Source organism: Pseudomonas bohemica (genome assembly GCF_002934685.1).
In the GTDB taxonomy this organism is placed as follows: Bacteria; Pseudomonadota; Gammaproteobacteria; order Pseudomonadales; family Pseudomonadaceae; genus Aquipseudomonas; species Aquipseudomonas bohemica.
Map to the genome: position 1 here is coordinate 1 of NZ_NKHL01000104.1, position 55,228 is coordinate 55,228.

General features: G+C 58.9%; 57 protein-coding genes, 1 other RNA gene and 3 pseudogenes (1 of these 61 cut by a window edge). 35 read left to right on the forward strand and 26 right to left on the reverse strand.

Annotated features, from left to right (window positions below; translation table 11 throughout):
• Nucleotides 1-229: 229 nt before the first annotated feature.
• A complete protein-coding gene (locus CE491_RS11455; protein WP_110948465.1) occupies nt 230-1,099 on the reverse strand; it encodes a MurR/RpiR family transcriptional regulator in 870 nt (289 codons plus the stop codon).
• Nucleotides 1,100-1,329: 230 nt separating this feature from the next.
• Here CE491_RS11455 and zwf point away from each other — a divergent pair, with 230 nt between their 5' ends.
• The 3 genes from zwf to CE491_RS11470 are packed head-to-tail and all read left to right on the forward strand — an operon-like array spanning nt 1,330 to nt 4,197.
• On the forward strand, nt 1,330-2,799 hold the full coding sequence (gene zwf, locus CE491_RS11460; RefSeq protein WP_110948466.1) for a glucose-6-phosphate dehydrogenase: 1,470 nt from the start codon (nt 1,330-1,332) through the stop codon (nt 2,797-2,799).
• Nucleotides 2,786-3,505 (forward strand): 6-phosphogluconolactonase, encoded by a 720-nt coding sequence (gene pgl / locus CE491_RS11465; RefSeq protein ID WP_110948467.1) that lies wholly within the window; start codon nt 2,786-2,788, stop codon nt 3,503-3,505. The genes zwf and pgl overlap by 14 nt, the downstream gene beginning before the upstream one ends.
• A gap of 17 nt (nt 3,506-3,522) precedes the next feature.
• Nucleotides 3,523-4,197 (forward strand): bifunctional 4-hydroxy-2-oxoglutarate aldolase/2-dehydro-3-deoxy-phosphogluconate aldolase, encoded by a 675-nt coding sequence (locus tag CE491_RS11470; protein WP_110948468.1) that lies wholly within the window; start codon nt 3,523-3,525, stop codon nt 4,195-4,197.
• A 448-nt stretch (nt 4,198-4,645) separates the two neighbouring features.
• Here CE491_RS11470 and CE491_RS11475 read toward each other — a convergent pair whose 3' ends face one another.
• Together CE491_RS11475 and CE491_RS11480 are read right to left on the reverse strand one after the other, a co-directional pair.
• Entirely contained in the window at nt 4,646-5,851 is a 1,206-nt protein-coding gene (locus CE491_RS11475; RefSeq protein WP_110948469.1) for an aminotransferase class V-fold PLP-dependent enzyme, read from the reverse strand.
• A gap of 35 nt (nt 5,852-5,886) precedes the next feature.
• Nucleotides 5,887-6,150: a DUF3820 family protein gene (locus tag CE491_RS11480; RefSeq protein WP_110948470.1), complete on the reverse strand. Its 264-nt coding sequence runs from the start codon at nt 6,148-6,150 to the stop codon at nt 5,887-5,889.
• Nucleotides 6,151-6,380: 230 nt separating this feature from the next.
• Between CE491_RS11480 and CE491_RS11485 the strand changes: the two genes are divergently transcribed.
• Nucleotides 6,381-6,851, forward strand: coding sequence for a PA2169 family four-helix-bundle protein (locus CE491_RS11485; RefSeq protein ID WP_110948471.1), 471 nt, complete (start codon nt 6,381-6,383; stop codon nt 6,849-6,851).
• A 152-nt stretch (nt 6,852-7,003) separates the two neighbouring features.
• Here CE491_RS11485 and CE491_RS11490 read toward each other — a convergent pair whose 3' ends face one another.
• From CE491_RS11490 to CE491_RS11535, 10 genes are all read right to left on the reverse strand, one after another.
• Nucleotides 7,004-7,276, reverse strand: coding sequence for an HPr family phosphocarrier protein (locus CE491_RS11490; RefSeq protein WP_110948472.1), 273 nt, complete (start codon nt 7,274-7,276; stop codon nt 7,004-7,006).
• Nucleotides 7,277-7,292: 16 nt separating this feature from the next.
• Nucleotides 7,293-8,150 (reverse strand): RNase adapter RapZ, encoded by an 858-nt coding sequence (rapZ, locus tag CE491_RS11495; protein WP_110948473.1) that lies wholly within the window; start codon nt 8,148-8,150, stop codon nt 7,293-7,295.
• 2 nt (nt 8,151-8,152) lie between these two features.
• Complete coding sequence (ptsN, locus tag CE491_RS11500) at nt 8,153-8,617, reverse strand: PTS IIA-like nitrogen regulatory protein PtsN (protein ID WP_110948474.1); 465 nt, start codon at nt 8,615-8,617, stop codon at nt 8,153-8,155.
• A 12-nt stretch (nt 8,618-8,629) separates the two neighbouring features.
• A complete protein-coding gene (hpf, locus tag CE491_RS11505) occupies nt 8,630-8,938 on the reverse strand; it encodes a ribosome hibernation-promoting factor, HPF/YfiA family (protein ID WP_062384329.1) in 309 nt (102 codons plus the stop codon).
• 77 nt (nt 8,939-9,015) lie between these two features.
• Complete coding sequence (locus CE491_RS11510) at nt 9,016-10,509, reverse strand: RNA polymerase factor sigma-54 (protein ID WP_110948475.1); 1,494 nt, start codon at nt 10,507-10,509, stop codon at nt 9,016-9,018.
• 189 nt (nt 10,510-10,698) lie between these two features.
• Nucleotides 10,699-11,424, reverse strand: coding sequence for an LPS export ABC transporter ATP-binding protein (lptB, locus tag CE491_RS11515; RefSeq protein ID WP_110948476.1), 726 nt, complete (start codon nt 11,422-11,424; stop codon nt 10,699-10,701).
• Nucleotides 11,424-11,972, reverse strand: a complete 549-nt coding sequence (gene lptA / locus CE491_RS11520; RefSeq protein WP_110948477.1) for a lipopolysaccharide transport periplasmic protein LptA — start codon at nt 11,970-11,972, stop codon at nt 11,424-11,426. Before lptA ends, lptB begins: the two co-directional genes overlap by 1 nt.
• Complete coding sequence (gene lptC, locus CE491_RS11525; RefSeq protein WP_110948478.1) at nt 11,959-12,531, reverse strand: LPS export ABC transporter periplasmic protein LptC; 573 nt, start codon at nt 12,529-12,531, stop codon at nt 11,959-11,961. Before lptC ends, lptA begins: the two co-directional genes overlap by 14 nt.
• 10 nt (nt 12,532-12,541) lie before the next feature.
• On the reverse strand, nt 12,542-13,075 hold the full coding sequence (locus CE491_RS11530; protein ID WP_110948479.1) for a KdsC family phosphatase: 534 nt from the start codon (nt 13,073-13,075) through the stop codon (nt 12,542-12,544).
• Complete coding sequence (locus CE491_RS11535) at nt 13,076-14,050, reverse strand: KpsF/GutQ family sugar-phosphate isomerase (protein ID WP_110948480.1); 975 nt, start codon at nt 14,048-14,050, stop codon at nt 13,076-13,078.
• A gap of 313 nt (nt 14,051-14,363) precedes the next feature.
• Between CE491_RS11535 and CE491_RS11540 the strand changes: the two genes are divergently transcribed.
• The 10 genes from CE491_RS11540 (at nt 14,364) to hisC (ending at nt 22,364) form a co-directional block, all read left to right on the forward strand.
• Nucleotides 14,364-15,173: an ATP-binding cassette domain-containing protein gene (locus CE491_RS11540; RefSeq protein WP_110948481.1), complete on the forward strand. Its 810-nt coding sequence runs from the start codon at nt 14,364-14,366 to the stop codon at nt 15,171-15,173.
• Nucleotides 15,173-15,970 (forward strand): lipid asymmetry maintenance ABC transporter permease subunit MlaE, encoded by a 798-nt coding sequence (gene mlaE / locus CE491_RS11545; RefSeq protein WP_110948482.1) that lies wholly within the window; start codon nt 15,173-15,175, stop codon nt 15,968-15,970. The genes CE491_RS11540 and mlaE overlap by 1 nt, the downstream gene beginning before the upstream one ends.
• Nucleotides 15,970-16,437, forward strand: a complete 468-nt coding sequence (gene mlaD / locus CE491_RS11550; protein WP_110948483.1) for an outer membrane lipid asymmetry maintenance protein MlaD — start codon at nt 15,970-15,972, stop codon at nt 16,435-16,437. The genes mlaE and mlaD overlap by 1 nt, the downstream gene beginning before the upstream one ends.
• Nucleotides 16,438-16,448: 11 nt before the next feature.
• Nucleotides 16,449-17,090, forward strand: coding sequence for an MlaC/ttg2D family ABC transporter substrate-binding protein (locus CE491_RS11555; RefSeq protein ID WP_110948564.1), 642 nt, complete (start codon nt 16,449-16,451; stop codon nt 17,088-17,090).
• On the forward strand, nt 17,087-17,392 hold the full coding sequence (locus CE491_RS11560; RefSeq protein ID WP_110948484.1) for an STAS domain-containing protein: 306 nt from the start codon (nt 17,087-17,089) through the stop codon (nt 17,390-17,392). The genes CE491_RS11555 and CE491_RS11560 overlap by 4 nt, the downstream gene beginning before the upstream one ends.
• 114 nt (nt 17,393-17,506) lie before the next feature.
• Entirely contained in the window at nt 17,507-17,746 is a 240-nt protein-coding gene (locus CE491_RS11565) for a BolA family protein (protein WP_062384295.1), read from the forward strand.
• Between the two features lie 23 nt (nt 17,747-17,769).
• A complete protein-coding gene (murA, locus tag CE491_RS11570; protein ID WP_110948565.1) occupies nt 17,770-19,035 on the forward strand; it encodes a UDP-N-acetylglucosamine 1-carboxyvinyltransferase in 1,266 nt (421 codons plus the stop codon).
• A gap of 165 nt (nt 19,036-19,200) precedes the next feature.
• Entirely contained in the window at nt 19,201-19,836 is a 636-nt protein-coding gene (hisG, locus tag CE491_RS11575; protein ID WP_110948485.1) for an ATP phosphoribosyltransferase, read from the forward strand.
• Between the two features lie 144 nt (nt 19,837-19,980).
• Entirely contained in the window at nt 19,981-21,309 is a 1,329-nt protein-coding gene (gene hisD / locus CE491_RS11580; RefSeq protein WP_110948486.1) for a histidinol dehydrogenase, read from the forward strand.
• Between the two features lie 2 nt (nt 21,310-21,311).
• Nucleotides 21,312-22,364 carry a histidinol-phosphate transaminase gene (gene hisC / locus CE491_RS11585; protein WP_110948487.1) on the forward strand — a complete coding sequence of 351 codons (1,053 nt, stop codon included), beginning with the start codon at nt 21,312-21,314 and terminating at the stop codon, nt 22,362-22,364.
• Nucleotides 22,365-22,480: 116 nt separating this feature from the next.
• On the opposite strand, the gene algW is transcribed toward hisC, so the two are convergent.
• Nucleotides 22,481-23,641 (reverse strand): Do family serine endopeptidase AlgW, encoded by a 1,161-nt coding sequence (gene algW / locus CE491_RS11590; protein WP_110948488.1) that lies wholly within the window; start codon nt 23,639-23,641, stop codon nt 22,481-22,483.
• A gap of 108 nt (nt 23,642-23,749) precedes the next feature.
• On the opposite strand from algW, the gene CE491_RS11595 reads away from it, so the two are divergent.
• The 3 genes from CE491_RS11595 (at nt 23,750) to cysN (ending at nt 27,667) form a co-directional block, all read left to right on the forward strand.
• Nucleotides 23,750-24,508 (forward strand): Nif3-like dinuclear metal center hexameric protein, encoded by a 759-nt coding sequence (locus CE491_RS11595; protein WP_110948489.1) that lies wholly within the window; start codon nt 23,750-23,752, stop codon nt 24,506-24,508.
• Nucleotides 24,509-24,662: 154 nt separating this feature from the next.
• Nucleotides 24,663-25,580 carry a sulfate adenylyltransferase subunit CysD gene (gene cysD / locus CE491_RS11600; RefSeq protein ID WP_110948490.1) on the forward strand — a complete coding sequence of 306 codons (918 nt, stop codon included), beginning with the start codon at nt 24,663-24,665 and terminating at the stop codon, nt 25,578-25,580.
• A 188-nt stretch (nt 25,581-25,768) separates the two neighbouring features.
• Nucleotides 25,769-27,667: a sulfate adenylyltransferase subunit CysN gene (gene cysN, locus CE491_RS11605; RefSeq protein WP_110948491.1), complete on the forward strand. Its 1,899-nt coding sequence runs from the start codon at nt 25,769-25,771 to the stop codon at nt 27,665-27,667.
• A gap of 216 nt (nt 27,668-27,883) precedes the next feature.
• On the opposite strand, the gene CE491_RS11610 is transcribed toward cysN, so the two are convergent.
• Nucleotides 27,884-28,066 carry a hypothetical protein gene (locus CE491_RS11610; RefSeq protein ID WP_110948492.1) on the reverse strand — a complete coding sequence of 61 codons (183 nt, stop codon included), beginning with the start codon at nt 28,064-28,066 and terminating at the stop codon, nt 27,884-27,886.
• 151 nt (nt 28,067-28,217) lie between these two features.
• Entirely contained in the window at nt 28,218-28,655 is a 438-nt protein-coding gene (locus CE491_RS11615; RefSeq protein ID WP_110948493.1) for a YhcB family protein, read from the reverse strand.
• Nucleotides 28,656-28,800: 145 nt separating this feature from the next.
• Between CE491_RS11615 and CE491_RS11620 the strand changes: the two genes are divergently transcribed.
• The 3 genes from CE491_RS11620 to zapE all read left to right on the forward strand — a co-directional run bounded on the left by CE491_RS11620 (nt 28,801) and on the right by zapE (nt 31,964).
• Nucleotides 28,801-29,430 (forward strand): alpha/beta hydrolase, encoded by a 630-nt coding sequence (locus CE491_RS11620; protein WP_110948494.1) that lies wholly within the window; start codon nt 28,801-28,803, stop codon nt 29,428-29,430.
• A gap of 28 nt (nt 29,431-29,458) precedes the next feature.
• Nucleotides 29,459-30,808 (forward strand): tryptophan--tRNA ligase, encoded by a 1,350-nt coding sequence (locus tag CE491_RS11625; protein WP_110948495.1) that lies wholly within the window; start codon nt 29,459-29,461, stop codon nt 30,806-30,808.
• Between the two features lie 61 nt (nt 30,809-30,869).
• Entirely contained in the window at nt 30,870-31,964 is a 1,095-nt protein-coding gene (zapE, locus tag CE491_RS11630; RefSeq protein ID WP_110948496.1) for a cell division protein ZapE, read from the forward strand.
• Nucleotides 31,965-32,058: 94 nt separating this feature from the next.
• Here the strand turns inward: zapE and CE491_RS11635 are convergent, their stop codons facing one another.
• The 5 genes and pseudogenes from CE491_RS11635 to CE491_RS11660 all read right to left on the reverse strand — a co-directional run bounded on the left by CE491_RS11635 (nt 32,059) and on the right by CE491_RS11660 (nt 37,154).
• The gene (locus CE491_RS11635; RefSeq protein ID WP_110948497.1) at nt 32,059-33,039 is read right to left on the reverse strand and encodes an asparaginase; all 981 of its coding nucleotides are present in this window, start codon (nt 33,037-33,039) and stop codon (nt 32,059-32,061) included.
• 27 nt (nt 33,040-33,066) lie between these two features.
• Complete coding sequence (locus CE491_RS11640; RefSeq protein WP_234407579.1) at nt 33,067-34,281, reverse strand: hypothetical protein; 1,215 nt, start codon at nt 34,279-34,281, stop codon at nt 33,067-33,069.
• A gap of 10 nt (nt 34,282-34,291) precedes the next feature.
• A pseudogene (locus CE491_RS11645) lies at nt 34,292-35,186 on the reverse strand (nitrilase family protein).
• 181 nt (nt 35,187-35,367) lie between these two features.
• Nucleotides 35,368-35,892 (reverse strand): annotated as a pseudogene (locus CE491_RS11650) (FAD-dependent oxidoreductase); the annotation flags it as partial.
• Between the two features lie 365 nt (nt 35,893-36,257).
• Entirely contained in the window at nt 36,258-37,154 is an 897-nt protein-coding gene (locus CE491_RS11660; protein WP_199885072.1) for a GlxA family transcriptional regulator, read from the reverse strand.
• Between the two features lie 248 nt (nt 37,155-37,402).
• Between CE491_RS11660 and CE491_RS11665 the strand changes: the two genes are divergently transcribed.
• On the forward strand, nt 37,403-38,539 hold the full coding sequence (locus tag CE491_RS11665) for an acyl-CoA dehydrogenase family protein (protein ID WP_110948502.1): 1,137 nt from the start codon (nt 37,403-37,405) through the stop codon (nt 38,537-38,539).
• 115 nt (nt 38,540-38,654) lie between these two features.
• On the opposite strand, the gene CE491_RS11670 is transcribed toward CE491_RS11665, so the two are convergent.
• A complete protein-coding gene (locus tag CE491_RS11670) occupies nt 38,655-39,692 on the reverse strand; it encodes an NADP(H)-dependent aldo-keto reductase (RefSeq protein WP_110948567.1) in 1,038 nt (345 codons plus the stop codon).
• A 240-nt stretch (nt 39,693-39,932) separates the two neighbouring features.
• On the opposite strand from CE491_RS11670, the gene rplM reads away from it, so the two are divergent.
• The 7 genes from rplM to CE491_RS11705 all read left to right on the forward strand — a co-directional run bounded on the left by rplM (nt 39,933) and on the right by CE491_RS11705 (nt 45,037).
• Nucleotides 39,933-40,361, forward strand: a complete 429-nt coding sequence (gene rplM / locus CE491_RS11675; RefSeq protein ID WP_108236898.1) for a 50S ribosomal protein L13 — start codon at nt 39,933-39,935, stop codon at nt 40,359-40,361.
• A 14-nt stretch (nt 40,362-40,375) separates the two neighbouring features.
• On the forward strand, nt 40,376-40,768 hold the full coding sequence (rpsI, locus tag CE491_RS11680) for a 30S ribosomal protein S9 (RefSeq protein WP_110948503.1): 393 nt from the start codon (nt 40,376-40,378) through the stop codon (nt 40,766-40,768).
• 251 nt (nt 40,769-41,019) lie between these two features.
• Nucleotides 41,020-41,613, forward strand: a complete 594-nt coding sequence (gene petA / locus CE491_RS11685; protein ID WP_110948504.1) for a ubiquinol-cytochrome c reductase iron-sulfur subunit — start codon at nt 41,020-41,022, stop codon at nt 41,611-41,613.
• On the forward strand, nt 41,613-42,824 hold the full coding sequence (locus CE491_RS11690) for a cytochrome b (protein WP_110948505.1): 1,212 nt from the start codon (nt 41,613-41,615) through the stop codon (nt 42,822-42,824). Before petA ends, CE491_RS11690 begins: the two co-directional genes overlap by 1 nt.
• Nucleotides 42,824-43,606: a cytochrome c1 gene (locus CE491_RS11695; protein ID WP_110948506.1), complete on the forward strand. Its 783-nt coding sequence runs from the start codon at nt 42,824-42,826 to the stop codon at nt 43,604-43,606. Before CE491_RS11690 ends, CE491_RS11695 begins: the two co-directional genes overlap by 1 nt.
• Before the next feature lie 384 nt (nt 43,607-43,990).
• Nucleotides 43,991-44,608, forward strand: a complete 618-nt coding sequence (locus tag CE491_RS11700) for a glutathione S-transferase N-terminal domain-containing protein (RefSeq protein WP_110948507.1) — start codon at nt 43,991-43,993, stop codon at nt 44,606-44,608.
• Between the two features lie 18 nt (nt 44,609-44,626).
• Complete coding sequence (locus tag CE491_RS11705) at nt 44,627-45,037, forward strand: ClpXP protease specificity-enhancing factor (protein ID WP_110948508.1); 411 nt, start codon at nt 44,627-44,629, stop codon at nt 45,035-45,037.
• Between the two features lie 212 nt (nt 45,038-45,249).
• Here the strand turns inward: CE491_RS11705 and CE491_RS11710 are convergent, their stop codons facing one another.
• From CE491_RS11710 to CE491_RS11725, 4 genes and pseudogenes are all read right to left on the reverse strand, one after another.
• Nucleotides 45,250-45,828 (reverse strand): BON domain-containing protein, encoded by a 579-nt coding sequence (locus CE491_RS11710; protein WP_110948509.1) that lies wholly within the window; start codon nt 45,826-45,828, stop codon nt 45,250-45,252.
• A complete protein-coding gene (locus CE491_RS11715) occupies nt 45,825-46,418 on the reverse strand; it encodes a phosphoheptose isomerase (protein ID WP_092408443.1) in 594 nt (197 codons plus the stop codon). Before CE491_RS11715 ends, CE491_RS11710 begins: the two co-directional genes overlap by 4 nt.
• Nucleotides 46,419-46,576: 158 nt before the next feature.
• Nucleotides 46,577-46,951: pseudogene (locus tag CE491_RS11720) on the reverse strand (YraN family protein).
• Nucleotides 46,948-48,762 (reverse strand): penicillin-binding protein activator, encoded by a 1,815-nt coding sequence (locus CE491_RS11725; protein ID WP_110948510.1) that lies wholly within the window; start codon nt 48,760-48,762, stop codon nt 46,948-46,950. Before CE491_RS11725 ends, CE491_RS11720 begins: the two are co-directional and overlap by 4 nt.
• Nucleotides 48,763-48,984: 222 nt before the next feature.
• Here CE491_RS11725 and rsmI point away from each other — a divergent pair, with 222 nt between their 5' ends.
• The 7 genes from rsmI to CE491_RS11760 form a co-directional block, all read left to right on the forward strand.
• Nucleotides 48,985-49,890: a 16S rRNA (cytidine(1402)-2'-O)-methyltransferase gene (gene rsmI, locus CE491_RS11730; protein ID WP_110948511.1), complete on the forward strand. Its 906-nt coding sequence runs from the start codon at nt 48,985-48,987 to the stop codon at nt 49,888-49,890.
• 86 nt (nt 49,891-49,976) lie between these two features.
• Nucleotides 49,977-50,334: RNase P RNA component class A (rnpB, locus tag CE491_RS11735), an RNA gene on the forward strand.
• Between the two features lie 307 nt (nt 50,335-50,641).
• Nucleotides 50,642-51,097, forward strand: coding sequence for a division/cell wall cluster transcriptional repressor MraZ (gene mraZ, locus CE491_RS11740; protein ID WP_110948512.1), 456 nt, complete (start codon nt 50,642-50,644; stop codon nt 51,095-51,097).
• Nucleotides 51,094-52,041 carry a 16S rRNA (cytosine(1402)-N(4))-methyltransferase RsmH gene (rsmH, locus tag CE491_RS11745; RefSeq protein WP_110948513.1) on the forward strand — a complete coding sequence of 316 codons (948 nt, stop codon included), beginning with the start codon at nt 51,094-51,096 and terminating at the stop codon, nt 52,039-52,041. The genes mraZ and rsmH overlap by 4 nt, the downstream gene beginning before the upstream one ends.
• Nucleotides 52,038-52,331, forward strand: coding sequence for a cell division protein FtsL (gene ftsL, locus CE491_RS11750; RefSeq protein WP_110948514.1), 294 nt, complete (start codon nt 52,038-52,040; stop codon nt 52,329-52,331). Before rsmH ends, ftsL begins: the two co-directional genes overlap by 4 nt.
• Nucleotides 52,331-54,076 carry a peptidoglycan D,D-transpeptidase FtsI family protein gene (locus CE491_RS11755; protein WP_199885073.1) on the forward strand — a complete coding sequence of 582 codons (1,746 nt, stop codon included), beginning with the start codon at nt 52,331-52,333 and terminating at the stop codon, nt 54,074-54,076. Before ftsL ends, CE491_RS11755 begins: the two co-directional genes overlap by 1 nt.
• Nucleotides 54,076-55,228: the 5' portion of a UDP-N-acetylmuramoyl-L-alanyl-D-glutamate--2,6-diaminopimelate ligase gene (locus tag CE491_RS11760; protein ID WP_110948516.1), read on the forward strand. Its footprint extends 311 nt past the window's final position; the window shows 1,153 of its 1,464 coding nt (coding positions 1-1,153); it begins with the start codon at nt 54,076-54,078; its stop codon lies beyond the right edge, outside the window. Before CE491_RS11755 ends, CE491_RS11760 begins: the two co-directional genes overlap by 1 nt.

Genomic DNA, 55,228 nt, shown 5'->3' on the forward strand with positions numbered 1-55,228 from the left:
GACTGCGCCTTTTTCCCGAATCCATTGGTTCCTCCTGAGGAAAGGTCAGAAGGTGTAAACCTTATTCAGGACGGGACAGTGAATCAAAATTCTGGTCTGTGAGAGTGAGCTCGCTAACGAATGCAGCGTGTCAGCCTCAGAGAATCTTGCGCCGGAGGAATGCCCTTTCGAAAGAAACCTCACCCCCACAGGGAACGCGTGAGCCTTTCTTGCGTTGGCAGCGCAAAACTCAATTCAACTCATCATCGACCGGATACCGGCTGGCATTGAGGCTTTCCTTGATCTTGCGCAGGTGCGGCTGGAAGTCCACGCCACGGCGCAGAGTCATGCCGGTCGCAAGCACATCGAGCACGGTCAGCTGAATGATCCGCGAGGTCATCGGCATATAAATGTCGGTGTCTTCCGGTAGCGGGATGTTCAGGCTCAGCGTGCTGGCCTTGGCCAGAGGCGAGTCGGCGGCTGTCAGACCCAGCACCGACGCGCCATTCTCGCGAGCCAGGCGTGCCACTTCCACCAACTCGCGGGTCCGGCCGGTGTAGGAAATGATCACGAACAGCTCCCCCGTATGCGCCACGGAGGCCAGCATGCGCTGCATTAGCACATCGGCATGGGCCGTCACCGCCAGATTGAAGCGAAAGAATTTGTGCTGTGCATCTAACGCTACCGGAGCCGACGCGCCGAGGCCGAAGAAGTGGATCTGCCGCGCCTGGATCAACAGATCGACGGCCTTGCTGATCAGATTTGGATCAAGCACCTGGCAGACGCTGTCCAGCGACGCGATGGCGCTGGCGAAAATCTTGCGGGTGTAGGCTTCCGGGTTGTCATCGGCTTCCACTGCGCGGCTGACGTAAGCAGCGCCGCTGGCCAGACTCTGCGCCAGTTGCAATTTGAGTTCCGGGTAACCGCTGACATCGAACGAGCGACAGAAGCGGTTGACCGTCGGCTCGCTGACCTTGGCGGCCTGCGCCAGCGCGGCGATGCTGAAGCGGGTGGCCTGCTGAGGATTGCTCAGAATCACCTCGGCGACCTTGCGCTCGGCCTTGTTCAGTTCGGCAAGACGACTCTGGATCTGCTCCAGAAGATTGCGTACGCGGTCCATTCAAAGTCCTTCTCGTGAAGCTGTAACAGGCTGATCTGCGAGCATTTATGCAAAAGGTGCTCAACCGGCCTTTAGCCTGTAGCAAAGGTGGCCTATCGTACTGAGGGCCTGTGGTGATCACCACTGTAATGTGCTTTTTGACGAAATGTTGTGGTTATTACTACATATGGCCTTGAGTAACGCCTTTAAAAAAGGTATTTGTAGCCTAACTTGATAAAAGAACCAACATTATGCTCTCGATTACGGTTGAACCGTGCACTTTTGCCTTGTTCGGCGCCTTGGGCGACCTGGCCGTGCGCAAACTGTTTCCTGCGTTGTACCAGCTGGACCGTGCTGGACTGCTGCATGCCGAGACCCGAATCCTTGCCCTGGCCCGCGAGCCGGGTACTCCTCAGGAGCACTTGGCTTACATCGACAAGAGCCTGCGTCGCTTTGTCCCTGATTCCCAACTTGAAACCGAACACGTGGAGCGTTTTCAGGCGCGCCTGAACTACCTGCACGTGGATTTCCTCAAGGGTGAAGATTACGTCGCCCTAGCTGAAGAAGTGGGCGACGCGCAAACCATGATCGCCTACTTCGCCACACCGGCGTCGGTGTACGGCGCGATCTGTGAAAACCTTGCACTGGTCGGCCTGACCGATCGCACCCGCGCGGTGCTCGAGAAGCCGATCGGCCACGACCTGGCGTCGTCGCAACGGGTCAACGACGCCGTGGCCAGGTTCCTGCCGGAAAACCGCGTCTACCGCATCGACCACTACCTGGGCAAAGACACCGTACAGAACCTCATCGCGCTGCGTTTCGCCAACAGCCTGTTCGAAACCCAATGGAACCAGAACTACATTTCCCACGTCGAGATTACTGTGGCGGAGAAAGTAGGGATCGAAGGCCGTTGGGGCTATTTCGATCAGGCCGGTCAGCTGCGCGACATGATCCAGAATCACCTGTTGCAGCTGCTGTGCCTGATTGCGATGGACCCGCCGAGCGATCTGTCCGCAGACAGCATCCGCGATGAAAAGGTAAAGGTGCTCAAGGCGCTGGCGCCGTTCACCCCGGAGCGCCTGGCGACCCAAGTGGTGCGCGGGCAATACATCGCCGGTTACAGCGAAGGTAAACCGGTTCCCGGTTATCTGGAAGAGGAAAACTCCAACACCCAGAGCGACACCGAAACGTTCGTTGCCATTCGTGCCGATATCCGTAATTGGCGTTGGGCAGGGGTTCCGTTCTATCTGCGTACCGGCAAGCGCATGCCGCAGAAACTGTCGCAGATCGTGATCCACTTCAAGGAACCGCCGCACTACATCTTCGCCCCCGAACAACGGATGCAGATCAGCAACCGCCTGATCATCCGTCTGCAGCCTGACGAAGGCATCTCGCTGCAAGTGATGACCAAGGATCAGGGGCTGGATAAAGGCATGCAATTGCGCAGCAACCCCTTGCAACTGAGCTTCTCCGACGCCTACCGCAGCGCCCGCATCCCGGACGCCTACGAGCGGTTGTTGTTGGAGGTCATGCGTGGCAATCAGAACTTGTTTGTCCGCAAAGATGAGATCGAGTATGCGTGGCAATGGTGCGACCAGCTGATTGCCGGCTGGAAGAAGGCGGGCGATGCGCCCAAACCTTACGCAGCGGGCTCTTGGGGCCCCATGAGTTCCATTGCGCTCATTACTCGTGACGGGAGGTCCTGGTATGGCGATATGTGAACTTGAATTTCCGGCTGGCTTGCACGCCCTGGAATTCGATAACCCCGAACGGCTGGCCAACGCACTGGCCGACCATGTAGCCGAGCGTCTGAGCGCGGCTATTGCCAGCAATCCACACGGCGTGGCGACGTTGGTAGTGTCCGGCGGCAAGAGCCCGGTCGCCTTCTTCCAGGCGTTGGCGCAGAAACCGATCGAATGGTCGAAAGTGGCCATCAGTCTGGCCGACGAGCGCTGGGTGCCGACCGAGCACGCCGACAGCAATGCCGGCCTGCTCAAGCGTTATCTGCTTCAGGGGCCGGCGCAAAAAGCCGGTTTCTTCAGCCTGTACCGTCCAACCACAACGCTGGACGAAGCCGCTGCCGCTACCGACGAAGCGCTCAAGGAATTACCGAAAATCGACGTGCTGGTGCTGGGCATGGGTGACGATGGTCACACGGCCTCGCTGTTCCCCAACAGTCCGAACCTGGCTGAAGCACTGGACCTGAACAGTGAACGTCGCTGTCTGCCGATGCTGGCGCCGACCACACCTCATCAACGTCTGACCATGACGCGCTCCCTGTTGGCGTCGGCCACGACCCCGATCCTGTCCATTTCCGGGCAGGCCAAACTGGAAACCCTGCGCAAGGCGCTGGCTGGCGACGACCTCGCCGAAATGCCGGTGCGTGCGTTCCTCAACTCGTCTTTAGAGATCTACTGGTGCCCATAAGCAAAGGATCAGCCGCCATGGAAAATACCCACGTGAAACAGCCGTTCAATAGCATGGCGAGCAAAATTGCCCAGATCGACGAACTCTGCGCGAAAGCCAAGATTTTGCCGGTCATCACCATCGCACGCGAACAGGACGTGCTGCCGCTGGCCGATGCGCTGGCGGCAGGCGGCCTGAACGCGCTGGAAATCACTCTGCGTTCCGAATTCGGTCTGAAGGCCATTCGCATCCTGCGTGACGCACGCCCTGAGCTGTGCATCGGCGCTGGTACCATCCTCGACCGCCACATGCTCAAGGCGGCGGAAGAGGCCGGTTCGCAGTTCATCGTCACCCCTGGCAGCACCCAGGATTTGCTGGAGGCCGCTGCGCAGAGTGAACTGCCACTGCTGCCGGGGATCAGCAGCGCGTCGGAAATCATGATCGGATATGCCTTGGGCTATCGCCGCTTCAAGCTGTTCCCGGCGGAAATCAGCGGCGGCGTCGGCGCAATCAAAGCGCTGGGCGGCCCATTCCCGGAAGTGCGTTTCTGCCCGACTGGCGGCGTAAGCGCAGCCAACCTTAAAAGCTACATGGCGCTGCCAAACGTGATGTGTGTCGGCGGCACGTGGATGATCGACAACGCCTGGGTCAAGAGTGGCGACTGGGGTCGCATCACCGACGCGACCGCCGAGGCGATCGCGCTGTTCGACTGAGGCATTGTCAAAGGCCCCCTTTGATTGATCCTCGACAGCTCCCGTTCATGGGGAAGCTGTTTTAATCGTCTCGAAGCTGATGGATCAAGCGCTGGGGCGCTGCTACAGAAGTCGTTGTTGCATGGCTGTTTAACGGTGTTCCCTTGGTCAGGAACGCCGTTTTTTTTGCCCGAATTTTGGCACTGGAGCGACGGGACGGGGTGTTGGCCCTGAGCAGCACGGCTTGGCAGCGGTGGCGATCTCATGGAAGTCACCGCCGGCAAGCCGTACAGCTAAAGAAATTCGTCGCTAGATGCTGATTTCCCTATGCGCAATATATATGTACCGCACTCGTACCCATCGATGCGCGTATCTTCAAACTTCCTTTGCAGTTCGCTTTTCCATGAAGCTTTAGCGGCGCCGTTTCGACGGTCGCCGCTTTTTTTGCATTTCCAGCGCTCCCAAAAGCTCAGGCCGATGCGCGTAGCGCTTCAGTCAGGCGCAAGACATCTTCAGCAGAGGTGACGAAACCAGGCGTGATACGAATACACGGCCCGCATGCCGCACCCTCTCTGGCGACCGTAAAAATCCCGTGTTCATCGAGTAGTCGTTGGGCCATGAGTGGTTGGTCATCGTGGCGCGTGAAACGCAATGACGTGATCCCGCAATACAGGAGCGGATCATCCGGGGTCAATACTTCGATCCCTTCCATGCCACGAGCTTCACTAACCCACAGGTCCCGCAGATACGCCAGGCGCGCACCTTTTACGGCAGATCCGCCGATTGCTCTGTGTTCTTCGAATACTTTGGTCAGTGTCATCAGCGCGGGAATGTTGGGAGTGCCATAAGGAGCGCGTCCCAGAATGTCGTCAGGCGCAAAGCGGGCATCGCCCATGTCGGGGTCGATGGATGATAGCCGCTCCTGTTTCACGTAAACGAAGCCCAGGCTCAGCGGCGCCCCCATCCATTTCTGCAGATTGAAGCCGGCGAATGCCACGCCCAGCTCTCCCAACTTGAAATCCAGCTGCCCGAGAGCGTGAGCGCCATCAAGAATCACATCGACGCCATGGGCCGTGGCCAGCGTTGCGATCGCCTCAACAGGCATCACAAGGCCGGTGCGATGGGTGACATGGGTGAGTGCCATCAACTTCAGTCGAGGATGTGCGGCAAACGCATCGCGATAGGTCTTGAGCAGCGATTCATAGCTGGCCGGGTGCACGTGGCGGATCTCGATCACCTCGACCCCGCGATTCTTCGCCAGCCAGCGCGTGGCGGTCTGAACGCTGTTGTAGTCCAGATCGCTGATCAGCACTTGGTCGCCAGGTTGCAGCGCATTGTAGTTGCGGATCAGCGTTTGCAGCGACTCCGAGGCGCAACGGGTGAGAGCGATTTCCCGGCTGGGAACCTCGAGCAACTGAGCCAGGTCGGCGCGGATCACCTCGCTGTCTTCGGTATCGAAGCGCTGGCGCACGTACACTGAGTTGCTACGGTTCACGTACGCCAGATGTTGTTCGTAAGTGCGCAGCACTTCTCGAGTCATGCGCCCGAAATACCCATGCTCGAAGTTTATCGGGCCGGGCTCGACGTCGTATTGCAGCGCGACGTCCCGCCAGAAGGCTTCGTCGCGGGCACGTTCGGTTGCCGATTCCTTTACAGCAGGGTGAACGCTGGTCATCAGGTTGCTTGCCTTGTTAGGGGTAGGAAAGTGGGTCAGGAAAAACGTATTTGGGCTTTCGAAGGGCTTTCTCGCAAGGGGACGCGAGGTTTGCTGCGCAGCGGATCCAATAGCGCGGAAAGGCCGTTGTGATCGATCTCGTGCATCAGGGCCAACAGCTTGCCCAACTCCCCGTCGGGAAATCCCTTGCGCGCAAACCAGTTCAGGTAGTCACCGGGCAGGTCGGCGAGGAGACGACCCTGGTATTTGCCGTAAGGCATTTCACGCAGTACCAAAAGTTTGAGCTTTTCAGAATTCATCGAGCCGCCTTTGATCGTTTCGAGTGAACTTGAACGATACGTGCATTTTGCATGTATGCAAACGCAAAGATCATGCAGAAAGCGAGGTATGTCTGTATCTTGATACGCATAACTAGTTGAAATATAAGTAATTATTTGTTTGCAAAAACTGGCACGCACGCTGCAACACTAATGCTATCGAGTGTAGTTACACCCACTATTCGATTAACCTGCCAGAAAGGAACTGCAAAATGACAGATATCAATAAAGAAGCGATCTCGGTACTCAATGATCTGATCGAGACCAGCATTGACGGCGAGAAAGGCTTTCACACCGCCGCTGAAGATATCAAAAACCCTGAAATCAAGGCGTACTTCCTTTCCCGCTCGTCCGAGTGCAAGACAGCCGTAGCCGAGTTGCAAGCTCAGGTTCGCACCTTGGGCGGCAATCCCGATGACTCATCCAGCGCAACGGGTGGCCTGCATCGTCTCTGGGTAGAACTGAAGGCTGCCGTGACCGGCAAAAGCGATGAAGCTGTGCTGAACGAAGTCGAGCGCGGTGAAGACCACGCGCTGAAGGCTTACAATGACGCGTCGCAGAAGGCGAAAGAGAAAAATCTGCCTGTTAGCGTGACCAGCTTGATCGACAATCAGCTGCGTGGCGTAAAAGCGAACCACGACAAAGTAAAAGCCCTGCGTGACACTGTCCGCCGCGCGAGCTGACTTGGCCAGGCTGAGTCAGTTAAATTGATTCAGCCTGACTGACTCGCAGAAACGCCAGCATTGTCTGGCGTTTTTTTATGCCTACGAGTTGGGCAAAGCGGTCGTTTTCGGGAGTTGGAGGGTAACAGCTGGGAATTGGGGCTGGCAGTGGCTCACTCCCCCTCGTCAAACCGGTTGTTGATCAGCTCGATCAAGTCTTCCAATGCTTTCTCTTCCTGCTCGCCTTCGGTCAGCAGATGAAGTTCGGTGCCTTTGCCGGCGGCGAGCATCATCACGGCCATGATGCTTTTGCCGTCGACCATGCTGTCAGGCGAGCGGCCGACACGGATCTGGCAGGGGTGTCTGCCAGCGACGCCGACGAACTTGGCTGCGGCGCGGGCGTGCAGGCCCAGCTTGTTGATGATGGTGATCTGGTGAGCGGGCATCGCGTTGGGGATCCTTTCAGCTTAGGTCGCGGTGGCGGACCTGAACATTCTTGAGCGATTGTTGCAGGACCTGACCCAGGCGTTCGGTCAGGTAGACGGAGCGGTGATGCCCGCCGGTGCAGCCAATGGCAATGGTGACGTAAGCGCGGTTGCTGGCGGCGAAGCGTGGAAGCCACTTGGTAAGGTATGAAGAGATGTCCTGAAACATCTCCTCGACATCAGGCTGGGCCGCCAGATAGTCCGCCACCGGCTGGTCGAGCCCGGATTGCTCGCGCAGTTCGGGCTTCCAGTAGGGATTGGGCAGGCAGCGCACGTCGAAAACCAGGTCCGCGTCCACAGGCATGCCGCGTTTGAAGCCGAAGGACTCAATCAGGAAGGCCGTGCCGGGCTCGGGTTTGTTCAGCAGGCGCAATTTGAGGGTGTCGCGCAACTGATAGAGGTTCAGATGGGTCGTGTCGATAGTCAGGTCGGCCAGGTCGATGATCGGCCCGAGCAGCGTTTTTTCGTCACGAATCGCCTCTGCCAGCGAGCGAGTGGCATTGCTCAGTGGATGGCGGCGACGTGTTTCGGAAAAGCGCTTGAGCAGCGTAGCTTCATCGGCATCCAGAAACAGAACATCGCACTGGATATGTCGATCACGAACCTCTTCGAGCATTCGCGGAAAACGCGTCAGGTGGCTGGGCAGGTTGCGAGCGTCGATGGACACCGCCAACAGCGGCTCAGCGAGTTCGGTGTTGATCAGCGCGCGTTCCGCAAGCTCGGGGAGCAAGCCAGCCGGCAGGTTATCGACGCAGTAGAATCCGCTGTCTTCGAGAACATCGAGGGCCGTACTCTTGCCAGAGCCGGAGCGACCGCTGACGATGATCATGCGCATGATCAGTGACCGGTCTGAGCGTCGAGTACGACGTTGTATAGCTCTTCGCTGTTCCTGGCATCACGCAGCCTGGTGCGGACGTCGGAGCGGTCCAGCATGCTGGCGATCTGGCGCAACAGCTCCAGATGGGCGTCGGTGGCGGCCTCCGGAACGAGCAATACGAAAAGCAGGTCTACCGGCGCGCCGTCGATGGCGTCGAAATCGACTGGCCGTTCCAGGTGCAACACCGCGCTCACGGGCGAAGTACAGCCCCGGAGTCGGCAATGTGGGATCGCAATTCCGTTGCCAAATCCGGTGGAACCGAGTTTTTCGCGGGCGATAAGGCTTTCGTAGACGGTTTGCCGTTCGAATTCGGGCACTTGTTGCCCGATCAGCTTGGCAATCTCTTCGAGGACGGCTTTTTTACTGGCGCCTGGCACGTTCACGAGGGAACGGCCAGGGGTCAGGATGTTTTCAAGTCGGATCATGGATGGGGAATGTCAGCGAGCTGCCGCACCTTTGAGGATGCTTTGCTGCTTTTCCTTATGCTTGAGCAATTGTCTGTCCAGCTTGTCAGTGAGCAGGTCGATCGCCGCGTACATATCGTCATGTTCGGCATTGGCAACCACCTCTCCACCGTGGATATGCAGGGTGGCCTCGATCTTCTGTTTGAGCTTCTCGACGGCCATCGTCACCTGCACGTTCGTAATCTTGTCAAAATGCCCTTCGAGCTTTTTCAGCTTCAGCTCGATGTACTCGCGCAGGGGCTTGGTCACTTCCAGTTGGTGTCCACTGATGTTGACTTGCATACAGCTTCTCCTTCGTTGCCAATGCATTAAGATGCAGGCTTGGGTGCCTGCCACTGGAACGCTGTGGCCTGTAACCTCTACATCAGCCGCTTGCGTTCGCTGGATGGCGCTATCCCTAGAGACTCGCGGTATTTGGCGACTGTGCGACGGGCCACTTGAATGCCTTGTGCCTCCAGTAAACCAGCGATCTTGCTGTCACTCAACGGCTTTTTCTGATTTTCCGCGGCAACCAGTTTTTTGATGATCGCGCGGATGGCGGTGGACGAGCATTCGCCGCCTTCGGAGGTGCTGACGTGGCTGGAAAAAAAATACTTCAGTTCGTAAATGCCACGGGGGGTATGCATGAATTTTTGCGTGGTGACGCGGGAAATCGTCGATTCGTGCATGCCCACCGCCTCGGCGATGTCATGCAACACCAAGGGTTTCATCGCCTCGTCGCCGTATTCGAGGAAGCCCCGTTGATGCTCGACGATCTGCGTGGCGACTTTCATCAGAGTTTCGTTGCGGCTTTGCAGGCTTTTGATGAACCAGCGCGCTTCCTGCAGCTGGTTGCGCATGAAAGTGTTGTCGGCGCTGGTGTCGGCACGGCGCACGAAGCCGGCATACTGCGGGTTGACGCGCAGGCGCGGCACGGCCTCCTGATTGAGTTCGACCAGCCAGCGTTCGTTGTCTTTGCGCACGATTACATCGGGAACGACGTATTCGGCTTCGCTGGACTCGATCTGTGAGCCCGGGCGCGGATTGAGGCTCTGCACCAGCTCGATGACCTGGCGCAGGTCGTCTTCCTTGATCTTCATGCGACGCATCAGTTGCGCGTAGTCGCGGCTGCCGAGCAGGTCGATGTAATCGCTGACCAGTCGCTGTGCTTCGGCGAGCCATTTGGTCTTGGCGGGGAGCTGACGCAGTTGCAGCAGCAGGCATTCGCTAAGGGTGCGGGCGCCGACACCGGCAGGTTCGAATTGCTGGATGCGGTGCAGCACGGCCTCGATTTCATCAAGTTCGATGTCGAGCTCCGGGTCGAAGGCGTCCAGCAACTCCTCAAGCGATTCGTCGAGGTAACCCTGATTGTTGATGCAGTCGATGAGCGTAACCGCGATCAGGCGATCGGTATCGGACATCGGCGCCAGGTTCAGCTGCCAGAGCAGGTGGCTTTGCAGACTCTCGCCGACCGATGTGCGGGTGGTGAAGTCCCACTCGTCATCATCGTTGCTGGGCAGGCTGCTGGCGCTGGTCTGATAGATGTCTTCCCAAGCGGTGTCCACAGGCAATTCATTGGGAATGCGCTCGCTCCATTCGCCGTCTTCCAGATTATCGACCGTGGGGGCAGCTTCCTGATACGTGGGTTCCTGAACGTCGGGATTGGGCTTTTGCTCGATGTTGTCGGCCATGGGATCGACGTTGTCGAAGTCGTCGCCCTCTTCCTGGCGCTCCAGCATAGGATTGGACTCCAGTGCCTCCTGAATTTCCTGTTGGAGATCCAGTGTCGACAGTTGGAGTAAGCGGATGGCCTGTTGCAGCTGCGGCGTCATCGTCAGCTGCTGGCCCATTCTCAAGACTAGCGAAGGTTTCATGACAGGGGCTTAACACCTTATTCGCCGGCGCACATGCGCGCCATCCACTACTAGGGCGCCTGGGCGCCAACTTAAGCAAATTATATGCCTGAAACCTGAGTGTTTGCCTAGGGTGTGATGACAATTATTGCGAGGTTGGCGATGAGGCGTATGTTGCGATCGCCGGCCAACCCCTTGTCATCGTCCTGTTTACAGGCGGAACTCGTGGCCGAGATACACTTCCTTCACCAACTGGTTGGCCAGGATGGTTTCGGCGTCGCCCTCTGCGATCAGCTGCCCGTCATTGACAATGTAGGCAGTTTCGCAGATGTCGAGGGTCTCACGGACGTTGTGGTCGGTGATCAGGACGCCGATGCCCTTAGCCTTGAGATGGTAGATGATTTGCTTGATATCGCCCACGGAGATCGGGTCGACGCCGGCAAAGGGCTCGTCCAGCAGGATGAACTTCGGCGATGTCGCCAGGGCTCGCGCGATTTCTACACGGCGGCGTTCACCGCCGGACAGGCTCATGCCGAGGTTGTCGCGGATGTGCGTGATGTGGAATTCCTGCAGCAGGCTTTCCAGCTCCTTGCGGCGTCCGGCGCGGTCGAGTTCCTTGCGGGTCTCGAGGATGGCCATTATGTTGTCCGACACCGACAGTTTGCGGAAGATGGAGGCTTCTTGCGGCAGATAGCCGATACCGGCGCGGGCGCGACCGTGCATGGGCTGGTGGCTGACGTCCTGATCGTCGATCAGCACGCGGCCCTGGTCGGCTTGAACCAGGCCGACGATCATATAGAAGCAGGTGGTCTTGCCGGCACCGTTGGGACCCAGCAGGCCAACAATCTGACCGCTGTCGATGGACAGGCTGACGTCGCGTACGACCTGTCGGCTTTTATAGGCCTTGGCCAGGTGTTGGGCTTTCAGCGTCGCCATTACTGGGCCTTCTGCTGGTCGGTTTTCTTTTTCGGCTGGATCACCATATCGACACGTGGGCGAGCCTCAGTGACCTTGCTGCCTGTGGCACGTCCGGCACTGGCCAGCTTCCTGACTGTGTCATAGACGATCTTCTCGCCCTGGGTGGTGTTGTTGTCCTTGTCGATCACCTTGGCCTTGTCGATCAGTACGATCCGGTTTTGCGGCGCATGGTACTGGATCGTCACGCCCCAGCCCTGAACGGGTTTCGGGTCGCCGGCAGTCTGCAGTTGCTCGAAGTAGGCCAGGTTACCTACCGAGGTCACGACGTCGATGTCGCCTTGGGGCGTGCGCGTCATGGTCACCTTGTTGCCGGTGACCTTCATCGAGCCTTGAGTGATGACAACGTTGCCTGTGTAGGTCGCGATACCTTGCTTGTCGTCCAGTTGAGCATCGTCCGCCTGAACACGGATAGGCTGATCCTGATCGTTCGGCAGAGCCCAGGCGCTCACGCTTCCCAGTGCTGCGCCCAGGCCGAGCAAAATAGGGAGGGTTTTAAGGAGCCTCATACTGTCCTCTTGCGTTCGATAGCAGGTGTATCCTGCTTTCTTTTAGATAGGCTTTCATACCCGTACCGGTGCTCACGCCGTTGAAGCCGTCGATTCTAACGGGTTGAGCGGTTTCCGCATATTGCTTCTGAGGGAAGACAGTCATGCGGGTGCTGGTGATGATGGTGGTGCGTTTCTTTTCGTCAGTGCGGTTGATGCGAACCTGATCGATCAGCTCGACGTGGTCACCACCGGGCGACACCTCGGCGCGCACGCTCTGGACGTGCCAAGGAAACTCCGAGCCGCGAAACATCTGCAGCACGGGAGTGGTCATCAGCGTGACGTCGGTGGCCTTCAGATGCTCGACCTTGTCGGCGGTCATGTCGTACTGCATCGCGCCGTCGGGCAGGTACTGAATGCTGTGGGCGTTCATCGCGTAGTAGTCAATGGCGCTCTCATCGACGGCAGCCTTTGGCTGGTCCATGAAGCTTTCCGGGCTGATATTCCAGTAGCCGGCCGCCGCGAGCAGCAGCGCCAGCACGCCGAAGATCAGGAATGTACGAATTCTTTTGCTCAGCATAAATCCACTTCTATAAGTAGGCGGCGTGGGCCGCTTCGAGATTGCCCTGAGCATTCAGGATCAACTCGCAGAATTCCCGGGCCGCGCCTTCGCCGCCCCGTGCCTGGGTGGTGCCATGGGCATGCTGGCGGACGAATCCGGCGGCATTGGCGACCGCCATGCCCAGGCCTACCCGGCGAATGACCGGCAGGTCCGGCAGGTCGTCACCTAGATAGGCCACTTGTTCGTAGCTTAGGTTCAGTTGCTGCAAAAGCTCGTCGAGCACCACCAGTTTGTCTTCGCGGCCTTGATAAAGGTGGGCGATGCCCAGGTTTTTCGCGCGACGCTCAACCACAGGCGTCTTGCGTCCACTGATGATGGCGGTGGCGACACCCGAGTTGATCAGCATCTTGATGCCTTGACCGTCCAGGGTGTTGAAAGTCTTGAACTCGCTGCCGTCTTCGAGGAAGTACAGGCGGCCGTCGGTCAGCACGCCGTCGACATCGAAAACCGCCAGTTTGATCTGTTTGCCGCGTTGCAGCAGTTCGTCGTTATTAGCGCTCATTTACATCACTCCCGCGCGCAGCAGATCACCAAGGTTGAACGCACCGACCGGATAGTCCTTCTCGTCGACCACGATCAGCGCGCCGATATTGTTGTCTTCCATGATTTTCAGGGCCTCGGCCGCCAGCATTTCACCGCGCACGGTTTTGCCGTGCACGGTCATGACATCGTCGATGGTCGCCTGGCGGATATCGATGTCGCGATCCAGGGTCCGGCGCAGGTCGCCGTCGGTGAAGATCCCGGCCAGACGGCCATCGGCGTCGACGATGGCGGTCATGCCCAGGCCCTTGCGGGTCATTTCCATCAGCGAGTCGCGCAGTGGCGTGCCACGAGCCACTTGGGGCAGTTCAGCGCCGGTATGCATCACGTGCTCGACCTTGAGCAGCAGACGACGCCCCAACGCGCCGCCAGGATGCGAGAACGCGAAGTCTTCGGCAGTGAAGCCGCGTGCATCCAGCAGGGCGACCGCCAGCGCGTCACCCATGACCAGTGCAGCGGTGGTCGATGAAGTTGGCGCCAGATTCAACGGGCAGGCTTCTTTTTCGACGCGTGCATTGAGATTGATGTCAGCCGCCTTCGCCAGTGTCGACTCGGCATTGCCGGTCAGGCTGATCAGCTTGATGCCCAGGCGTTTGATCAGGGGAAGAAGAGTGACGATCTCGGCGGTGCTGCCTGAATTCGACAGCGCCAGGATGATGTCGGCGCTGGTGATCATGCCCATGTCGCCATGGCTCGCTTCGGCCGGATGTACGAAAAAGGCCGGGGTGCCGGTGCTGGCCAGGGTGGCGGCAATTTTTTTTCCGATGTGCCCGGATTTGCCCATGCCGACCACGACCACGCGGCCCTGGCTTGCCAGAATCATCTCGCAAGCGCTTACGAAATCTGCATCGATGTGAGCAAGCACACCTTCCACGGCCTCAATTTCCAGGCGGATGGTGCGCTGTGCAGATTGGATCAGGTCGCGAGCGTTGGTCATATCAGGAAAGGGTCGGTCGGGGGAAAAGGCCGGGATTATAGCGACAATGTTCAAAAGCCTCACGCTTCATCGTCGCTCTTTGTTCATAGAATCTCTCGGTCCGTCAGTTCCTGTTCAGCAGATGGCCGCATTCCGTGCAGGAAATTTCCACTGGCGTCGAAATATTTCTCCCTGATTGCGACTTGCCGTGTTGGAGCTTTGGCGTCGTACGACAGCGGTGTTATAGTTCGCCGCTTGTTCGGCCCCTCCAGACAGTGTGTCGTTCGTCAAGGACGCGACATCTGAGAGACAGGCTGCATCGCAAGGAGTTTAGATGAGTGCCGATAACGCCTACGCGGTCGAATTGAAGGGTGTGTCCTTCAAACGCGGTACGCGCAGCATCTTCAATAATGTGGACATCCACATCCCCCGGGGCAAAGTCACCGGCATCATGGGGCCGTCGGGCAGTGGTAAAACCACGCTGCTGCGGCTGATGGGAGCACAACTGCGTCCGAGCAGCGGCGAGGTTTGGGTCAATGGCCAGAACCTGCCGAAGCTATCGCGCAGCGATCTTTTCGACGCTCGCAAGCAGATGGGAGTCCTGTTCCAGAGCGGTGCGCTGTTCACCGATCTGGACGTATTCGAAAACGTGGCCTTCCCGCTACGGGTTCACACCAAGCTGCCAGAGGACATGATTCGCGACATCGTGCTGCTGAAGTTGCAGGCGGTAGGTCTGCGCGGCGCGGTCGAATTGATGCCCGATGAGCTGTCCGGCGGTATGAAACGACGCGTTGCGCTGGCGCGGGCGATTGCGCTGGACCCGCAGATTCTCATGTACGACGAGCCATTCGTGGGGCAGGACCCGATCGCCATGGGGGTGTTGGTGCGCCTGATCCGGCTGCTCAACGATGCGCTGGGCATCACCAGTGTCGTGGTGTCTCACGATCTGGCCGAGACGGCGAGCATTGCTGACTATCTATATGTGGTCGGTGACGGTCAGGTTCTGGGGCAGGGTACGCCGCAGGAACTGATGCAGTCGGATAACCCGCGCATCCGTCAGTTCATGACAGGGGATCCAGACGGCCCCGTGCCTTTTCACTATCCGGCACCGGATTATCGCGAAGATCTTTTGGGGAAGCGCTGATGCGCAGAAAGTCATTGATGGATCGTGTTCGCCTGATGGGGCGCTCCGCGATCGATATTGTTGCAGTGCTGGGGCGTTCGGGGATTTTTCTGGTTCATGCCTTGCTCGGGCGAGGCGGAATCGGCGGCGGTTTCCAACTGTTGGTTCGCCAGCTTTACTCGGTTGGCGTGATGTCGCTGGCGATCATCGTCGTGTCCGGTGTGTTCATCGGCATGGTGTTGGCGCTGCAGGGCTTCAGTATTCTCGCCCAGTACGGTTCCGAGCAGGCGGTCGGCCAGATGGTTGCTCTGACCCTGCTGCGCGAGCTCGGCCCGGTGGTGACGGCTTTGCTGTTCGCCGGTCGTGCGGGTTCGGCGCTGACGGCCGAGATCGGCAACATGAAGTCCACCGAGCAGTTGTCCAGCCTGGAAATGATCGGCGTCGACCCATTGAAGTACATTGCCGCGCCGCGTCTATGGGCCGGTTTCATCTCATTGCCGGTGCTGGCCCTCATTTTCAGTGTTGTCGGCATCTGGGGCGGCTCGTGGGTCGCGGTCGATTGGCTGGGCGTCTACGAGGGTTCCTTCTGGGCGAACATGCAGAACAGCGTCTCGTTCCCTAACGACGTGATCAACGGTGTCATCAAAAGCGTCGTCTTCGCCTTTGTGGTCACTTGGATTGCCGTGTTCCAAGGCTATGACTGCGAGCCCACTTCAGAGGGGATCAGTCGCGCCACGACCAAGACCGTGGTTTACGCCTCATTGGCCGTACTGGGCCTGGACTTTATTATGACCGCCTTGATGTTTGGAGACTTCTGATGCAAAACCGCACCCTCGAAACCGGTGTCGGCCTATTCCTGCTGGCCGGGATCCTGGCTTTGCTGTTGCTCGCCCTGCGCGTCAGCGGTCTGAGCGCCAGCACGACCAACGACAGTTATAAACTTTATGCAAATTTTGACAATATCGCCGGTTTGACTGTCAGAGCGAAGGTGACCATGGCCGGTGTGACCATCGGCAAGGTCACAGCAATCGATCTGGACCACGATACCTTCACCGGCCGCGTAACCATGGAAGTCAACAAGAAGGTCAATAACCTGCCTTCGGACTCCACCGCCTCCATTCTCACCGCAGGCTTGCTGGGCGAGAAATATGTTGGCATCAGCGTGGGTGGCGACGAGCAGTTGTTGAAGGACGGCGGCACGATTCATGACACCCAGTCGTCGCTGGTACTCGAGGACCTGATCGGTAAATTCCTGCTTAATACGGTCAATAAAGACGCCAAATGAGGAAGCTGTTCATGATCTCTACCTTGCGACGTGGCCTGCTGGTACTGCTTGCAGCGCTGCCCTTGATGGCCAACGCGGCGGGCTCTGCGCACGATCTGGTGCAAGAAACGACCAACAAGATGCTGGCGGACCTGAGCGCTAATAAAGAAAAGTACAAGCAAGACCCCAGCGCGTTTTACAGCGCGCTGAACACCATTGTAGGGCCAGTGGTTGATGCCGAAGGTATTTCCAGAAGCATCATGACGGTCAAGTATTCGCGCAACGCAACGCCCGCGCAAATGCAGACCTTCGCGGAGAACTTCAAAAGAGGGCTGTTCCAGTTCTACGGCAACGCCTTGCTGGAATACAACAACCAGGGCATCTCGGTTGATCCGCCGAAAGATGAGTCGGGCGATCGCACCAGTGTCGGCATGACCGTCAAAGGTAGCAATGGCGCTGTTTACCCTGTGCAGTACACGCTGGAGAAGGTCAACGGCGAATGGAAGTTGCGCAACGTGATCATTAACGGCATCAACATCGGCAAGCTGTTCCGTGATCAGTTCGCCGACGCCATGCAGCGTAATGGCAACAATCTGGACAAGACCATCAATGGCTGGGCTGGCGAAGTCGCCAAGGCCAAGGAAAAAACCGATGATGGCAAGGCTGCTCAATGACTGATGCATGCATCACTGCGATGGGCGGCGGCGAACTGAAACTGTTCGGCGTACTGGATTACCGCACCGGTCCGGCCCTGCGCGAGCAAGGGGCCGAGCTGATCAAGACCAGTGACGCGCCAGCGATCGTGCTGGACTGCTCGGAGGTCGAGAAGTCCAGCAGCGTGGGTCTCGCCCTGCTGCTAGGCTTCATGCGCGATGCCAAGGCCGCTGGCAAGTCAGTGACCGTTCGTGCGTTGCCTGAAGACATGCGCGAAATCGCCCAGGTGTCAGAGCTCACTGAGCTATTCGAACAACATTGATTGCTCTCATCGATCAAGCCCCTCGTCCGGCTCCTATAAAGTAGGGTTCGCAACGAGAGGGCTTTTTTGTATGATGGCCGACCCGCGCGCGTAGGGCGCCGATTGAGGTTAAGCATGCAGGCCGTAGAAGTTAAAAGCTTCCTGGAAGGTAAACTGCCAGAAATCCAGGTCGAAGTTGAAGGCGAAGGCTGCAACTTCCAGCTGAACGTGATCAGCGACGAACTGGCTACACTGAGTCCAGTCAAGCGCCAGCAGCAGATCTACACGCATTTGAACCCTTGGATCGCCGATGGCAGCATCCATGCGGTCACCATGAAATTTTTCAGCCGCGCTGCATGGGCCGAGCGCACCTGAGCCAAATTGGCGTCGAGATTCTAATGGACAAACTGATTATTACTGGCGGCATTCGTCTTGATGGCGAAATCCGCATTTCCGGGGCGAAGAACTCTGCCCTGCCGATTCTCGCAGCCACGTTGCTGGCTGATGGTCCTGTGACCGTTGCCAACCTGCCGCACCTGCATGACATCACCACGATGATCGAGCTGTTTGGCCGTATGGGCATCGAGCCCATCATCGACGAAAAGCTCAGCGTCGAAATCGATCCTCGCACCATCAAGACCCTGGTCGCGCCGTACGAGCTGGTGAAAACCATGCGTGCCTCGATTCTGGTTCTCGGCCCGATGGTTGCGCGCTTCGGCGAAGCGGAAGTCGCGCTGCCTGGCGGTTGCGCCATCGGTTCGCGTCCGGTCGACCTGCACATCCGTGGCCTGGAAGCCATGGGCGCGATCATCGATGTCGAAGGCGGGTACATCAAGGCCAGGGCGCCAGAGGGTGGCCTGCATGGTGCACATTTCTTCTTCGATACCGTCAGCGTGACCGGCACCGAGAACATCATGATGGCTGCCGCGCTGGCCAACGGTCGCAGCGTGCTGCAGAACGCCGCCCGCGAACCGGAAGTCGTCGATCTTGCGAACTTCCTGAACGCCATGGGTGCGAAAGTCTCCGGGGCAGGCACCGACACCATCACCATCGATGGCGTCAAGCGGTTGGGTTCGGCGACCTATCGCGTCATGCCTGACCGCATCGAGACCGGTACCTACCTGGTTGCCGCCGCTGCCACTGGCGGTCGCGTCAAGGTCAAGGACACCGATCCAACGATTCTGGAAGCCGTTCTCGAGAAGCTGCGCGAAGCCGGCGCCGAGATCACCACTGGTACCGACTGGATCGAACTGAACATGCACGGCAAGCGTCCGAAAGCCGTCAACGTGCGCACCGCGCCGTACCCGGCTTTCCCGACCGACATGCAGGCGCAGTTCATTTCGCTGAACGCCATTGCCGAAGGCACCGGTGCAGTGATCGAAACCATTTTCGAAAACCGCTTCATGCATGTGTATGAAATGCACCGCATGGGCGCGCAGATCCAGGTCGAAGGCAACACTGCCATCGTTACCGGTTGTGCCAAGCTCAAGGGCGCGCCAGTGATGGCGACCGACCTGCGTGCTTCAGCCAGTCTGGTGATTTCGGCGCTGATCGCCGAAGGCGATACGCTGATCGACCGCATCTACCACATCGACCGTGGTTACGAGTGCATCGAAGAGAAGCTGCAGATGCTGGGTGCGAAGATCCGCCGCGTTCCGGGCTAGCAGTGATCAGCGCCCCGTTGCCTGTATTACCTGCAGGCAGCGGGCCGCCGAGTAAAGGTTTTACCTTTTGAATCGTTTCACTTCGAGTCTTTGCCATCGACTCGAAGGTGGCCGGGCGCCGATTGCGACCCGACACGCGCTTGCTGATAAGGACTGACGTTTCCCATGTTGACCATCGCACTGTCCAAGGGCCGAATTCTTGACGACACTCTGCCGCTCCTCGCTGCCGCGGGCATCGTGCCGACCGAGAATCCCGACAAGAGCCGCAAGTTGATCATTCCTACGACTCAGGACGACGTCCGTCTGCTCATCGTACGTGCGACCGATGTGCCGACTTATGTAGAACATGGCGCGGCCGATCTTGGCGTGGCGGGCAAAGACGTCTTGATGGAATACGGCGGCCAGGGCCTTTACGAGCCACTGGATCTGCAGATCGCCAAGTGCAAGCTGATGACCGCGGGCGCTGTCGGTGCTGCCGAGCCCAAAGGCCGTCTGCGCGTCGCTACCAAATTCGTCAATGTCGCCAAGCGTTACTACGCCGAGCAGGGCCGTCAGGTCGACATCATCAAGCTGTACGGCTCCATGGAGCTGGCCCCGCTGGTGGGTCTGGCAGACAAGATCATAGATGTCGTCGATACCGGCAATACGCTGCGTGCTAACGGTCTTGAACCTCAGGACCTGATCGCGCACATCAGTTCGCGTCTCGTAGTCAACAAAGCTTCGATGAAAATGCAGCACGCCCGCATCCAGTCGTTGATCGATACCCTGCGCACTGCTGTGGAGTCGCGACACCGCGGTTGACTGTTTCGCGCGACCTTGAACAAGGTTGCGCCCAGCTATCCGTGTCATAGCCAAATTTCTCAGGTGCCTGCGCGGATGGCTTGGTAGCTTAGGCTGCCGCTGTTCAAGGCATATGAGAAAACGCCAATCAATGAGGCTCACGCTATGACCACTTCCAACGCCATTCGCCGACTCAACGCTGCTGACCCGGATTTCACTCGACATCTGGCTCATCTGCTGAGCTGGGAAAGTGTGTCTGACGACTCGGTCAATCAGCGTGTGCTGGACATCATCAAGAACGTGCGTGAGCGCGGTGATGCCGCCCTTGTGGAGTACACCCAACGTTTCGACGGCTTGAACGTCGCCTCGATGGCCGACCTGATCCTGCCGCGCGAGCGCCTGGAACTGGCATTGACCCGCATCACCCCGGCTCAGCGTCAGGCGCTGGAAAAGGCCGCCGACCGCGTGCGCAATTATCACGAGCGGCAGAAGCAGGACTCCTGGAGCTACACCGAAGCCGACGGCACGGTGTTGGGGCAGAAGGTCACGCCTCTGGATCGCGCGGGCCTGTACGTGCCAGGAGGCAAGGCTTCATATCCATCGTCGGTATTGATGAATGCGATTCCGGCCAAGGTTGCCGGCGTGGGCGAAGTGGTCATGGTGGTGCCGACCCCGCGAGGCGAAATCAACGAACTCGTGCTGGCCGCTGCATGCATCGCCGGTGTCGACCGCGTATTCACCGTCGGCGGCGCACAGGCGGTTGCAGCGCTGGCCTACGGTACTGAAAGCGTGCCGCAAGTCGACAAGGTCGTAGGCCCGGGCAACATTTATGTCGCCACGGCCAAGCGCCACGTATTCGGTCAGGTAGGCATCGACATGATCGCGGGTCCCTCGGAAATTCTCGTGGTGTGCGACGGCCAGACCGATCCCGACTGGATCGCGATGGACCTGTTCTCCCAGGCCGAGCACGATGAAGACGCCCAGGCGATTCTGGTCAGCCCGGATGCCGAGTTCCTCGACAGGGTCGCCGCCAGTATCGCCCGGCTGATGCCGACTATGGAGCGTGCCGAAATCATCAACACCTCAATCAACGGCCGCGGCGCGCTGATCAAGGTGGCCGACATGAACCAGGCCATCGAAGTTGCCAACCGCATCGCGCCGGAGCATCTGGAGCTTTCCGTGGCGGATCCAGAAGCCTGGTTGCCACAGATTCGTCACGCGGGTGCCATCTTTATGGGGCGGCACACCTGCGAAGCGTTGGGCGACTACTGCGCCGGCCCGAACCACGTGCTGCCGACTTCTGGCACCGCGCGTTTCTCCTCGCCCCTGGGTGTGTACGACTTCCAGAAACGCTCCTCGATCATCTTCTGTTCAGAGCAGGGCGCATCGGAGCTGGGCAAGACCGCTTCAGTGCTGGCCCGTGGCGAGTCACTGACCGCCCACGCGCGCAGTGCCGAATACCGGATCGTCGACAACCAACAAGAAGGCAAGTGAGCATGAGCAAATTCTGGAGTCCTTTTGTCCGTGACCTCGTGCCTTACGTGCCGGGCGAACAACCCAAGCTGAGCAAGCTGGTCAAGCTGAATACGAACGAAAACCCCTACGGCCCGTCACCGAAGGCCATTGAAGCGATGCGCGCTGCAGTCAACGACGATCTGCGCCTGTACCCCGATCCGAACAGCGACCTGCTCAAGCAGTCCGTGGCTCGCTATTACGGCGTGGAAGCCAACCGCGTGTTCCTCGGCAACGGTTCCGATGAGGTGCTGGCCCATGCGTACCACGCGTTTTTCCTGCAGGAAAAGCCGTTGTTGTTCCCGGACATCAGTTACAGCTTCTACCCGGTTTACTGCGGTCTGTACGGCGTTGAGTACGAAGCCGTGCCGCTTGACGAGCAGTTCCGGATTCGCGTCGAAGATTACGCGCGTCCGAACGGCGGCATTATCTTCCCGAACCCCAACGCCCCGACCGGTTGCCTGATGGCGCTGGATGCGGTCGAACAGATCCTCAAGGCGAATCCGGATTCGGTGGTGATCGTCGACGAGGCCTATGTCGATTTCGGTGGGCAGACGGCGATCGGCCTGGTGGATCGATACCCAAACCTGCTGGTGACGCAAACCCTGTCCAAGTCTCGTTCGCTGGCCGGTCTGCGCGTGGGGCTGGCGGTGGGGCACCCCGATCTGATCGAGGCCCTTGAGCGCGTGAAGAACAGCTTCAACTCGTACCCGCTGGATCGCATGGCCATCGTCGGCGCGGCCGCTGCATTCGATGATCGCGAGTATTTCGAGAAGACCTGCAACCTGGTCATTGCCAGCCGTGAAAAACTGGTTGAGCAACTGCAGGGCAAGGGCTTTGAGGTGTTGCCGTCGGCGGCGAACTTCATCTTCGCCCGCCACCCCAAACATGACGCTGCTGGTCTTGCGGCCAAAGTGCGTGAGCAGGGGGTGATCGTGCGTCACTTCAAGCAGGACCGCATCGCGCAATTCCTGCGCATCACCGTCGGCACGCCTGAGCAGAATCAGGCGCTGATTGAGGCGTTGGGAGAGCTTTAAGTTGCCCGACGTGGAAGGGCAGTTGTAGGGGCGCGCTTGCCCGCGATTGTGTTGCGTCCCTCGCATCAATCATGGTTGACACGCCGCAATCGCGGGCAAGAGCGCTCCTACAGGGCTCAGTCCTCGGCAGCAGGCGCCGGAGTCTGCGGCGGACGCAAACCAACCTCCGCCGTCAGTTTCAATTCCTTGCCATTGCGCATGACCTGAATCGCGATTTTTTCCGAAGGCTTGGTGCGTGCGACCTGGTTCATCGACTTGCGCCCGTCGCCGGCAGGTTCGCCGTTGATGCTCAAAATCACGTCACCCAACTGCAAACCGGCTTTTTGCGCGGGACCGTCACGGAAGATCCCGGCGACAACGATGCCGGGGCGATCCTTCAAGCCAAAGGATTCAGCCAGTTCCTGGGTCAACGGCTGTACCTCGATGCCCAGCCAGCCACGAATCACCTGGCCGTGTTCGATGATTGACTTCATCACTTCAAGTGCCAGCTTGGTCGGAATCGCGAAGCCGATACCTTGAGAGCCGCCAGACTTGGAGAAAATCGCGGTGTTGATCCCAGTCAGGTTGCCATTGGCATCTACCAGCGCACCACCTGAGTTACCGGGGTTGATCGCCGCATCGGTCTGAATGAAGTCTTCGTAAGTGTTGAGACCCAGCTGGTTCCGGCCCGTGGCACTGATGATGCCCATGGTGACGGTCTGGCCGACGCCGAACGGGTTACCGATGGCCAGCGCGACGTCGCCGATACGAATACTGTCAGAGCTGCCGAGGGTAATGGAGGGCAGGTTCTTCAGATCGATTTTCAGCACGGCAAGGTCGGTTTCCGGATCGCTGCCGATGACACGGGCAACGGTTTCACGCCCGTCCTTCAACGCCACGACAATCTGGTCAGCGCCGGAGGTCACGTGGTTATTGGTCAGCAAATAGCCTTCCGGGCTCATGATCACCGCCGAACCCAGGCTCGACTCCATACGGCGCTGCTTGGGCAGGTTGTCACCGAAGAAACGACGAAACTGCGGGTCTTCGAATAGCGGGTGGTTTGGCTTGTTGTTGACCATCTTGGTCGTGTACAGGTTGGCCACCGCTGGCGCCGCGCTGCCGACCGCGTCGGCATAGGACACCGGTCCCTGTTGGATAAGGGCTGTCTGGGGTGCCTGTTGCAGATTGACGTCCTGGCTTGGCAGGCCGACCCACTGCGGGTAGCGCTGGATAATCAATAACGCAATAAGCACGCCGGCCAGCAAGGGCCAGCCGAGAAAACGCAGCGCTTTGAACATTTAAAGAGTCCTGAAGTGAACGCGCAGGGTTTGAGGCTTGTCTGCGCCATAATGGCGGGCATTATACGAGGACCGGCACGGTCTGAAATGCCTATTTAGGAGACTTTTATGGCTGTTTCGCTGAGCACTCTGGTCGAGGAAGCCGATCGCTATCTGGGCAGTGCCCGGGTTCAGGATTATTGCCCCAATGGCCTGCAGGTCGAGGGACGTCCGCAGGTCACCCGTATCGTTTCTGGGGTGACGGCCAGTCAGGCCTTGCTGGACGCTGCGGTCGAAGCCAATGCCGACCTGATTCTGGTGCACCACGGCTATTTCTGGAAAGGCGAAAATCCTTGCATCACCGGCATGAAGCAGCGTCGCCTGAAGACCTTGCTCAAGCACGACATCAGTCTGCTGGCGTACCACTTGCCTCTGGATCTTCATCCCGAGGTAGGCAATAACGTGCAACTGGCACGGCAGCTGGACATCACCGTCGAAGGGCCGATTGATCCGGAAAATGCGCGCATCGTGGGATTGGTCGGGTCGCTGTCCGAGCCGGTGACCCCGCGTGATTTCGCCCACCGTGTGCAGAGCTCGCTCGGCCGTGAACCGCTCCTTATAGAAGGTAGCGAAATGATCCGCCGCGTCGGCTGGTGCACTGGAGGCGGGCAGGGGTATATCGACCAGGCCGTTGTAGCGGGCGTCGATTTGTACCTCAGTGGCGAGGCGTCCGAGCAGACGTTCCACAGCGCTCGGGAAAATGACATCAGCTTCATCGCAGCGGGGCATCACGCAACCGAGCGATATGGCGTGCAGGCGCTGGGCGACTATCTAGCGCGACGTTTCGCGCTCGAGCATCTGTTCATCGATTGTCCAAATCCCATTTGACGTCCCGCGACGGCGTGCAACCAAATTATGGGCTATAAACTTAGATCGTTTAGATCTATATGGGTCGCTGAATAGAATCGGGCCTCATGATAAAGTGCCCCGCTCGACGAAGCCCGCAGGCTTTCCATAAAAGTACGTTATCCCGTGAGTAACCATGGTCGACAAACTGACGCATCTGAAACAGCTGGAGGCGGAAAGCATCCACATCATCCGCGAGGTCGCCGCCGAGTTCGATAACCCGGTGATGCTGTACTCGATCGGCAAGGATTCCGCCGTGATGCTGCACCTGGCGCGCAAGGCGTTCTTCCCGGGCAAGCTGCCGTTCCCGGTGATGCACGTCGACACCCAGTGGAAGTTTCAGGAGATGTACCGTTTCCGCGACAAGATGGTCGAGGAAATGGGGCTTGATCTGATCACCCACGTCAATCCGGAAGGTGTGGCGCAGGGCATCAACCCGTTCACCCATGGCAGCTCCAAGCACACCGACATCATGAAAACCCAGGGCCTGAAGCAGGCGCTGGACAAGCACGGCTTCGATGCCGCCTTCGGTGGCGCCCGTCGCGACGAAGAGAAATCCCGCGCCAAGGAGCGCGTGTACTCCTTCCGCGACAGCAAACACCGCTGGGATCCGAAGAACCAGCGACCCGAGCTGTGGAACGTTTACAACGGCAACGTCAACAAAGGCGAGTCGATCCGCGTGTTCCCGCTCTCCAACTGGACCGAGCTGGATATCTGGCAGTACATCTACCTTGAAGGCATCCCGATCGTCCCGCTGTACTTCGCCGCCGAGCGTGAAGTCATCGAGAAGAACGGCACCTTGATCATGATCGACGACGATCGGATCCTCGAGCACCTTACCGATGAGGAAAAGGCTCGTATCGTCAAGAAGAAGGTGCGTTTCCGTACCCTCGGCTGCTACCCGTTGACGGGCGCTGTCGAGTCTGAGGCCGAGACCCTGACGGACATCATTCAGGAAATGCTCCTGACCCGCACGTCCGAACGCCAGGGCCGCGTCATCGACCACGATGGTGCGGGCTCCATGGAAGACAAGAAACGCCAGGGCTACTTCTAAGCTTCAAGTTACGAGCGGCACGTGGCAAGACAGAAGCGCGTAGCTCCAAGGTGTAGCGAGCTACCGCCTGCTCTGCGAGCAAATCTGGAGATCTTCAAGATGCTCGGCGGGCTGATCAACAAAATTTCTAACTAGCTGTACGCCGACAAGCTTGCCGCTTGAAGCTTACAGCTTGGAGCTTGAATGCAATGAGTCACCAATCTGATTTGATCAGCGAGGACATCCTCGCCTACCTGGGCCAGCACGAACGCAAGGAAATGCTGCGTTTCCTGACTTGTGGCAACGTCGATGACGGCAAGAGCACGCTGATCGGCCGTCTGCTTCACGACTCCAAGATGATCTACGAAGATCATCTTGAAGCCATTACCCGTGACTCCAAGAAGTCCGGCACCACCGGCGATGACGTCGATCTGGCGCTGCTGGTGGACGGTCTGCAAGCCGAGCGCGAGCAGGGCATCACCATCGATGTTGCGTACCGTTACTTCTCGACGGCCAAGCGCAAATTCATCATTGCCGACACCCCCGGCCATGAGCAGTACACCCGCAACATGGCCACCGGTGCTTCCACCTGTGACCTGGCGATCATTCTGGTCGATGCCCGTTACGGCGTGCAGACCCAGACCCGTCGCCACAGCTATATCGCCTCGTTGCTGGGCATCAAGCACATCGTGGTCGCCATCAACAAGATGGACCTCAATGGCTTCGACGAGAAGATTTTCGAGCAGATCAAGGCCGACTACCTGAAATTCGCCGATCGTATATCCCTGAAGCCGAGCACCATGGAATTCGTTCCGATGTCGGCGCTCAAGGGCGACAACGTGGTGAACAAGAGCGAGCGTTCGCCCTGGTACACCGGCAAGTCGCTGATGGAAATCCTCGAAACCGTCGAGATCGCCAACGACCGCAACCTCGATGATCTGCGCTTCCCGGTGCAATACGTCAACCGTCCGAACCTGAACTTCCGCGGCTTCGCCGGTACGCTGGCCAGCGGCATCGTGCGCAAGGGCGATGACATCGTCGTTCTACCTTCGGGCAAGACCAGCCGCGTGAAATCCATCGTCACGTTCGAGGGCGAGCTGGAACACGCAGGCCCGGGTCAGGCCGTAACCCTGACCATGGAAGACGAAATCGATATCTCCCGTGGCGACCTGCTGGTGCATGCAGACAACGTCCCGCAGGTGACCGATGCCTTCGACGCCATGCTGGTGTGGATGGCCGAAGAGCCGATGCTGCCGGGCAAGAAATACGACATCAAGCGCGCTACCTCTTATGTGCCGGGTTCGATTGTCAGCATCACCCATCGGGTCGATGTGAATACGCTGGAAGAAGGACCTGCCAGTGCGTTGCAGTTGAACGAAATCGGCCGCGTGAAGATCAGCCTCGATGCGCCAATCGCACTTGACGGTTACGACAGCAACCGCACCACCGGCGCGTTCATCGTCATCGACCGCTTGACCAACGGCACCGTTGCCGCGGGCATGATCATCGCCAAGCCGGTCGCTACCGGCGCAGGCAATCACCACGGCGCACTGGCGCACGTTTCGGTCGAAGAGCGCGCTCAGCGTTTCGGTCAGAAGCCCGCCACGGTTCTGTTCAGCGGTCTGTCCGGCGCGGGCAAGAGCACTCTGGCCTATGCCGTTGAGCGCAAGCTGTTCGACATGGGCCGCGCGGTGTACGTCCTGGACGGCCAGAACCTGCGTCACGACCTGAACAAAGGCTTGCCGCAGGATCGCGCCGGACGCACCGAGAACTGGAGTCGAGCCGCCCATGTGGCGCGTCAGTTCAACGAAGCGGGCCTGCTGACCCTCGCAGCGTTCGTCGCGCCGGATGCAGTGGGCCGTTCGAACGCCAAGGCGCTGATCGGCGATGATCGTCTGATTACCGTCTACGTCCAGGCTTCGCCTCAGGCATGCCGTGAACGCGATCCACAGGGCCTGTACGCTGCGGGCAAGGACAACATCCCGGGTGAGTCCTTCCCGTACGACGTTCCGCTGGATGCCGATCTGGTGATCGACACCCAGACCCTGAGTGTCGAAGACAGCGTCAAGCACGTGCTGGATCTGCTGCGGGTTCGCGGCGCGATCTAAGCCTCGTTCGTCGTACAGAAAACCCGCCAGTGATGGCGGGTTTTTGGTTTGTGCGGTTGTCTCGCGATGCGATCGCCCTGTGGGAGTGAGCTTGCTCACGAAGGCTGACATCCAGACCCTATATCTGATTTGAATGTACTGGCTCTTTCGTGAGCAAGCTCACTCCCACTGGCCCAGTGCAGGCTCCGCGGCCGAATCAAAGGCAGGTGTTCATGTTCACAATGCAAGCCGCGACGACGATCGCCCCTCACAGCGCCTGTCGAACGTATGCTTGTCGCATAACGCGTCCAGCCGGGACTCATACTCCTTCTGCTCAGTGATGTAGCAATCCTCGGTGCAGCCGGGCGAAACGCAACCCGTCAGCACAACGCAGGCTGCAAGTGTCTTGATGATGTGCATGGCGACTCCAGAAATTTCGGGGCAGAGCATAGGACGCGCCTAACGAAGGTGTAACCGGCCACTTCTGGAAATCGCGTAAGGCTTTTCCGAGCGTCCACAAAAAAGCCCGCCCCTGATCACCTCAGGGGCGGGCTTTTCGATAGGTTTCTGTTTACCTCTTCAAACCGTACTGCTCATCCAGCATGCCTGGCGAGTCAGGCGCTTTCGGGGCGTAGTCCCGTGGCGGTTCAGCGACCGTACGCGGCGGAGTCAGACGATCGCGAGGCGCTTGCAGTGCGTCTGGGTGCAACGCGGCGAGCAGGCGTTGGCGGGTGATGTCGTCGGTGGCCAGACGATTCGCGCCATCGGCAAGGTGTTCCTGTACGTCCTGATAGCTCTGGGACAGCTTCTGCACCAGGTTAGCCGTGCTATTGAAGTGAGTAACCACTTCGTTCTGATACGTGTCGAAACGCTCCTGAACGTCATCCAGCTGGCGCTGAGTGCTGTTAGGCGCGGCGTGGGGCAGCGCACGCGCCACGAAGAAACCGATGGCTACACCAACGATCAGGGCAATAGTCGGCAGCAACCAAACTAAGAGCGAGTAATCCACGAGTCCTTCCTCTATAAACGGCTTTGCTTTACGTTAACGGCTCGAACCTGCGCTGTATAGCGGCGACACGTCGTCGATATGCCAGCCACAGACAATCAGCTAGACGAGTCGACCCAATTGAAGGTCACGGAGTTCATTCTTGCTCATGCGTGAAACCCCAGTATTCATTGACGGCCCCGTGGGCCAACTCGAAGCCCTGTACCTTGACCTGGAAGGGGCAAAAGGCGTGGCGCTGATCTGCCATCCTAACCCGGTTCAGGGCGGCACGATGCTCAATAAAGTCATCTCGACCCTGCAACGCACGGCCCGCGATGCCGGCTACATCACTCTGCGTTTCAATTACCGTGGCGTCGGTGCCAGTGCCGGCAGGTCGGACATGGGCCAGGGCGAAGTCGACGATGCCGAAGCCGCGGTGGCCTGGCTGCGCGAAAGACACCCCGACTTGCCGATGACGCTGTTCGGTTTTTCCTTCGGTGGTTTCGTGGCCGCAACCCTCGGTGGTCGCCTTGAAGCTCGCGGCGAAACGCTCAATCATCTGTTCATGGTCGCGCCCGCGGTCATGCGTATTGCCGACCCCAGCGCGCTGCCGCAAAAAGGCCTGGTAACTCTGATCCAGCCGGAAACCGACGAAGTCGTCGACCCACAACTCGTATATGCCTGGTCTGACGCACTCTCTCGCCCCCATGAGCTGCTGAAAGTGGCAGAATGCGGACACTTTTTCCATGGCAAGCTGACCGACCTCAAGGATCTGGTCCTGCCGCGCCTTTCGAACTGATTGCTGCACCCAGAATAAGCGACCCGACATGACCACTCGTATCCTGACCGGTATCACTACCACCGGTACGCCCCATCTGGGCAATTACGCCGGTGCCATTCGCCCGGCTATCGTCGCCAGCCGCCAGAGTGACGCCGATTCGTTCTACTTCCTGGCCGATTACCATGCGTTGATCAAGTGCGATGACCCGCTGCGCATTCAGCGCTCGCGCTTGGAAATCGCCGCGACCTGGCTGGCTGCCGGTCTGGACGTCGACCGCGTGACCTTCTACCGCCAGTCCGATATCCCGGAAATCCCCGAGCTGACCTGGCTGCTGACTTGCGTCGCCGCCAAGGGCCTGCTCAACCGCGCCCACGCTTACAAGGCGTCGGTGGACAAAAACGTCGAAGCGGGTGAAGACCCGGACGCTGGCGTCACCATGGGGCTGTTCAGCTATCCGGTGCTGATGGCCGCTGACATCCTGATGTTCAACGCCCATCAGGTCCCGGTAGGGCGCGATCAGATTCAGCACGTCGAAATGGCGCGCGACATCGGCCAGCGTTTCAACCATCTGTTCGGCAATGGCAAGGAGTTCTTCGTCATGCCCGAAGCGTTGATCGAGGAGAGCGTCGCGACCTTGCCGGGCCTGGACGGTCGCAAGATGTCGAAAAGCTACGACAACACCATTCCACTGTTCAGCAGCGCCAGGGAAATGAAGGATGCGATCTCGCGCATCGTGACCGACTCGCGTCTGCCGGGCGAGGCGAAGGACCCGGACAATTCGCACCTGTTCACGCTGTATCAGGCATTCGCCAGCAAGTCGCAGAGCGACGAGTTCCGCGCCGATCTGCTACAGGGCCTGGGGTGGGGCGACGCCAAGCAGCGTCTGTTCCAGCTGCTCGATGGCGAGTTGGGCGAAGCCCGCGAAAACTACCATCGTCTGATTGAACGCCCGGCCGATCTGGAAGACATTCTGCAAACCGGTGCGCAGAAAGCCCGGCGCATCGCTACACCGTTCCTCGGTGAACTGCGTGAAGCGGTTGGCCTGCGATCTTTCCGCGCAAGCACTCAAACCGTTGCCACGGCCAAGAAAAAAGCCAGCAAAGGCGCGCGCTTCGTCAGCTTCCGTGAAGACGATGGCAGCTTCCGTTTTCGTCTGTTGGCCGCCGATGGCGAGCAACTGCTGTTGTCGCGCAATTTCGCCGACGGCAAGGCTGCTGGCGCCGTGACCAAACAGCTGCAGCAAGGTGGCGAGCTGGACATTCGGACAGAAGGCGAGGCCTTTACCGTATGGCTGGAAGGCACGTGCGTCGCGGATAGCCCCGCGTTCGCCGATGCTGCTGCCCGTGATGCTGCGGTCGAGAGCCTGAAACTGGCCCTGGCGCCACAACAGGATTAATTGCCATTCCAACGGGCCATCGCTACAGTGGCGGCCCGTTTTTGCTCCTTAGCCAGCGAATATGACGCCCTTAGAAAGTTATCAGAACGACCTGAAAAAACCCGAATTCTTCCATGATGCCGCCCAGGAAAACGCGGTGCGTCATCTACAGCGTCTGTACGACGATCTGGTCGCAGCCCATGAGAACAAGCCGGGCCTGTTCGGCAAGCTGTTTGGCAAGAAAAACGTCACGGTGATCAAGGGCCTGTATTTCTGGGGCGGCGTAGGGCGTGGCAAAACCTATCTGGTCGATACTTTCTTCGAAGCGTTGCCGTTCGAAGACAAGATGCGTACGCACTTCCACCGCTTCATGAAGCGCGTGCACGAAGAAATGAAGAAGCTCAAGGGCGAGAAAAACCCGCTGACGCTGATTGCCAAGCAATTCGCCGGTGAAGCCCGGGTGATCTGCTTCGACGAATTCTTCGTGTCCGACATCACCGATGCCATGATTCTCGGCACGCTGATGGAAGAGCTGTTCAAGAACGGCGTGACTTTGGTGGCCACGTCGAACATCGTGCCGGACGGTCTGTATAAGGACGGCCTGCAACGTGCGCGTTTCCTGCCAGCCATTGCGCTGATCAAGCAGAACACAGACATCGTCAACGTCGACAGCGGAGTGGATTATCGTCTGCGTCACCTGGAGCAGGCTGAACTGTTCCATTTCCCGCTCAACGAGGCCGCGCAAGAGAGCATGCGCAAAAGCTTCCGTGCGCTGACCCCCGAATGCACCAAGGCCGTCGAAAACGATGTGCTGATCATCGAGAACCGCCAGATCAAGGCTTTGCGTACCTGCGACGACGTGGCCTGGTTCGATTTCCGCGAATTGTGCGACGGACCGCGCAGCCAGAACGACTACATCGAACTCGGCAAGATCTTCCATGCCGTGCTGCTCAGTGGTGTTGAACAGATGAGCGTCACCACCGACGACATCGCCCGCCGCTTCATCAACATGGTCGACGAATTCTACGATCGTAACGTCAAGCTGATCATCTCGGCGGAGGTTGAATTGAAGGATTTGTACACCGGCGGTCGCTTGAACTTCGAGTTCCAGCGCACGTTGAGTCGTCTGCTGGAAATGCAATCCCACGAGTTCCTCGCGCGCGCCCACAAGCCTTGATGCCGCTGCAGGAGAGCGCTAGCCCGCGATTGCGAATGATCTGTGCGTGTCTGACGCACTGTCATCGCGGGCTAGCGCACTCCTATAGAATGCGCTAAATCATCGCCAGCCAATGCTCAAGCTCGTCCTCACGCCCGGAACCCATCAGCAGCCACAGCAGAATCCTCGCTTTCCTCGCCGAGAGCAGGCCCGACATTCGCGCCCCTTTCGCGATCAAATCCAGTTCGCCGCCTTCGAATCCATAGGTTTCACGCGCTGTAGAGCCTGAGCCAGTTCGCGTGCCTACGATCACCGGGAGAGTACCTGTCAGCCTTCCGATCACCTGTGCCCACTCCCGGGAAACATGCCCGGCGCCAAAGCCCGCAATCACCACGCCGCTGTAACCCAAATCAACGATCCGCTCCAGTATCAGCGGCGCATCGCCCAACGTGGCTTCGAGCAGGGCGATTTGATGGCTCCGAAGGACCGGAGCGGGCAGGGTCAGCCGGGCGTGGGGCGCTTTCAGATAAACCGCTCGCCCTTCGATGATCAGCCCCTGTGGACCGAACAGCGGCGACGCAAACGCGTGGACCGCCAGCGAGTCGCACTTGCTGACGTAGCGGGCGCTATGGATCTGATCGTTCATGACGACCTGCACGCCGCGCCCACGACTGCCTTCGTCCAGCGCCACCCGGGTAGCTGCCAGCAGATTGGCCGGTCCATCGGCGCCTGGCTGGGTGGCGGCACGCATGGCGCCGGTGATGACGACAGGCACGTTCTTTTCCCACAGCAGATCCAGAAAGAACGCCGTTTCGTCCATGCTGTCGGTGCCTTGGGTCACAACGACGCCTTGAGCCCCGGCATCGACCTGTCTGTTCGCCCATTCGAGCAGGTGCAGCAAGTCGTCGAAATCCAGCGATGCGCTGGGGTGCAGGCAAAGGGTTTCGGCACGGACATCTGCCAGCGCCGAAAGGCCGGGTACCGCTGCCAGCAGGGCTTCCCCTGTCAGGCTGGGCATGACGCCTTTTTGGCCCGCCTGGGCTTGCATGCTGACCGTGCCACCCAATGCGGCGATCGCGAGTACAGGTTTGGTCATTGTGATTCTCTTGAGTGAATTGAAGGCTCAAACCAGTGGTTGCAGCGCGCCCGTCAGCGGCACGATCAGCAGGGTACTGATGGCCATCGACAAGACGTTGGCGATGTAAGGATGCATGTATTTTGGCAAACGAGCAGCCATTGCGGTGGCAAATGGCGGTGCGATTACAGCCCCAAGAAGCGCACTCGGCAGGATCACCGACATGCTCGCACCCAAGGTCAGGATAGCGGCGGGCACCACGGACACCAGTGGGATGTAGGTTGGATACCAACCGAGTCGGATCCATTGCTTGCGCCAGAGCAACACGCCGATGGCTGCGCTGAGCAGTTGCCCACCCATCAACGCGGGTAGCAGACCCGAGCCGTAGGCAGGGCTGTGCGGATTGATCAGAAATGCCAGCGCCACTCCTGCGAGCAATCCCAGGCTTGCCAGCTCGTTGCCGAAGAACGGTGCTTCGGAAAAGTCCGCCAGTATGCGGCGCAACACCCAAGCCGCGCCGTAGCTGGGAGCAGGAGCGGGTGTGGCAGGCTTGGCTTGTTGGCTCTGGACTTCACGGCCGCGGACCAGCGTGGGAAACCAGCGGCATAACTGAAACGCCAGCAGGCTGGCAAAGGCCATGCCCAGTACACTGCCGACCACCGCTGGCAGATCCAGTGGATTGCACACATGGTTGACGATCAGCAACGCCGTTGGTGTGACCAGCGTCGCCCCCAGCAGCGCGCCGCTGACCGCCACCCGCCAGCCTCGGCCGAACAGCAGCACCATGGCCGCAGGCAGTGAGACGAAGGCGACGAAGGTGGGTTGCCAGGCTTGCGCCGACAGCATCCAGCCCCAGAGCAGGTTGCTCAGCAGCAGGCCGAGCAGCGAGCTGATGATCAGCCAGGGCCACAATCCGGTGCCGTAGCAGATGGGAAATCCCGCCCAGGCCTTGCCATTGCGGCTGCCGAAGTAGGCCAGCGCTGCCCCAGCCAGAAGGCCAATGGACGCGAACTCATGTTTGTAGAAGGCGAACTCGCTGATGTCACCGACCACCCAGCGCCACCAGGAGGCGGGCAAGTGCAGGTTTTGCGCAATGTCGTCGTAGCTGGGCCACGCAGTCTGAAGCTCAAGCTCACGGACCAGCCACAGGCCACTGATGACCGAAAGCGTGACTGCGACGAGCAAGCCGCTGAGGGACAGCAGCGAGCCAACGATCTGCCGTTGAACGTGCCGGTTGTATTCACGTCGAAAGGTGTTGTTCATGACCGGGTCCTCAGCGTGGCAGTTGTGGATGGCCGGTGTAGCCCAGCATGGCGTCGTACAGATCTGTACGACGGTCCCGGTGCAGGTCGTTGAGGTCGTTCCAGATGGGCGCACTTCGGGTGCTGCTCAAGTCGATGTCGGCGTAGAGGATGGTTTCCTGCTCGGCATCCGCGACCGGCCCCAGAGGCCAGCCATTGGTGCCGGCAATCAGTGAACAGCCGAGAAAGCGTTCGCCGCGATCGGTTCCAATGCGGTTGGCTGCAGCGATGAAAACGTTGTTGACGTGTGCCGCCGTCATCGTCAGGTAGGTCGCCATGCACCGCCCGGCGTTGTCGAACAGCGGAGGGGGCGTCCAGACCCAGTTGTTCAGGCTGCAGATGATGTCCGCACCTTGCTGGCTCAGTATTCGCGGCACTTCCGGGAACCAGATGTCCCAGCAGATCAGCAGGCCAATGCGACCGATCTTCGTTTCGAAGACCGGGAATCCCAGGTCGCCCGGCGAAAACCAGAGCTTTTCCTGATTCCACAGATGCGCTTTGCGGTACACCCCGATGAAGCCCTCGGGTCCCACCAGTACGGCTGAGTCAAAGAGTTTCATGCCGGCCTGCTCGACCAGACCGGCCGCGAGATAGACAGTGTGAGCGCGGGCAAAATCGATCCATTGTTGCACGCTCGGCCCTTCAGGAATCGCTTCTGCGTGGAGAAATGCCTGTTCGCGCGTCTCAAAGGTGTAGCCGGTGCTGGACAACTCGGGGAGAACGATCAGATTGGCACCGCGTTCTACCGCTTGCTGCGCAAGACTCAGACATGAGTGCCATGTTGCGTTGACAATTTTCTGTTCCACATTGCGGGTCGCACTGGATAACGGCGACGCGGATGGGGCTGGCAGCTTTCTTTGTATGCATGAGTCGGCCTGTTTGTTATTCGTATGAATGGCTTTTTTATAAGATGGCATTCATTTGAATTGGACAAGTCGGCCGTTTCTGAGAGTGGTATAGGAAAGTTCTTGTTGGGAGTTAGTTGCGCGTGTGGATCGACTTCTTGATTAAAAGCCAATCCAGAGTTAATTGGCTTAATGCGTTTACGTCAAACTCGATAACGCGGATAGTCGCGCATGGAAAAACCACCATTGAACCGTGCGCCGGTTTTATCGCAGATATGAATGACCGCATCGACGGCGCCACGCAGACATGGCTCTGTCCAGCCCGCATCGACCGAAAAGGATTCGCCCGAAAGATAGAGGCCCGACTGCGCTGCATATTCGCGGTTGTAGCTCATCAGGCTCACGGCGTCTTGATATGCCCCCGGTCGATAGAGTTTCGCGCAACCCAGTGCATCGCGATCCGTGACCCAACGTTGAACGACAGCCTTCTCGGAATCGATGTAAGGCGACAGCCGCTGTTGGACATTGCTGCAGTTCATCAGGATGCGATCGAGTTCATCCATACACTTCTGAACCAGCTCCTGATCCGGGAATGACGCGAGTTTGGTGGCGTCATCCTCCCAGGTGTAACTCAATAAAATGCAGTCGTCTTCATAGTGGTCGTTGTAGCGATACATGTAGACGTCATGTACGAAAGTGTCTGTCACCCGTATCTGGGGAATCTTTGTGTCACTCGAAACGAAGGTCTGCGCAGCGAAGCAATTCTCGGGCGGCCACAAGTCCGGTGACGCCAGCACCGATGATGCAAATCTTGTGGGACGTGCTGCTGGCGCTGGCTATGCCGTCAGGCTGTTCAAGCAACTTTCGATAGTCGAAACACAGATCTGGCGGGTTGGGAAAGCGCGCTGCCCAATCCGAATGCGGTTGGGCGGCGAGGTGCCTGGCTATTTTTGCGGGGTAAGCGTAGCTCGATCCAATGGTCATCCTGACCGGTCCTCTTCAGTGTGGCGTGATGGGTCAGGCTACTGAAGAGGACTGGCAGCAAGGTCTTAGCTATGTAGCGCACAACTTGTCTGAGAATTGCGTAGGCGGTTCAGGCCGCTTGCTGGAATTGCTGGCGATACTGATTGGGCGAGAGTTCGGTGTGTTGCCTGAACAGTCGTGCGAAGAAGCTGGCGTCGTCGTAGCCCACCTCATAGCTGATGGTCTTGATGCTTTTACGCGAGCCCGACAGCAGGCCTTTGGCGGTTTCGATGCGCAGGCGTTGCAGGTAGTGCAGCGGTTTGTCGCCGGTTGCGGTCTGGAAGCGGCGCATGAAATTGCGAATGCTCATGCCGTGCTCCCGCGCGACGTCTTCGAAGCGGAATTTGTCGGCGAAATGCTCTTCGAGCCAGTGCTGGATCTGCAGAATGATTACGTCCTGATGCAGCTTCTGCCCGCCAAATCCCATGCGGCCCGGCGCATAGCTGCGCTGCACCTCATACAGAATGTCCCGGGCGACGGTTTGCGCGACGTTGGCCCCGCAGAAGCGTTCGATCAGATAGATATACAGATCGCACGCCGAAATGCTGCCGGCTGCGCAATACAGGTTATCGGCATCGGTCAGGTGCTTATCCTGATTGAGCAACACATTGGGGAAACGCTCGGCGAACTCGTTGAAGAAGCGCCAATAGGTGGTCGCCTCCTTACCGTCGAGCAGACCGGCTTCGGCCAGCCAGAAAACGCCACTGGCTTCGCCGCACAGCACCGCGCCACGGGCATGTTGCTCGCGCAGCCATGGCAGGATCTGTGGATAGCGCTCGCGCAGGGTGTCGAAGTTGTCGACAAAGGCGGGCAGGATGATGATGTCGGCGTTTTCCAATACGCCATCGACCGGCAGCACCACTTCGCTGAAGCTGCGTACCTGTTTGCCATCCGGACTGATCAGGCGGGTTTCGAAAGCGGCTTTTAGGCCTTGGCCCAACTGTTTGCCGTAGCGCAGGCTGGCCACATGGAAGAAGTCCTTGGCCTGGGTAAGGGTAGAGGCGAAAATCCCGTCGATCGCGAGGATGCTGACGCGCCGCAACGGCGCGGTGTGTTGAATAGACATAATCTGTTGTTCTTATATGGGAAAGTGGTCAAGCAACGGCGTGATCGTCTTATTTTTTGTCGGATGTGTCCAGTGTCGTCGTCATTGGGCTCGGAATACGCTCTGGTTGCAATCGTGTCCGACAATCCTCCTTCACGCCAAGGTGTCCCATGCTTCCAAGAACACTCTTTAGCTCCGAGCACGAGCTTTTCCGCGCCAGCGTTCGCAAATTTCTCGAGCAGCAGGCCGCGCCCTTTCATGCGCAGTGGGAGAAGCAGGGGCATATCGACCGCACGCTCTGGAACCGTGCAGGGGAGCAGGGCATGCTGTGTTCGCACCTGCCGGAAGAGTACGGCGGCATGGCAGCGGATTTCCTCTATACAACCGTGGTGATCGAGGAAATTTACCGACTGGGCCTGACCGGCATCGGATTTTCCCTGCACTCGGACATCGTTGCGCCCTACATCCTCCACTACGGCAGCGAGGCCCTGAAGCAGAAATATCTGCCGAAGATGGTCTCCGGCGAGCTGGTCACGGCCATTGCCATGACCGAGCCGGGCGCTGGCTCCGATCTTCAGGGCGTCAAGACCACGGCCGTGCTGGATGGCGACGAATACGTCATCAATGGCTCCAAGACGTTTATCACCAATGGCTTTCTCGCGGACCTGGTGATTGTGGTCGCGAAAACCGATCCCAAGGCCGGCGCCAAGGGCACCAGCTTGTTTTTGGTCGAAGCGGGTACGCCGGGGTTCGAGAAGGGCAAGCGCCTGGAGAAGGTCGGCATGAAGGCGCAGGATACGTCGGAGTTGTTCTTTCAGGACGTCCGGGTGCCCAGGGAAAATCTGCTGGGACAAGCCGGGATGGGCTTTGCCTATTTGATGCAGGAATTGCCCCAGGAGCGGCTGACAGTGGCCATCGGTGCGATCGCTTCAGCCGAAGCGGCGTTGCAGTGGACGCTGGAATACACCCGCGAGCGCAAAGCGTTTGGGCAGGCCATCGCCGACTTTCAGAACACGCGCTTCAAGCTGGCGGAGATCGCCACGCAAGTACAGATCGGCCGCACGTTCATCGACCGCTGCCTGGAGTTGCATCTGGAAGGCAGGCTGGATGTGCCTACGGCGGCCATGGCCAAGTACTGGTCCACCGACCTGCAATGCAAGGTGCTCGATGAATGCGTGCAGTTGCATGGCGGCTACGGCTTCATGTGGGAATACCCGATCGCCCGGGCTTGGGCCGATGCTCGGGTGCAGCGGATTTATGCGGGGACCAACGAGATCATGAAAGAGATTATTGCTCGTTCACTTTGACGCGAACTTGACCTTGTGGGAGCGCGCTTGCCCGCGATGTCGGTATTTCAGCTAACAATATGTTTTCAGACAAATTGCTATTGGCGGGCAAGCGCGCTTCTACAGGTATGCAGCGTTACGGAGCAGGATTGGGCTGATCCTTGTGTATCGCCTCGATCCCTGCCAGCACTTCCTCCGACAGCACCAGCTCAGCGCTGGCCAGGTTGCTTTCCAGTTGCTCCAGCGTCGTCGCGCCGATGATGTTGCTGGTCACGAACGCACGGCTGGTCACGAATGCCAGGGCCATTTGAGCTGGGTCCAGGCCGTGTTCGCGGGCCAGAGCGACATAGCGTGCGCAGGCTGCTTCCGACTGCGGATTGAAGTAGCGGGTGAAGCGGCTGTACAGACTCAGACGGCCTTTGGCCGGCCGTGCGCCGTTGGCGTATTTGCCGGACAGCAGGCCGAAGGCCATCGGCGAATAAGCCAGCAGACCGCATTGCTCGCGAATGGCGATTTCTGCCAGGCCCACTTCAAAGCTGCGGTTGAGCAGGTTGTATGGATTCTGGATCGACACCGGGCGCGCCAGGCCGTGAGCCTCGGATTCGGCCAGGTATTTCATCGTGCCCCAAGGCGTTTCGTTGGACAGGCCGACATGACGGATCTTGCCGGCCTTGACCTGCTCGTCCAGTGCCTGGAGGGTTTCCAGCAATGGCGTGAACTGCTCTTCGCTGTGGGCGTAGCCGAGCTTGCCGAAAAAGTTGGTGCTGCGTTCCGGCCAGTGCAGCTGGTAGAGGTCAAGGTAGTCGGTTTGCAGACGCTCGAGGCTGGCGTCCACGGCGGCGACGATGTGGTCGCGGTTGAATTTCAGCTGACCGTCGCGCACATAATCGATACCGTTGCCGGGACCGGCAATCTTGCTGGCCAGAATCCAGTCGGCGCGATCGCCGTTCTTCTTAAACCAGTTGCCGATGATGGTTTCAGTGCTGGCGTAGGTTTCTTTCTTCGGCGGCACCGGATACATCTCGGCGGTATCCATGAAATTGATCCCCGCCGCTTTTGCCCGTTCGATCTGGGCGAAGGCCTCGGACTCGCTGTTTTGCTCGCCCCAGGTCATCGTGCCGAGGCAGATTGCGCTGACATTGAGGTCGGTTCTACCCAGTTTGCGATAGTCCATCTGGCGCTCCTTTTGAAAAGAGCCATAAAAGCAGGTTGAAATTTTTTTCGCAATCTGCATAATTCCGCGTCTCTTTGTCATGGGAGTGATGCCCCGCGACACAAGACACCGCTGCGATCGAACGCGCTGACCCGAGCCCCCTATAGCGTTCGTGCCCGGCGGCCTTTGACTTGTCAAAGACCGTACTAATGAGTATGCTCCGCCGTCTATTTTTCAGGGCGGCCTTTGAGGCTTTAAAGAATGAAAACTTTTACCGCTAAACCGGAAACAGTAAAGCGCGATTGGTATGTCGTCGACGCTGCTGGCCAGACCCTGGGTCGTCTGGCCACTGAGATCGCGAGCCGTCTGCGTGGCAAACACAAACCGGAATACACTCCGCACGTCGACACTGGCGACTACATCGTCGTGATCAATGCTGAGCAAATCCGTGTTACTGGTGCCAAGACCTCCGACAAGATCTACTACTCTCACTCCGGTTTCCCGGGCGGGATCAAGTCGATCAACTTTGAAAAGCTGATCGCCAAAGCTCCTGAGCGCGTGATCGAGACCGCGGTCAAAGGCATGCTGCCTAAGAACCCGCTGGGTCGCGACATGTATCGTAAGCTGAAAGTCTATGCGGGCGCTGCACACCCTCATACTGCTCAGCAGCCCCAAGAACTGAAGTTTTAACGGAATAGTTCATTATGTCGGCGACTCAAAATTACGGCACTGGCCGTCGCAAGACCGCAACCGCACGCGTTTTCCTGCGTCCAGGTACCGGTAACATCTCCATCAACAACCGCTCCCTGGATTCGTTCTTCGGTCGCGAAACTGCCCGCATGGTAGTTCGTCAGCCGCTGGAACTGACCGAGACCGGTGAAAAATTCGACATCTACGTCACCGTCATCGGCGGTGGTGTGAGTGGTCAAGCTGGCGCAATCCGCCACGGTATCACTCGCGCTCTGATGTCCTATGACGAAACGCTGCGTAGCGCACTGCGCAAAGCAGGCTTCGTTACTCGCGATGCTCGCGAAGTTGAACGTAAGAAAGTCGGTCTGCGTAAAGCGCGTAAGCGTCCGCAGTACTCGAAGCGTTAATTCGCTTTCGTTCAAAAAGAACGCTCAGTCCTTATGGAACTGGGCGTTTTTTTATGGGCGTCTATTATCGATTGACGGCACGAATCATTCATAGGCGCCTCGTTTCATAGGGCCTCCCGCTTTTCACCGACAGGTAATGCCCTGGGATGTGAGGGAGTTTGATGCCGTTAGGCAAGATGTTTGACAGCTAAAAACAAATAATTCGAAAGAAAGGCCAGGCAGGCTTCCGCAAGCTGATGAGAGAGGACGGAATGAGCAATGACGGCGTGAATCCAGGCCGGCGTCGCTTCCTCGTCGCGGCCACCTCTGTGGTGGGGGCGGCCGGGGCGGTAGGCGCTGCGGTCCCGTTCGTGGGGTCATGGTTTCCCAGCGCAAAAGCCAGGGCGGCAGGCGCGCCGGTCAAAGTCAACGTCAGCAAGATCGAGCCAGGCCAGCAGATGATTGCCGAATGGCGCGGCCAACCGGTTTTCATCGTCCATCGCACCCCGGAAATCCTCAGCAATCTGGGCAAGCTCACTGCGCAACTCTCTGACCCCGAATCCAAAAACTCCACCCAGCCTGCTTACGTTGACCCTGTCGTTCGCTCGATCAGGCCCGAGATTTTGCTGTTGATCGGGATCTGTACCCACCTGGGTTGCTCTCCCACGTTTCGCCCCGAAGTAGCACCCGCCGATCTGGGCAAAGACTGGCTGGGTGGCTACTTCTGTCCCTGTCATGGCTCTCACTACGACCTGGCAGGGCGCGTCTACAAGGCGCAACCTGCACCGCTGAATCTGCCAGTGCCTCCGCATTCCTACGAGTCGGACTCAATCGTCGTCATCGGTGTCGATCAGGAGAAAGCGTAATGAGCAAGTTCATGGACTGGATCGATGCACGTTTTCCCGCCACTTCGATGTGGGAAGACCATCTCAGCAAGTACTACGCCCCCAAGAACTTCAACTTCTTCTATCTCTTCGGTTCGCTGGCGTTGCTGGTGCTGGTCAATCAGATCGTTACCGGCATCTGGCTGACCATGAGCTATACGCCTTCGGCGGAGGAGGCGTTTGCGTCCGTCGAATACATCATGCGTGACGTCGAATACGGCTCGATCCTGCGCCTGCTGCATTCCACCGGGGCTTCGGCGTTCTTCATCGTCGTCTACCTGCACATGTTCCGCGGGCTGCTATACGGGTCCTATCAGAAGCCGCGGGAGCTGGTGTGGATCTTCGGCATGCTGATTTACCTCGCGCTGATGGCAGAGGCCTTCATGGGCTATTTGCTGCCTTGGGGGCAGATGTCGTACTGGGGGGCTCAGGTGATCATCTCGCTGTTTGGCGCGATTCCGGTGATCGGCAATGACCTGGCCCAGTGGATCCGTGGTGACTACGTGATTTCCGGCATCACCCTGAACCGCTTCTTCGCCCTGCACGTGGTTGCCTTGCCGATCGTGATCCTGGGACTGGTGGTGCTGCATGTGCTGGCATTGCATGAAGTGGGCTCGAACAACCCGGACGGCGTCGATATCAAGCAATACAAGGATGAGGACGGCAAGCCGCTCGATGGCATCGCATTTCACCCTTACTACACCGTCAAGGATATCGTCGGCGTCGTGGTGTTCCTCTTCATCTTCTGTTCGGTCGTGTTCTTTTTCCCGGAAATGGGCGGCTATTTCCTGGAGAAACCCAACTTCGAGCAAGCCAATGCCTTCAAGACGCCGGAGCACATTGCGCCGGTTTGGTACTTCACCCCGTTCTACGCAATTTTGCGGGCGATCCCGGACAAGCTCATGGGCGTGATGGCAATGGGCGCGGCAATCGCGGTGTTGTTCGTTCTGCCGTGGCTGGATCGAAGCCCGGTCAAGTCCATGCGCTACAAGGGCTGGCTGAGCCGTATCTGGCTGCTGTTGTTTTGTGGGGCGTTCGTGATTCTGGGGATTGTCGGGGTGTTGCCGCCCAGCCCTGGACGGGCATTGCTCTCGCAGGTATGTACCTTCGTGTATTTCGCCTATTTCATCCTCATGCCGTTCTATACCCGGATGGAGCGAACGAAACCGGTTCCGCAGAGGGTGACGGGCTGATGAAAAAGCTATTGGCGGTTTTTATGCTGGTCGCTCTGCCTGTCCTGTCGTTGGCGACCGAGCAAGGTGGGCCCGAGCTGGAAAGCGTTGATATCGATGTCTCCGACAGGATCGCGCTGCAGGACGGCGCGCGAACCTTCGTCAACTACTGCATGGGCTGTCACAGCGCGAAATTCCAGCGCTACGAGCGGGTGGCCGATGACCTCGGTATACCCCACGAGTTGATGCTGGACAAGCTGGTGTTCACCGGCGCCAAGATCGGCGATCACATGCTCACCGGGATGCAACCGGCCGACGCCAAGACCTGGTTCGGCGCCGCGCCGCCCGATCTGACGCTGGTGGCACGGGTGCGCGGTACCGATTGGCTGTACGGCTACCTGCGTTCGTTCTACGAGGACCCTGCGCGGCCCTGGGGCGTGAACAACAAGGTGTTCCCGAACGTGGGCATGCCTAACGTGCTTGTCGGGCTGCAGGGCCGTCAAGTGATCGGCTGCAAGCAGGTGCAGGTGGTCGAAGATGACAAGAAACAGTACGACCCGCTGACAGGCGTTCCATTGACCCACGAAGCCTGCGACCAGTTGACCATCGTGCCAAAGACCGGAACGCTGACTGAAGAGCAGTTCGACGAAAAGGTCAAGAATCTGGTGACCTTCCTCGCGTATTCGGCTAATCCGGTCAAGCTGCAACATCAGCGTATCGGCACCTACGTGCTGCTGTATCTGGCGGTCCTGTTCATCTTTGCGTACCTGCTCAAGCGCGAATACTGGAAGGATGTGCACTGACCTCAAGCAGGTCCAGGCTTTGTCCGAAAGGTGGCTGCGCTCGACCATGGCGCATCAAAAACAGTCTCGGAATGCTCATTTAGGCCCCCTAAAGTCGAGCGCGACCCCGCCCGTTCCTCGCCTGTTTTTGCCTTGCCTGATCTTTGCCCGACGACTTTTCCTACCAGCCCGAGCTGAGCGGAACGCGCTCTGTAGAGCCTCGTTCGGGTAGTGGGCGCAGAGCGGGTATAGTGGCGGGCGAAAGATTGCAGAATTTACTTCGAGTAAATGAGCTATCTTGTCGCCCGCGACGAACATCCGCTGTCTGTGAATGTTGCCGGAGGCGCCTTCTGGGCGCGTTCGTCTTTTGTGCTTTTGAATATTTAACAAGCGAGGAGGACCGCCATGGGCGTGACCAATCGGTTGGCCTGTTACTCCGACCCCGCCGACCACTATTCCCATCGCGTGCGCATCGTGCTCGCCGAGAAAGGTGTCAGCGCCGAGATCATCGATGTTGTGGAGGGTCGTCATCCGGCCAAATTGATCGAGGTGAACCCGTACGGCAGCGTACCTACGCTGGTCGATCGTGATCTGGCGTTGTACGAGTCGACGGTGGTGATGGAATACCTGGATGAGCGTTACCCGCATCCGCCGCTGCTGCCGGTCTATCCTGTGGCCCGGGCCAACAGCCGTCTGCTGATCCACCGGATTCAGCGTGACTGGTGCGCGCTGGTGGACGTGATTCTGGATGCGCGCAGCAAAGAAGCTGTCCGTGCGCAGGCGCGCAAGGAGTTGCGCGAAAGTCTGGCTGGCGTGTCGCCACTGTTTGCGGAAAAGCCTTTTTTCCTCAGTGACGAGCAGAGTCTGGTCGACTGCTGTCTATTGCCCATACTCTGGCGCCTGCCGATTCTGGGTATCGAGTTGCCGCGGCCTGCCAAGCCGCTGCTTGATTATATGGAGCGCCAGTTTGCGCGTGAGGCATTCCAGGCAAGTCTGTCTGCTGCCGAACGCGACATGCGCTAAGGCCTAAGGAACCGTTCGATGAACTCCAGTCGCCCCTATCTGATCCGCGCTCTTTATGAGTGGATCGTTGATAACGATTGCACGCCGCACATTCTGGTGAACGCCGAATACCCGGCGGTGCAAGTCCCGCAAGGTTTCGCCAACGACGGCCAGATCGTGCTCAACATTTCGCCAAGCGCCGTGCGCCACCTGCACATGGACAATGACGCGGTGAGCTTCGAAGGTCGCTTTGGTGGCGTTCCGCACAGCCTCTATGTCCCAGTGGCCGCAGTCATGGGCATCTACGCCCGTGAGAACGGCCAGGGCATGGTCTTCGATCTGGAGCCGGCCGTGGATGAGGATGAAGATCTGGACGTGGACGACGATTTGCCGCCTGATGACGAGCCGCCACGCCCAAGCGGCCGGCCGAGTCTGAAAGTGGTCAAGTAACTCGACTGCGCGGTAACGACAAAGGCGATCCCGAGGGATCGCCTTTTTTATGTCTGCGTGGTGCGAAGCGGGAGCAAAACCATTCGATTCGGTAGCATCAGGCGCACCGCGTTTGCAGGATTTACTGCCGGTGCCCGGCAGATCGCGGGCAAACCTCACTCCTACACTCTCCGGGCAGAAGCCCGTCGTGCCTCAAATCCGCAGCATGCCCATCAGTCGATGTACTCAAACAACTTCACGATCTTCTGCACGCCCGCCACGCCCTGAACCAGGTTGGTGGCGCGGTTGGCTTCTGCCTGCGTCAGCAGGCCGAGCAGGTAGACGATGCCGTTCTCGGTGACAACCTTGATTCGCGAGCCCGGAATGGCGCTGTCGGTCAGCATTTCGGTCTTGATCTTGCTGGTCAGCCAGGCGTCGTTGCTACGTGCCAGCAGAGAGGAGGGTTCGATGACCTGCAGCTCGTTGTTGACCTTCTTGACCTTCTGCACCTGACTTGCGGTCTGTTCGGCCAGTTGTTTGAGGTCGGCACGCGGGGTCTGGCCAGCGAGCAGCACCACGCCGTTGAAGCTGGTCACGACGATGTGCGAGGCGTTGTCCAGGTCTGGACTGGCCTTGGCCACGTTGACGGCGACCTTGGTTTCGATCAGCGAGTCGTCGATCTTGCTGCCGAAGGTGCGGGTTCCGCGATCGTCATCGATCGGCGCTTCGCGGCTGACGTTGATCACCGAGCTGCATCCGCTGATGCCCAGACAGAGCGTCAGGGCCAGCAGGCTGAGACGTTTGGATATCATTCTTCACTCCCGAACAATTGGCTGTCGATCAAGTCACAAAGGCAGTGGATCGCCAGCAGGTGGACTTCCTGGATACGTGCGGTGACCTTGGCGGGAACGCGGATTTCGACGTCCTCCGGCAGCAACAGCGAAGCCACGTCGCCACCGTCCCGGCCGGTCAGGGCCACGACGATCATTTCCCGGTCATGGGCGGCCTGGATGGCCTGGATGATGTTGGCAGAGTTGCCGCTGGTGGAGATGGCCAGCAGCACGTCGCCTGGCTGACCCAGCGCGCGAATCTGTTTGGAAAAGATTTCGTTGTAGCTGTAGTCGTTGGCGATCGAGGTGATGGTCGAGGTATCGGTAGTCAGGGCAATGGCTGGCAGACTCGGTCGCTCACGTTCGAAACGGTTCAGCAGCTCGGACGAGAAATGCTGTGCATCGCCTGCCGAACCACCGTTGCCGCACGCAAGCATTTTGCCTTCGTTGAGCAGGGCGTTGACCATCACCTGGCTGGCTTGCTCGATGTAGGGTGCAAGAACGTCCATCGCCTGTTGCTTGGTATCGATGCTGGCCTGAAAAAGCTGGCGAATTCGGGATTGCATGTCCATCTATGAAAACCTTAATAGGGGCGGCTGGTCGGGCGACGTCTGAATCAGGTCATCGGCTTCCCGGCACAAAACTGTGCAGCCCGCAAAGCAAAGAGCAAAAAAACAGTGTGGGTTATGTGTTCCGGCGAGCGTGCTGGCATGGCTCGCGATCGATGGTGTCAGCTGTCGAAAGCGTTCTGCAGCCAGTTCAGCGCAGGCGCCGCGCCTGGGTCGCCATTGATTGCCACGACATCGAAGCGGCAGGGGGAATCTGCCCATTTCGATTCGCTTTGCAGAAACCATTGTGCGGCCAGGGTGAGCTTTCCCTGCTTGCGAAAATCGACGCTTTCCAGCGCGCCACCCTATCCGGCGTGGCGTCGATAGCGAACTTCGACGAATACTACTGTATCGCCGTCGAGCATGACCAGATCAAGCTCGCCGCGTCTGCATGACCAGTTCTGTGTAATCAGCTGTAAACCCTGTTCCAGCAAGTGCCGCAGGGCATAGGCTTCGGCCTCGCGCCCTGCGGACTGTCGCGTGTTGCTTGTGGTCAAGGAGCGGTGTCCGGCAGACGCTGAACCTTGCCGTCGACGAACTGTGCCCACGGCAGTTGGCGTTCGATGCGCTGACCCTGACCAATCGCCAGGCTACCGGACAGGCCGTCGATGCGGCTTTCAGGCAGGGTTTTCAGCTGGGTCAGGCGCGGGGCCAGGCGATAGGCATCGATGCCCATAGCGTATAGGCGGCCCAGGCTACCGGATGCTTGCGGCCATTGCGCGGTGACTTGCTGGCGTAGCGGATCGTTGGCGTTCAGCAGCCAAGGGGTTTCGCAGAAACGCACGCCACTCAGGTCGTTGTACATCGCCTGATCGTTGCTATTGGTGAACAGGTGCGAGGTGGCATAGACCGGAACGTCACCAGCGTACTGGAAGACCATCGTCGGTTTGATCTGTTGAGCCTGCTGCGGCGTTGCGGCCAGGAACATGAAATCCACGTCCTGACGACGACTCGGCTGCGCGGCCATTTGTGCGCCGGTGGTGCTTTGCAGGCGCTGAGCGCGACCTTCGCTGTTACGCAGTTGGAACAGATCGGCCACTTGCTGGGCCAGCGCAACGGGCTGATCGATGCGCTCGACACCCAGGAATGTGCCTCCCTTGGCTTGCCAGCTCTGACGGAAAGCGTCGAGAACGCGGTCGCCCCATTCGCCTTTTGGCACCATGGCCACTGCGCTGCGCTTACCATCGGCCCAAGCGCGACGCGCTACTTCACGGGCTTCGTCTTCGGCTGCGAGACCGAACTGGAACAACTCAGCCGGGCCTTGAGCGGTTGAGTCGCTGTAGTTCAGGGCAAGGGTCGTGATCGGCAACTGTTGATGGGTGCTCAACTGTTTGACCAGCGGCTTTTCCAGTGGACCGACGACCAGTTGAACACCGGCCGCCTTGGCTTGGGCGTAGAACGCGTCCATGGATGTCACGCGGGAACTGTCGAACACATCGATGGCTGGCGGATTCTGGCCCGCCTGCTGCGCTTGATAGTGAGCAGCCATGAAGCCGTCGCGCAACGCTCGGGATACCGAGGCCAACGGGCCTTCCTGTGGCAGCAGCAGGGCAATTCTGGTCAGTGGCTCGCTTTTCAGTTCGCGCAGTTGCGCCAGTGTGGTCGGGAGTTGGCGCGCCGCAGGGTGTTGCGGGTTCTGTGCTTTCCAGTTGTCGATGGCAGCCTGCTGTTGTTCCAGGGTGCCGGCGCCTTTAACCGCGCGGGCCAGGCTCAGCCAGCCGCCCATGTCGTCGTTGGAGGTGCTTTGCAGTTGCTCAGGTGGCAGGGCGGCGACCAAGGTCCAGATCGCGTCGTTGTTGGCGCTCAAGGCATCGCCTTGCAGCAGGGGCCCCATGAACACGCGCTCACTGGCTGCGGCAAGTGTCTGGCCATCGGCCTCGAGTGCGCGGGCGCGAACGGTGTGGGTGCGGGTCTGCAGATCGACCGGCATCTCACCCAGATGCTGCATGCTTGGGTGGTTGAGCGCGGTCAGGGCCGCTTTTGGCTGACTGCGACCCAGCGCGAGCTCGGCGGACAGAGTGTTGGCGTAGATTTGCTTGTCGGTCTTGAGCTGATCCATCTGGACCTGCTCAAGGATGCTTGCCGCGCGACCAGGGTTGTTCTGGCGGGCGGCCAGATCGGCAGCGGTCAGGCGCAACAAGGCAGCCTGGTCAGGCGTCTTGGCAGCAGTGGCTTGCTCGAGCAGTTGCTCGATGCTGGCGTCGGGTGTGCGTGGCAGTTCGCCAAGGCTGGAGGAGGGCGAACCGGCGCAAGCGGCCAACAAGGCAGCCAGGCAGAGGGCAGATAACAGCCGCAGGCAAGCGATCATGTCTATGTTCCTGATACTTGAGCAAATTAGCGTGGAATTGTACCCAAGCACTGGCCGGGGCGCGATGTTGTAGGCGTTAAGGCGCTGATATTGGTCGCCCCGAAGCGCTATCGAGCGTTTCAGGCAGTAGTTTGTCCTGGGTCGGGGCAACGGCCTGCATGTGTGAGCGTATGTGTCGGTCCATTGTTCAATCTCCCTGTTTGCATCGCCTTAACCTGTACAATGCAGGCTTTAATCGAACATGAGGTGTGCGCTTTGACTGCTCCGGGTGCTTTGAATTCCACTACGGGCTCGCTTTATGTGGTGGCCACGCCGATCGGCAACCTGGATGACATGAGCGTGCGTGCCTTGAAGGTGTTGCGTGGGGTGTCGCTGATTGCGTCTGAAGATACCCGGCATTCGTTACGACTGATGCAGCATTTTGGCATCGCGACCCCCTTGGCTGCGTGCCACGAGCACAACGAGCGCGAAGAAGGCAGTCGCTTCATTGCGCGTTTGCAGGCAGGCGATGACGTCGCGCTGATTTCCGATGCCGGAACCCCACTGATCTCCGATCCCGGTTACCACTTGGTGCGTCAGGCGCGGGCGGCTGGCATTCAGGTCGTGCCGGTACCGGGGGCCTGTGCACTGATCGCGGCGTTGTCTGCGGCGGGGCTGCCGTCTGATCGTTTTATCTTCGAAGGCTTTCTCCCGGCCAAATCGGTGGGACGCAAGGCCCGTCTGGAGTTGCTCAAGGAAGAACCGCGCACGGTGATCTTCTATGAAGCGCCGCACCGTATTCTGGAATGCCTGCAGGATCTCGAGGAAATCTTCGGCGCTGAACGTCCGGCAGTGCTCGGCCGCGAATTGACCAAAACTTTCGAAACCCTCAAGGGTCTGCCTTTGGGAGAGCTTCGCGCTTTCGTCGAGAGCGACAGCAATCAGCAGCGCGGTGAATGCGTGGTGCTGGTGGCGGGGTGGAGTGAGCCGGAAGGCGAGGACGCCATTGGTGCCGAGGCGCGGCGGGTGCTGGATTTGCTGCTGCAGGAAATGCCGCTTAAACGTGCGGCGGCAGTGGCAGCCAAAATCACCGGGGTGCGCAAGAATCTGTTGTATCAAGTGGCGCTGGAGAAGCAGAAGGGGGAATGATCGATCCCCGTCGGCCCTTCCTATAATCTGCGACAGGCTTATTAAAGCTTGTTCTTGTGGCGCCCTGCCATTAACCTTGGCGGCGGAGAGTCGATTGGACAGTCGCTGCCTTTCATTGTTCCGCAATGAAGGGGGGAGGAAAGTCCGGGCTCCATAGGGCAGAGTGCCAGGTAACGCCTGGGAGGCGCGAGCCTACGGAAAGTGCCACAGAAAATAACCGCCTAAGCGCTTCGGTGCCGGTAAGGGTGAAAAGGTGCGGTAAGAGCGCACCGCACGTCTGGCAACAGTTCGTGGCTAGGTAAACCCCACTCGGAGCAAGACCAAATAGGGTTCCTAGGCGTGGCCCGCGCTGGAACCGGGTAGGTTGCTAAAGATGTCCAGTGATGGCCGTCGTAGAGGAATGACTGTCCTCGACAGAACCCGGCTTACAGATCGACTCTCCACCTCCTTTATCTCCCCTCGTTTGTACCGTTTCTCCCTCCGTGTAATGCCAAAAAAATCTTAAACCTCACAAAACACTTTAAGTTTTGCCCTTATCTTTTTGAGTTCCCTCGGATTTATCGATGGGAACGCTCCGAATATTTCCAAAACTCCTCTGTTACTCATCGTAAATCTCCGTCCTGTAAGGGTTTTCCTTAAGAAGTCGCCTTGACGGTGTGGTGGGCGCATTCCTATAGTGTGCGCAAGTGGCGGAAAGTGGCGTGAAGTGGGTTTTTTGACCGCAAAACGATAATATTCGGAGAAAGCGCCTGTGTTCCGTGGTGCAAACGCAATCAATCTCGACGCAAAGGGCCGTCTCGCTATGCCGAGCAGGTACCGTGACGAGTTGGATTCGCGTAGCTCCGGCCAATTGATCGTGACCATTGATACCGTCGACCCATGCTTGTGCATCTATCCGCTCCCCGAATGGGAACTGATCGAAGCCAAATTGCGTGAGCTCGCCACATTTCGTGAAGAGAACCGTCGCCTGCAGCGACTGTTGATCGGTAATGCGGTTGATCTGGAACTCGATGGCAGCGGGCGTTTTCTGGTGCCTCCGCGTTTGCGTGATTACGCCAAGCTCGATAAGCGAGTGATGCTGGTAGGCCAGCTCAACAAGTTTCAACTGTGGGATGAGGACGCCTGGAACGCACTTGCTGATGCGGACCTTGCGGCTATTCAAAAACCGGGCGCGATGCCTGATGAACTGCGTGATTTGATCTTGTGACTACGAATAGCGGCTTTACCCACATCACCGTACTGCTCGAAGAAGCCGTCGAGGCTCTCGCGGTGCGTGCCGATGGCTGCTATCTGGACGGCACTTTCGGGCGAGGCGGACACAGCCGTCTTATATTGCAGAACCTGGGGCCGGATGGCCGGCTTCTCGGATTCGATAAAGATCCTCAAGCGATTGCCACGGGGCAAGCGCTGGCGGCCGAAGACGGCCGCTTTGTCATTGTGCAGCGCAGTTTTGCCGAGTTGGGCTCCGAGGCTCTGGAACGGGGCATTGCAGGCAAAGTCAGCGGCATCCTGCTTGATCTTGGCGTTTCCTCGCCGCAGTTGGACGACCCTGAGCGCGGATTCAGTTTCATGAACGATGGCCCGCTGGACATGCGAATGGACCCGTCTCGCGGGGTCAGTGCCGCTGAGTTCGTCAACTCCGCACCTGCCGAAGAGATCGCCCGCGTCTTCAAGGAATACGGTGAGGAGCGTTTCGCTAAACGCATGGCTGGCGCTGTCGTTGCTCGTCGCGAAACCCAACCTTTCGAACGCACGGGCGACCTGGCCGAAGTATTGAAAGTCGCCAATCCTGCCTGGGAAAAGGGCAAGAATCCGGCGACGCGTGCTTTTCAGGGTTTGCGCATTCACGTCAACAACGAACTCGGCGATCTGGAAGCCGGTCTCGAGGCGGCGCTGGAAACCCTGGAAGTGGGCGGCCGTCTGGCAGTCATCAGCTTCCATTCGCTGGAAGACCGCATCGTCAAACTGTTCATGCGCAAGCTGGTCAAGGGCGAGGCAGACAACATGCCGCGCAACCTGCCAATCCGCCATCAGGCATTCGAGCCGCGCATCAAGCTGATCGGCAAGGCTCAATTCGCCTCCGACGAAGAAACCCGCGCCAACCCACGTTCGCGCAGCGCTGTCATGCGTGTTGCGGAGAAACTACGGTGAGTCGCGGTTTCTTCAAGCCATTGCCAGGCGGCAGCTTCTTCATGCTGTTGCTGTTCATTGCCGTCCTCGTTTCGGCGATTGCCGTTTCCTACAGCGCACACTGGAACCGTCAGCTGCTCAACTCGCTGTACGCCGAACTCAGTGTTCGCGACAAGGCGCAGGCCGAGTGGGGTCGCCTGATTCTTGAGCAAAGCACCTGGACCGCTCACAGCCGCATCGAAGCGCTGGCGACCGACCAACTGAAAATGCGTATCCCGAACGCCGCCGATATCCGGATGGTGTCGCCATGATGAAACTCGAAGGGGCACTCTACCCTTGGCGGTTCCGTGTCGTGGTCGGCTTGCTGTCTGTATTGGTGGCGGCGATTGCCTACCGCATCGTCGATTTGCAGGTCATCGACCATCGCTTCCTGATCGAGCAGGGCGATGCGCGCAGCCTGCGTAACGTTTCCATTCCCGCACACCGTGGTCTGATCACCGACCGTAACGGTGAACCTCTGGCTGTCAGCACGCCGGTCACCACCATCTGGGCCAACCCGTCTGAAATGCAGGCGGACAAGAGCAAATGGCCGCAACTGGCGCAGGCGTTGGGCCAGGACCCAAAAGCCATGGCCGACCGTTTGAACGAACAGGCCAGTAAAGAATTCATCTATCTGGTTCGCGGGCTGACCCCGGAGCAGGGCCAGTCGGTCCTGGATCTCAAGGTTCCCGGTGTTTACGGCAAGGAAGAGTTCCGCCGGTTCTATCCTGCCGGTGACGTGACCGCTCACATGGTGGGCTTTACCGACCTCGACGATCACGGCCGTGAAGGTGTCGAACTCGCCTATGACGACTGGCTCGCCGGCGTGCCGGGCAGAAGACAAGTGATCAAGGATCGGCGCGGCAGGCTCATCAAAGACTTGCAAGTGAAGAAAAACGCCAAGGCCGGGAAGACCTTGGCTTTGTCTATTGATCTGCGCCTGCAGTACCTGGCGACCCGCGAACTGCGCAACGCGATTCAGGAAAACGACGCCAAGGCCGGCAGCCTGGTGATCATGGACGTGAAGACCGGCGAAGTGCTGGCGATGGTCAACCAGCCTACCTACAACCCGAACAACCGTCGCACCATGGTTCCGGCGGCGATGCGTAATCGCGCGATCATCGACGTGTTCGAACCGGGTTCGACCATGAAACCGATCTCCATGACCGCAGCCCTGGACAGTGGCCGCTGGAAACCCAGCGACAAGGTCGAGGTGTATCCGGGCACGCTGCAGATCGGCAAATACACCATTCGTGACGTGACCAAGACCGAAGGCCCGATCCTCGACCTGACCGGCATCCTGATCAACTCCAGTAACGTCGGCATGAGTAAGGTCGCGTTCGACGTCGGCGGCGAAGCGATCTTCCGCGCCATGCAGCGCGTTGGCCTGGGTCAGTACACAGGCTTGGGCTTCCCAGGCGAGCGCGTAGGCAACCTGCCGAACTATCGTGAATGGCGCAAGGCGGAAACAGCGACCTTGTCTTATGGCTATGGCCTGTCGGTGACGGCGCTGCAATTGGTGCACGCCTACTCGGCGCTGGCCAACAACGGCAAGATCGTCCCGCTGACCATTCTGAAAACCGACAAGCCATCGGATTCGGTTCAGGCCATTCCAGAGGCGACCGCAAAAACCCTGCAAGGCATGCTGCAGCAGGTGATCGAGGACCCGCGCGGTGTCTATCGTGCCCGTGTGCCGTCGTACCACGTGGCCGGCAAGTCGGGTACCGCGCGTAAGACTTCGGTCGGCACCAAAGGCTACGCCGAAAATTCCTATCGCTCGCTGTTCGCCGGTTTTGGTCCGATGAGCAACCCGCGTTACGCCATCGTGGTGGTGATCGACGAACCGAGCAAAGGCGGTTACTTCGGTGGTCTGGTTTCCGCGCCGGTGTTCAGCAAAGTAATGTCGGGCACATTGCGTCTGATGAACGTGCGCCCGGACAATCTCGCGCCGGTTCCGCCTGAACAGCAAGCCAACGCCGCACCCCTCGTCGTTCCAGTCAAGGGAGGGCGCGGCTGATGTCTTTCAACTTGAGCAAGATTTTCGCCCAGAGCGACCGAGACCTGTTGATTCGTGAGCTGACCCTGGACAGCCGCAAGGTGCGTCCGGGCGATCTGTTCCTGGCGATTCCGGGCCTGAAAGTCGACGGCCGCGATCACATCACGGACGCCATTGCTCACGGCGCAGCGGCCGTGGCCTATGAAGTCGAAGGCGCCAAAGTGCTGCCGATCACCGATATCCCGATGATTCCGGTCAAGGGGCTGGCCGCGCAATTGTCGGACATCGCCGGACGCTTTTATGGCGATCCGAGCCGCAACCTCAATCTGGTCGGTGTAACCGGCACCAATGGCAAGACCAGCGTCACCCAATTGATCGCCCAAGCGCTCGACAAGTTGGGCCAGCACTGCGGTCTCATCGGCACGCTGGGCACCGGCTTCTATAGCGAATTGAAAAGCGGGATTCATACCACGCCCGATCCGATTTCCGTGCAGGCGACCATTTACGACCTGAAAAAGGCCGGGGCCAAGGCCATCGCCATGGAAGTGTCGTCCCATGGCCTGGATCAGGGGCGCGTCACGGCGCTGGCATTCGATGTCGCAGTGATGACCAATCTTTCCCGCGACCATCTGGACTACCACGGCACGATGGAGGCTTATGGCGCCGCCAAGGCCAAGCTGTTCGCCTGGAGTGACCTGAGTTGCCGCGTGATCAACCTCGACGATGAGTTCGGCCGCCAACTGGCCGCCAGACAACATGCATCGCGCCTGATCACCTACAGCCTTGAAGACAGCAGCGCTTATCTATTCTGCCGCGATGCGCATTTCGATGACGACGGTGTCCGCGCCACACTGGTGACCCCTCAGGGTGACCACGTCTTGCGCAGCAGCCTGTTGGGTCGTTTCAACCTGAGCAACGTGCTTGCGGCAGTTGGCGCTTTGCTGGGCCTGGACTACCCGCTTGACGACATTCTCAAAGTGCTGCCGAGCCTCGAAGGCCCTGTTGGCCGTATGCAGCGCCTTGGTGGCGGCGCGCATCCGCTTGTGGTGGTCGACTATGCCCACACCCCGGATGCGCTGGAAAAGGTTCTCGCCGCGCTACGCCCACACGCGAAAGGTCAGCTGACCTGCCTGTTCGGCTGCGGTGGTGATCGCGATCGCGGCAAGCGTCCGC

Coding starts and splice junctions, on each gene's coding strand:
- CE491_RS11540 (WP_110948481.1), top strand. CDS start 14,364: ATGAGTGCCGATAACGCCTACGCGGTCGAATTGAAGGGTGTGTCCTTC.
- rpsI (WP_110948503.1), top strand. CDS start 40,376: ATGTCGGCGACTCAAAATTACGGCACTGGCCGTCGCAAGACCGCAACC.
- zapE (WP_110948496.1), top strand. CDS start 30,870: ATGACGCCCTTAGAAAGTTATCAGAACGACCTGAAAAAACCCGAATTC.
- rapZ (WP_110948473.1), bottom strand. CDS start 8,150: ATGCGCATGATCATCGTCAGCGGTCGCTCCGGCTCTGGCAAGAGTACG.
- CE491_RS11710 (WP_110948509.1), bottom strand. CDS start 45,828: ATGATATCCAAACGTCTCAGCCTGCTGGCCCTGACGCTCTGTCTGGGC.
- cysD (WP_110948490.1), top strand. CDS start 24,663: ATGGTCGACAAACTGACGCATCTGAAACAGCTGGAGGCGGAAAGCATC.
- CE491_RS11610 (WP_110948492.1), bottom strand. CDS start 28,066: ATGCACATCATCAAGACACTTGCAGCCTGCGTTGTGCTGACGGGTTGC.
- murA (WP_110948565.1), top strand. CDS start 17,770: ATGGACAAACTGATTATTACTGGCGGCATTCGTCTTGATGGCGAAATC.
- algW (WP_110948488.1), bottom strand. CDS start 23,641: ATGTTCAAAGCGCTGCGTTTTCTCGGCTGGCCCTTGCTGGCCGGCGTG.
- CE491_RS11485 (WP_110948471.1), top strand. CDS start 6,381: ATGACAGATATCAATAAAGAAGCGATCTCGGTACTCAATGATCTGATC.
- lptC (WP_110948478.1), bottom strand. CDS start 12,531: ATGCTGAGCAAAAGAATTCGTACATTCCTGATCTTCGGCGTGCTGGCG.
- ptsN (WP_110948474.1), bottom strand. CDS start 8,617: ATGATCCGACTTGAAAACATCCTGACCCCTGGCCGTTCCCTCGTGAAC.
- CE491_RS11705 (WP_110948508.1), top strand. CDS start 44,627: ATGAACTCCAGTCGCCCCTATCTGATCCGCGCTCTTTATGAGTGGATC.
- petA (WP_110948504.1), top strand. CDS start 41,020: ATGAGCAATGACGGCGTGAATCCAGGCCGGCGTCGCTTCCTCGTCGCG.
- rplM (WP_108236898.1), top strand. CDS start 39,933: ATGAAAACTTTTACCGCTAAACCGGAAACAGTAAAGCGCGATTGGTAT.
- rsmI (WP_110948511.1), top strand. CDS start 48,985: ATGCAGGCTTTAATCGAACATGAGGTGTGCGCTTTGACTGCTCCGGGT.
- CE491_RS11670 (WP_110948567.1), bottom strand. CDS start 39,692: ATGGACTATCGCAAACTGGGTAGAACCGACCTCAATGTCAGCGCAATC.
- CE491_RS11640 (WP_234407579.1), bottom strand. CDS start 34,281: ATGAACAACACCTTTCGACGTGAATACAACCGGCACGTTCAACGGCAG.
- hpf (WP_062384329.1), bottom strand. CDS start 8,938: ATGCAAGTCAACATCAGTGGACACCAACTGGAAGTGACCAAGCCCCTG.
- CE491_RS11715 (WP_092408443.1), bottom strand. CDS start 46,418: ATGGACATGCAATCCCGAATTCGCCAGCTTTTTCAGGCCAGCATCGAT.
- CE491_RS11690 (WP_110948505.1), top strand. CDS start 41,613: ATGAGCAAGTTCATGGACTGGATCGATGCACGTTTTCCCGCCACTTCG.
- mlaD (WP_110948483.1), top strand. CDS start 15,970: ATGCAAAACCGCACCCTCGAAACCGGTGTCGGCCTATTCCTGCTGGCC.
- CE491_RS11625 (WP_110948495.1), top strand. CDS start 29,459: ATGACCACTCGTATCCTGACCGGTATCACTACCACCGGTACGCCCCAT.
- lptA (WP_110948477.1), bottom strand. CDS start 11,972: ATGAGGCTCCTTAAAACCCTCCCTATTTTGCTCGGCCTGGGCGCAGCA.
- CE491_RS11480 (WP_110948470.1), bottom strand. CDS start 6,150: ATGAATTCTGAAAAGCTCAAACTTTTGGTACTGCGTGAAATGCCTTAC.
- CE491_RS11555 (WP_110948564.1), top strand. CDS start 16,449: ATGATCTCTACCTTGCGACGTGGCCTGCTGGTACTGCTTGCAGCGCTG.
- CE491_RS11510 (WP_110948475.1), bottom strand. CDS start 10,509: ATGAAACCTTCGCTAGTCTTGAGAATGGGCCAGCAGCTGACGATGACG.
- hisG (WP_110948485.1), top strand. CDS start 19,201: ATGTTGACCATCGCACTGTCCAAGGGCCGAATTCTTGACGACACTCTG.
- zwf (WP_110948466.1), top strand. CDS start 1,330: ATGCTCTCGATTACGGTTGAACCGTGCACTTTTGCCTTGTTCGGCGCC.
- CE491_RS11560 (WP_110948484.1), top strand. CDS start 17,087: ATGACTGATGCATGCATCACTGCGATGGGCGGCGGCGAACTGAAACTG.
- CE491_RS11475 (WP_110948469.1), bottom strand. CDS start 5,851: ATGACCAGCGTTCACCCTGCTGTAAAGGAATCGGCAACCGAACGTGCC.
- CE491_RS11490 (WP_110948472.1), bottom strand. CDS start 7,276: ATGCCCGCTCACCAGATCACCATCATCAACAAGCTGGGCCTGCACGCC.
- CE491_RS11725 (WP_110948510.1), bottom strand. CDS start 48,762: ATGATCGCTTGCCTGCGGCTGTTATCTGCCCTCTGCCTGGCTGCCTTG.
- CE491_RS11595 (WP_110948489.1), top strand. CDS start 23,750: ATGGCTGTTTCGCTGAGCACTCTGGTCGAGGAAGCCGATCGCTATCTG.
- CE491_RS11695 (WP_110948506.1), top strand. CDS start 42,824: ATGAAAAAGCTATTGGCGGTTTTTATGCTGGTCGCTCTGCCTGTCCTG.
- CE491_RS11755 (WP_199885073.1), top strand. CDS start 52,331: ATGAAACTCGAAGGGGCACTCTACCCTTGGCGGTTCCGTGTCGTGGTC.
- CE491_RS11535 (WP_110948480.1), bottom strand. CDS start 14,050: ATGACCAACGCTCGCGACCTGATCCAATCTGCACAGCGCACCATCCGC.
- cysN (WP_110948491.1), top strand. CDS start 25,769: ATGAGTCACCAATCTGATTTGATCAGCGAGGACATCCTCGCCTACCTG.
- CE491_RS11700 (WP_110948507.1), top strand. CDS start 43,991: ATGGGCGTGACCAATCGGTTGGCCTGTTACTCCGACCCCGCCGACCAC.
- hisC (WP_110948487.1), top strand. CDS start 21,312: ATGAGCAAATTCTGGAGTCCTTTTGTCCGTGACCTCGTGCCTTACGTG.
- hisD (WP_110948486.1), top strand. CDS start 19,981: ATGACCACTTCCAACGCCATTCGCCGACTCAACGCTGCTGACCCGGAT.
- CE491_RS11635 (WP_110948497.1), bottom strand. CDS start 33,039: ATGACCAAACCTGTACTCGCGATCGCCGCATTGGGTGGCACGGTCAGC.
- CE491_RS11470 (WP_110948468.1), top strand. CDS start 3,523: ATGGAAAATACCCACGTGAAACAGCCGTTCAATAGCATGGCGAGCAAA.
- CE491_RS11455 (WP_110948465.1), bottom strand. CDS start 1,099: ATGGACCGCGTACGCAATCTTCTGGAGCAGATCCAGAGTCGTCTTGCC.
- mlaE (WP_110948482.1), top strand. CDS start 15,173: ATGCGCAGAAAGTCATTGATGGATCGTGTTCGCCTGATGGGGCGCTCC.
- CE491_RS11620 (WP_110948494.1), top strand. CDS start 28,801: ATGCGTGAAACCCCAGTATTCATTGACGGCCCCGTGGGCCAACTCGAA.
- pgl (WP_110948467.1), top strand. CDS start 2,786: ATGGCGATATGTGAACTTGAATTTCCGGCTGGCTTGCACGCCCTGGAA.
- lptB (WP_110948476.1), bottom strand. CDS start 11,424: ATGGCGACGCTGAAAGCCCAACACCTGGCCAAGGCCTATAAAAGCCGA.
- CE491_RS11665 (WP_110948502.1), top strand. CDS start 37,403: ATGCTTCCAAGAACACTCTTTAGCTCCGAGCACGAGCTTTTCCGCGCC.
- CE491_RS11565 (WP_062384295.1), top strand. CDS start 17,507: ATGCAGGCCGTAGAAGTTAAAAGCTTCCTGGAAGGTAAACTGCCAGAA.
- CE491_RS11530 (WP_110948479.1), bottom strand. CDS start 13,075: ATGAGCGCTAATAACGACGAACTGCTGCAACGCGGCAAACAGATCAAA.